Source organism: Clostridium sp. HBUAS56017, from assembly GCF_007115085.1.
GTDB lineage: Bacteria > Bacillota > Clostridia > Clostridiales > Clostridiaceae > Clostridium > Clostridium cibarium.
In genome coordinates, this window is the sequence record NZ_SULK01000002.1 from 57,672 (window position 1) to 105,109 (window position 47,438).

At 30.9% G+C, this 47,438-nt stretch carries 49 protein-coding genes (1 of these 49 only partly in view); 45 read left to right on the top strand and 4 right to left on the bottom strand.

Annotated features, from left to right (window positions below; genetic code table 11):
- The 7 genes from pstC to spoIVA form a co-directional block, all read left to right on the top strand.
- Window positions 1-409, top strand: partial view of a phosphate ABC transporter permease subunit PstC gene (gene pstC, locus FAY47_RS02485; protein WP_143314837.1) — the final stretch only. The gene continues 482 nt to the left of window position 1, outside the view; 409 of the gene's 891 nt are visible here — the last part of the coding sequence; the start codon falls outside the window, past its left edge; the stop codon is at window positions 407-409.
- Window positions 409-1,293 carry a phosphate ABC transporter permease PstA gene (pstA, locus tag FAY47_RS02490; protein ID WP_143314838.1) on the top strand — a complete coding sequence of 295 codons (885 nt, stop codon included), beginning with the start codon at window positions 409-411 and terminating at the stop codon, window positions 1,291-1,293. Before pstC ends, pstA begins: the two co-directional genes overlap by 1 nt.
- 9 nt (window positions 1,294-1,302) lie before the next feature.
- Window positions 1,303-2,052: a phosphate ABC transporter ATP-binding protein PstB gene (gene pstB / locus FAY47_RS02495; RefSeq protein ID WP_143314839.1), complete on the top strand. Its 750-nt coding sequence runs from the start codon at window positions 1,303-1,305 to the stop codon at window positions 2,050-2,052.
- 17 nt (window positions 2,053-2,069) lie between these two features.
- The gene (gene phoU, locus FAY47_RS02500) at window positions 2,070-2,732 is read left to right on the top strand and encodes a phosphate signaling complex protein PhoU (RefSeq protein ID WP_143314840.1); all 663 of its coding nucleotides are present in this window, start codon (window positions 2,070-2,072) and stop codon (window positions 2,730-2,732) included.
- Between the two features lie 285 nt (window positions 2,733-3,017).
- Entirely contained in the window at window positions 3,018-4,337 is a 1,320-nt protein-coding gene (gene der / locus FAY47_RS02505) for a ribosome biogenesis GTPase Der (RefSeq protein WP_143314841.1), read from the top strand.
- Entirely contained in the window at window positions 4,337-5,329 is a 993-nt protein-coding gene (locus tag FAY47_RS02510) for an NAD(P)H-dependent glycerol-3-phosphate dehydrogenase (RefSeq protein ID WP_143314842.1), read from the top strand. Before der ends, FAY47_RS02510 begins: the two co-directional genes overlap by 1 nt.
- 193 nt (window positions 5,330-5,522) lie before the next feature.
- On the top strand, window positions 5,523-7,001 hold the full coding sequence (gene spoIVA, locus FAY47_RS02515; RefSeq protein ID WP_143314843.1) for a stage IV sporulation protein A: 1,479 nt from the start codon (window positions 5,523-5,525) through the stop codon (window positions 6,999-7,001).
- Window positions 7,002-7,062: 61 nt separating this feature from the next.
- On the opposite strand, the gene FAY47_RS02520 is transcribed toward spoIVA, so the two are convergent.
- The gene (locus FAY47_RS02520) at window positions 7,063-8,088 is read right to left on the bottom strand and encodes a branched-chain amino acid aminotransferase (protein WP_143314844.1); all 1,026 of its coding nucleotides are present in this window, start codon (window positions 8,086-8,088) and stop codon (window positions 7,063-7,065) included.
- Between the two features lie 234 nt (window positions 8,089-8,322).
- Between FAY47_RS02520 and FAY47_RS02525 the strand changes: the two genes are divergently transcribed.
- The 18 genes from FAY47_RS02525 to FAY47_RS02610 all read left to right on the top strand — a co-directional run bounded on the left by FAY47_RS02525 (window position 8,323) and on the right by FAY47_RS02610 (window position 25,036).
- On the top strand, window positions 8,323-8,727 hold the full coding sequence (locus FAY47_RS02525) for a PBECR2 nuclease fold domain-containing protein (RefSeq protein WP_143314845.1): 405 nt from the start codon (window positions 8,323-8,325) through the stop codon (window positions 8,725-8,727).
- A gap of 246 nt (window positions 8,728-8,973) precedes the next feature.
- Window positions 8,974-9,957: an asparaginase gene (locus FAY47_RS02530; protein ID WP_143314846.1), complete on the top strand. Its 984-nt coding sequence runs from the start codon at window positions 8,974-8,976 to the stop codon at window positions 9,955-9,957.
- A gap of 130 nt (window positions 9,958-10,087) precedes the next feature.
- Window positions 10,088-10,969 (top strand): YicC/YloC family endoribonuclease, encoded by an 882-nt coding sequence (locus tag FAY47_RS02535; protein WP_143314847.1) that lies wholly within the window; start codon window positions 10,088-10,090, stop codon window positions 10,967-10,969.
- Window positions 10,970-10,984: 15 nt separating this feature from the next.
- Complete coding sequence (locus tag FAY47_RS02540) at window positions 10,985-11,254, top strand: DUF370 domain-containing protein (protein ID WP_143314848.1); 270 nt, start codon at window positions 10,985-10,987, stop codon at window positions 11,252-11,254.
- Window positions 11,254-11,865, top strand: a complete 612-nt coding sequence (gmk, locus tag FAY47_RS02545; RefSeq protein ID WP_143314849.1) for a guanylate kinase — start codon at window positions 11,254-11,256, stop codon at window positions 11,863-11,865. Before FAY47_RS02540 ends, gmk begins: the two co-directional genes overlap by 1 nt.
- A 3-nt stretch (window positions 11,866-11,868) precedes the next feature.
- Window positions 11,869-12,087, top strand: coding sequence for a DNA-directed RNA polymerase subunit omega (gene rpoZ, locus FAY47_RS02550; RefSeq protein WP_143314850.1), 219 nt, complete (start codon window positions 11,869-11,871; stop codon window positions 12,085-12,087).
- Between the two features lie 2 nt (window positions 12,088-12,089).
- A complete protein-coding gene (coaBC, locus tag FAY47_RS02555) occupies window positions 12,090-13,280 on the top strand; it encodes a bifunctional phosphopantothenoylcysteine decarboxylase/phosphopantothenate--cysteine ligase CoaBC (protein WP_143314851.1) in 1,191 nt (396 codons plus the stop codon).
- Window positions 13,281-13,333: 53 nt separating this feature from the next.
- The gene (gene priA, locus FAY47_RS02560; RefSeq protein WP_143315100.1) at window positions 13,334-15,538 is read left to right on the top strand and encodes a primosomal protein N'; all 2,205 of its coding nucleotides are present in this window, start codon (window positions 13,334-13,336) and stop codon (window positions 15,536-15,538) included.
- A gap of 12 nt (window positions 15,539-15,550) precedes the next feature.
- Window positions 15,551-16,000 carry a peptide deformylase gene (def, locus tag FAY47_RS02565; protein ID WP_143314852.1) on the top strand — a complete coding sequence of 150 codons (450 nt, stop codon included), beginning with the start codon at window positions 15,551-15,553 and terminating at the stop codon, window positions 15,998-16,000.
- Window positions 16,001-16,015: 15 nt separating this feature from the next.
- The gene (gene fmt, locus FAY47_RS02570; protein WP_143314853.1) at window positions 16,016-16,942 is read left to right on the top strand and encodes a methionyl-tRNA formyltransferase; all 927 of its coding nucleotides are present in this window, start codon (window positions 16,016-16,018) and stop codon (window positions 16,940-16,942) included.
- 11 nt (window positions 16,943-16,953) lie between these two features.
- Entirely contained in the window at window positions 16,954-17,649 is a 696-nt protein-coding gene (locus tag FAY47_RS02575) for a zinc metallopeptidase (RefSeq protein ID WP_143314854.1), read from the top strand.
- Between the two features lie 13 nt (window positions 17,650-17,662).
- Window positions 17,663-18,982 (top strand): 16S rRNA (cytosine(967)-C(5))-methyltransferase RsmB, encoded by a 1,320-nt coding sequence (gene rsmB / locus FAY47_RS02580; RefSeq protein ID WP_143314855.1) that lies wholly within the window; start codon window positions 17,663-17,665, stop codon window positions 18,980-18,982.
- 8 nt (window positions 18,983-18,990) lie between these two features.
- Window positions 18,991-20,028, top strand: a complete 1,038-nt coding sequence (gene rlmN, locus FAY47_RS02585; protein ID WP_143314856.1) for a 23S rRNA (adenine(2503)-C(2))-methyltransferase RlmN — start codon at window positions 18,991-18,993, stop codon at window positions 20,026-20,028.
- A gap of 21 nt (window positions 20,029-20,049) precedes the next feature.
- Entirely contained in the window at window positions 20,050-20,769 is a 720-nt protein-coding gene (locus FAY47_RS02590) for a Stp1/IreP family PP2C-type Ser/Thr phosphatase (protein ID WP_143314857.1), read from the top strand.
- A 1-nt stretch (window position 20,770) separates the two neighbouring features.
- The gene (pknB, locus tag FAY47_RS02595; protein WP_143314858.1) at window positions 20,771-22,753 is read left to right on the top strand and encodes a Stk1 family PASTA domain-containing Ser/Thr kinase; all 1,983 of its coding nucleotides are present in this window, start codon (window positions 20,771-20,773) and stop codon (window positions 22,751-22,753) included.
- Window positions 22,754-22,887: 134 nt separating this feature from the next.
- Window positions 22,888-23,757: a ribosome small subunit-dependent GTPase A gene (gene rsgA / locus FAY47_RS02600; RefSeq protein WP_143314859.1), complete on the top strand. Its 870-nt coding sequence runs from the start codon at window positions 22,888-22,890 to the stop codon at window positions 23,755-23,757.
- Window positions 23,751-24,401 carry a ribulose-phosphate 3-epimerase gene (gene rpe / locus FAY47_RS02605; RefSeq protein WP_143314860.1) on the top strand — a complete coding sequence of 217 codons (651 nt, stop codon included), beginning with the start codon at window positions 23,751-23,753 and terminating at the stop codon, window positions 24,399-24,401. The genes rsgA and rpe overlap by 7 nt, the downstream gene beginning before the upstream one ends.
- Window positions 24,401-25,036: a thiamine diphosphokinase gene (locus FAY47_RS02610; protein ID WP_143314861.1), complete on the top strand. Its 636-nt coding sequence runs from the start codon at window positions 24,401-24,403 to the stop codon at window positions 25,034-25,036. The genes rpe and FAY47_RS02610 overlap by 1 nt, the downstream gene beginning before the upstream one ends.
- 246 nt (window positions 25,037-25,282) lie before the next feature.
- Here the strand turns inward: FAY47_RS02610 and rpmB are convergent, their stop codons facing one another.
- The gene (gene rpmB, locus FAY47_RS02615) at window positions 25,283-25,474 is read right to left on the bottom strand and encodes a 50S ribosomal protein L28 (RefSeq protein ID WP_143314862.1); all 192 of its coding nucleotides are present in this window, start codon (window positions 25,472-25,474) and stop codon (window positions 25,283-25,285) included.
- Between the two features lie 195 nt (window positions 25,475-25,669).
- On the opposite strand from rpmB, the gene FAY47_RS02620 reads away from it, so the two are divergent.
- The 6 genes from FAY47_RS02620 (at window position 25,670) to FAY47_RS02645 (ending at window position 31,464) form a co-directional block, all read left to right on the top strand.
- Window positions 25,670-26,020, top strand: coding sequence for an Asp23/Gls24 family envelope stress response protein (locus FAY47_RS02620; RefSeq protein WP_143314863.1), 351 nt, complete (start codon window positions 25,670-25,672; stop codon window positions 26,018-26,020).
- A gap of 9 nt (window positions 26,021-26,029) precedes the next feature.
- Window positions 26,030-27,670: a DAK2 domain-containing protein gene (locus FAY47_RS02625; protein ID WP_143314864.1), complete on the top strand. Its 1,641-nt coding sequence runs from the start codon at window positions 26,030-26,032 to the stop codon at window positions 27,668-27,670.
- Window positions 27,671-27,732: 62 nt separating this feature from the next.
- On the top strand, window positions 27,733-29,766 hold the full coding sequence (gene recG / locus FAY47_RS02630) for an ATP-dependent DNA helicase RecG (RefSeq protein WP_143314865.1): 2,034 nt from the start codon (window positions 27,733-27,735) through the stop codon (window positions 29,764-29,766).
- 90 nt (window positions 29,767-29,856) lie between these two features.
- Complete coding sequence (gene rsmD / locus FAY47_RS02635) at window positions 29,857-30,405, top strand: 16S rRNA (guanine(966)-N(2))-methyltransferase RsmD (RefSeq protein WP_243129521.1); 549 nt, start codon at window positions 29,857-29,859, stop codon at window positions 30,403-30,405.
- A gap of 11 nt (window positions 30,406-30,416) precedes the next feature.
- A complete protein-coding gene (coaD, locus tag FAY47_RS02640; RefSeq protein WP_143314867.1) occupies window positions 30,417-30,899 on the top strand; it encodes a pantetheine-phosphate adenylyltransferase in 483 nt (160 codons plus the stop codon).
- A 19-nt stretch (window positions 30,900-30,918) separates the two neighbouring features.
- Complete coding sequence (locus tag FAY47_RS02645) at window positions 30,919-31,464, top strand: ATPase (protein WP_143315101.1); 546 nt, start codon at window positions 30,919-30,921, stop codon at window positions 31,462-31,464.
- Here FAY47_RS02645 and ylbJ read toward each other — a convergent pair.
- On the bottom strand, window positions 31,444-32,622 hold the full coding sequence (gene ylbJ, locus FAY47_RS02650) for a sporulation integral membrane protein YlbJ (protein ID WP_143314868.1): 1,179 nt from the start codon (window positions 32,620-32,622) through the stop codon (window positions 31,444-31,446). The genes FAY47_RS02645 and ylbJ overlap by 21 nt on opposite strands.
- A gap of 53 nt (window positions 32,623-32,675) precedes the next feature.
- A complete protein-coding gene (locus tag FAY47_RS02655; protein ID WP_143314869.1) occupies window positions 32,676-33,881 on the bottom strand; it encodes a nucleotidyltransferase in 1,206 nt (401 codons plus the stop codon).
- 218 nt (window positions 33,882-34,099) lie between these two features.
- Here FAY47_RS02655 and pta point away from each other — a divergent pair, with 218 nt between their 5' ends.
- The 14 genes from pta (at window position 34,100) to FAY47_RS02725 (ending at window position 47,386) form a co-directional block, all read left to right on the top strand.
- Window positions 34,100-35,101 carry a phosphate acetyltransferase gene (gene pta, locus FAY47_RS02660; protein ID WP_143314870.1) on the top strand — a complete coding sequence of 334 codons (1,002 nt, stop codon included), beginning with the start codon at window positions 34,100-34,102 and terminating at the stop codon, window positions 35,099-35,101.
- Window positions 35,102-35,166: 65 nt separating this feature from the next.
- Complete coding sequence (locus FAY47_RS02665; RefSeq protein ID WP_143314871.1) at window positions 35,167-36,363, top strand: acetate kinase; 1,197 nt, start codon at window positions 35,167-35,169, stop codon at window positions 36,361-36,363.
- Window positions 36,364-36,461: 98 nt separating this feature from the next.
- Window positions 36,462-36,971: a DUF177 domain-containing protein gene (locus FAY47_RS02670; RefSeq protein ID WP_143314872.1), complete on the top strand. Its 510-nt coding sequence runs from the start codon at window positions 36,462-36,464 to the stop codon at window positions 36,969-36,971.
- Between the two features lie 2 nt (window positions 36,972-36,973).
- The gene (gene rpmF, locus FAY47_RS02675) at window positions 36,974-37,156 is read left to right on the top strand and encodes a 50S ribosomal protein L32 (RefSeq protein ID WP_143314873.1); all 183 of its coding nucleotides are present in this window, start codon (window positions 36,974-36,976) and stop codon (window positions 37,154-37,156) included.
- A gap of 53 nt (window positions 37,157-37,209) precedes the next feature.
- On the top strand, window positions 37,210-38,208 hold the full coding sequence (plsX, locus tag FAY47_RS02680) for a phosphate acyltransferase PlsX (RefSeq protein WP_143314874.1): 999 nt from the start codon (window positions 37,210-37,212) through the stop codon (window positions 38,206-38,208).
- 84 nt (window positions 38,209-38,292) lie between these two features.
- Window positions 38,293-38,523 (top strand): acyl carrier protein, encoded by a 231-nt coding sequence (gene acpP / locus FAY47_RS02685; protein ID WP_143314875.1) that lies wholly within the window; start codon window positions 38,293-38,295, stop codon window positions 38,521-38,523.
- 105 nt (window positions 38,524-38,628) lie between these two features.
- Window positions 38,629-39,327 (top strand): ribonuclease III, encoded by a 699-nt coding sequence (rnc, locus tag FAY47_RS02690; RefSeq protein ID WP_143314876.1) that lies wholly within the window; start codon window positions 38,629-38,631, stop codon window positions 39,325-39,327.
- Window positions 39,320-40,327, top strand: coding sequence for a radical SAM protein (locus FAY47_RS02695; RefSeq protein WP_143314877.1), 1,008 nt, complete (start codon window positions 39,320-39,322; stop codon window positions 40,325-40,327). Before rnc ends, FAY47_RS02695 begins: the two co-directional genes overlap by 8 nt.
- 238 nt (window positions 40,328-40,565) lie before the next feature.
- A complete protein-coding gene (gene smc, locus FAY47_RS02700) occupies window positions 40,566-44,123 on the top strand; it encodes a chromosome segregation protein SMC (protein ID WP_143314878.1) in 3,558 nt (1,185 codons plus the stop codon).
- A gap of 10 nt (window positions 44,124-44,133) precedes the next feature.
- Complete coding sequence (gene ftsY, locus FAY47_RS02705; protein WP_143314879.1) at window positions 44,134-45,045, top strand: signal recognition particle-docking protein FtsY; 912 nt, start codon at window positions 44,134-44,136, stop codon at window positions 45,043-45,045.
- Window positions 45,046-45,127: 82 nt separating this feature from the next.
- On the top strand, window positions 45,128-45,457 hold the full coding sequence (locus FAY47_RS02710) for a putative DNA-binding protein (RefSeq protein WP_143314880.1): 330 nt from the start codon (window positions 45,128-45,130) through the stop codon (window positions 45,455-45,457).
- 18 nt (window positions 45,458-45,475) lie between these two features.
- Window positions 45,476-46,831 (top strand): signal recognition particle protein, encoded by a 1,356-nt coding sequence (gene ffh / locus FAY47_RS02715; RefSeq protein ID WP_143314881.1) that lies wholly within the window; start codon window positions 45,476-45,478, stop codon window positions 46,829-46,831.
- Between the two features lie 35 nt (window positions 46,832-46,866).
- Window positions 46,867-47,112, top strand: a complete 246-nt coding sequence (gene rpsP / locus FAY47_RS02720; RefSeq protein ID WP_143314882.1) for a 30S ribosomal protein S16 — start codon at window positions 46,867-46,869, stop codon at window positions 47,110-47,112.
- A gap of 46 nt (window positions 47,113-47,158) precedes the next feature.
- Entirely contained in the window at window positions 47,159-47,386 is a 228-nt protein-coding gene (locus FAY47_RS02725) for a KH domain-containing protein (RefSeq protein WP_143314883.1), read from the top strand.
- Window positions 47,387-47,438: the final 52 nt, after the last annotated feature.

Here is a 47,438-nt window from a genome sequence, read left to right on the forward strand (position 1 = left end):
AATGATTCTACCAACTATAGCTACATTATCTATAGATGCTATAAAGAGTGTGCCACACGAACATATTGAAGCATCATATGGTTTAGGAGCTACAAGATGGCAAACTATAAAAAATGTTATTGTTCCTGGTTCTAAAAGTGGGATTTTAACTGGAGTAGTTTTAGGTGTAGCAAGAGCTTTTGGAGAAGCCTTGGCAGTTCAAATGGTAATAGGTAATACAGTTAAATTAACAGGAAATCTTATATCTCCATCAGCAACTCTAACAAGTATTATTACCATGGATATGGCAAATACTGCGTCTGGAACTGCTTGGAATGATGCTCTATGGACTTTGGCTTTAATATTACTTATTATTTCTTTCTTATTTATATTAATTATTAGAAGGATAGAGAAAAGGAGTGAAATTTAATGAATCCTAAGAAAGCTGATAAGCTAGCAACTATAATAATTTACATAATGAGCTTTTTTGTAGTTATTATCTTAGGTGCATTTATACTATATATTTTGGGGAAGGGAATATCAATGTTGAAGCCTAGTTTTCTCTTTGGAGCCCCAAAGACAACCTCAGCTGGTGGTGGTATAGGACCTCAATTGTTTAACTCCTTTTACATGCTTTTGGTATCATTAATAATTACTGTTCCAGTAGGAGTAGGTGCAGGAATATATCTTGCAGAATATGCTAAGGAAGGGCCAATAGTTAGGTTTATTAGATTGTCTTTAGAAACAATGTCTTCCCTTCCATCTATAGTAATTGGTATGTTTGGAATGTTAGTATTTGTTAATATGGCAGGATGGGGATATTCAGTTTTAGCTGGAGCGTTGTCTGTTAGTATTTTAAATATACCATCAATGACTAGAATTTCAGAAAATGCAATAAAAGTAGCGAGTTTGAGGGTGAAAGAAGCTTCTTTAGGGTTAGGAGCAAGTAAATGGCAAACAATTGCCAAACTTACACTACCTACTGCTATGGGAGAAATATTAACAGGAATTATTCTTGCTTCAGGTAGAATATTTGGAGAAGCAGCAGCATTTCTATACACAGCAGGATTAAGTTCAGGTAATTTGAATTTTAATGAAATAAGTTTAGCAGGAAAAACATCAGCTTTTTCTTTGTTTAAGCCAGCTGAGACTTTAGCGGTTCATATTTGGAAACTTAATTCTGAGGGAGTAGTACCAGATGCAGCAGCTATTGCCAATGGTACTGCAGCAGTATTGATGTTAGCCGTATTGCTATTTAATTTATTAGCAAGATTACTTGGAAATAGGTTGTTAAGATCATATAGTGGAAAGTAGGAGGAGAAAATGGCGATTATTGAAACGAAAGATTTAGATCTTTATTATGGAACAAATCAAGCATTAAAAAAGATAAATTTGGATATAAACAAAAATGAGGTTACAGCACTTATTGGACCATCAGGGTGTGGAAAATCAACATTTTTACGAACATTAAACAGAATGAATGACTTAATAGAGATAGTTAAGGTAGAAGGAAAAGTATTATTCGAAGGTAAAAATATTTATGATGATTACGATGAAATTGCATTGAGAAAGAGAATAGGAATGGTATTCCAAAAGCCGAATCCTTTTCCTATGTCGATTTATGATAATATAACTTATGGGCCTAAGATTCATGGAATAAAAGATAAAAAAGTATTAGATGAGATAGTTGAAAAAAGTCTTAAAGGAGCAGCGCTATGGGATGAAACTAAAGATAGATTGAAGAAAAGTGCACTAGGACTTTCGGGAGGACAACAACAGAGACTTTGTATAGCAAGAACTTTAGCAACTTCTCCAGAAATAATATTAATGGATGAACCAACTTCAGCATTAGATCCAATATCAACAAGTAAAGTTGAAGAATTAATGGATGAATTGAAAAAAAAGTACACAGTTATAATAGTAACGCATAATATGCAACAGGCAGGTAGAATAGCCGATAAAACTGCTTTCTTTTTAAATGGTGAAGTAATTGAATTTGATGCTACAGAAAATATTTTTTATAAACCAAGAGATAAGAGAACAGAAGATTATATTACAGGTAGGTTTGGATAAACTAGGAGGTGAATTAAATGACAAGAATTTCTCAAAAGGCTAGAATTAATGAAATAAATCGTAAATTGCTGCTTATGGCGAGTTTGGTTGAAAAGCAGATATATGGAAGTATGGTTGCTCTTAAAAATCACGATATAAAGGCAGCTGAGGAGATAGTAGGCTCTGACGATAAGGTTGATGATTTACAACAAAAAATTGAAGAAGAATGTATAAAGTTTATTGCTACGGAACAACCTCTAGCAAAGGATTTAAGAAATGTTTTTACAGCAACAAAAATCGTAACAGATTTGGAGAGAATGGCAGATCATGCTGTAGATATTTGCAAAATCACAAAAAAAATTAATTTATCTGGTGGAAGCTTTCCGGAAGAAACTTTAGCTCTATGGGACATGGAAGAGCAGGTAAGAAAGATGATTGATTTATCTATTAATGCATATATAGAGAGAGATGTGGAGAAAGCATATGAAATATGTAAGATGGATGATGATGTAGATGTAATTTATAAAAGAATATTTACTGACATTTTAAGCATAATAAAGGTTGATGACAGTAAAACAGAAAAAACTGCTCAGTTATTATTTGTAGCCAAATATTTAGAAAGAATTGGGGATAGAGTTACAAATATATGTGAAGGTACTATTTTTTCTAGTAAAGGAACTTATGTAGATTTGAATGAATAATATTATTTATTAGCAAGTTAAATAATTAATTATATGAGAGGCTGTCTTATAGATGATAATGTTACAATCATTTGTAGACAGCCTTTTATTTTATATTAAGATAGGTAATGTGTATTAATAAGAATTGACTAAAATATATTATTAATGTAATATAGCATAAGATAGAAAACTTTACATAAAGAAAAGATTATTTGAAAATTTATTCTTTTTTAGGTAAGAATATAAATAGAAAACCAAAGATGATTGACATATGGAATTATCTATAGCAAGAGGAGGAAAATACTAATGGGAAAACCAATAGTAGCGATGGTTGGAAGACCTAATGTAGGGAAGTCAACATTGTTTAATAGATTAGCTGGAAAGAGAATATCAATAGTAGAGGATACACCAGGAGTTACAAGAGATAGAGTTTATGCTGAGGCAGAATGGTTAAGCTATAATTTTACTATGATAGATACTGGCGGTATAGAACCAGAAAGTGATGATGTAATAGTAAAACAAATGAGAAGACAGGCAACAATTGCAATAGAAACTGCTGATGTTATAGTTTTTATAGTTGATGGAAAAGAGGGAATAACGCCTGCAGATGAAGAAGTTGCAAATATGCTTAGAAAAAGTAAGAAACCTATTGTGTTAGTTGTTAACAAGGTAGATTCTCTTAAGGAAGAAGATAATGCATGGGAATTCTATAACTTAGGCATAGGAGATCCGATTACGATATCAGCATCACAAGGATTAGGGCTAGGAGATATGCTTGATAGAGTTGTAGAAAATTTTGATAATGCTGAGCTAGAAGATGAAGAAGATGAGTATATAAGAATAGCAATGATTGGTAAACCTAATGTAGGGAAATCTTCTCTTATAAATAGATTGTTAGGAGAAGAAAGAGTAATTGTATCAAATGTACCTGGAACAACAAGGGATGCTATTGATAGCTATCTTGAAAACGAACTTGGAAAGTTTATACTTGTAGATACAGCAGGAGTAAGAAGAAAGAGTAAGGTAAAAGCTGAAATTGAAAGATATAGCGTTATTAGAACACTTGCAGCAATTGAAAGAGCAGATGTTTGTATTTTGATGATAGATGCTACAGAAGGAATAACTGAGCAAGATGAAAAGATAATAGGTTATGCTCATGAAATGAAGAAAGCTATTATGGTAATAGTTAATAAGTGGGATCTTATAGAAAAAGATGATAAAACTATGGAAAAGTTTAAGAAAGAACTTCAACAAAATCTTAAATTTTTAGCATATGCAGAATATCTTTTTATATCAGCATTAACAGGACAAAGAACTCATAAGGTTTTAGAAATAGCTAAAAAGTGTTATGATAATTATAATAAGAGAGTTTCAACTGGTATTCTTAATGATGTAATAAGTAAAGCTATTTTAATGAAAGAACCTCCAATAGTTGCTCTTAAAAGGCTTAAGATATTCTACGCAACTCAAGTTGCAACAAAACCACCTAAATTTGTATTCTTTGTTAACGATACGAATGCTAGACATTTTTCTTATGAGAGATATTTAGAAAATCAATTGAGAGAAAGTTTTGATTTTAAGGGGACTGGTATACAGATAGAATATAGGGAGAGGAAGGAAAAGTAATGAGCAAAATAGCCTTTATTGGTGGTGGAAGCTTTGGTACTGCATTAGCTATTCTTTTGGCTAAGAAGGGACATGAAATATCAATATACGATAGAGATGAGACTGTTGTTAACGATATAAATAATAACAGAAGAAATGATAAGTATATTAAAAATTTGGTTATCCCAGAAAGTGTTACTGCTTTCATCAATATAAAAGAGGCTGTAAAGTCTATAGATTATTTAGTGTTAGCTATTCCATCTCATGTAATAAGGAACATGGCTAAAGAATTAAGGGAAATTATTGATGAATCAGTACCGATCATATCAATAGCTAAAGGGATAGATCCGGAAACGGATGAAAGATTATCAGTTGTTATTGAAAAGGAATTGAAAAATCCAGTAATAGTTTTATCGGGACCAAGTCATGCCGAGGAGGTAGCCGCAGAAATTCCAACTACGATTGTAGTTACATCAAGAAATATGGAATATGCTGAAGAAGTTCAAGATTTATTTATGACTAACGACTTTAGAGTATATACAAATGAAGATATAATAGGTGTGGAAATTGGAGGAGCAGTAAAAAATGTAATTGCTTTGGCATCAGGAGTTATTGATGGCATGGGGTATGGTGATAATACAAAAGCTGCTTTAATGACAAGAGGAATGACTGAGATTGCAAGAATTGGAATAGCGCTTGGGGGTAAGGCCGAGACTTTTTATGGCTTGACTGGCATGGGAGATCTAATTGTTACTTGCACATCTATGCATTCTAGAAATAGAAGAGCTGGGATTCTGATTGGACAAGGCAAAACTATGAAAGAAGCACTTGATGAAGTAGGAATGATTGTAGAAGGAGTTAAAGCATGTAAAGCCTTTTATGAATTAAAAGAAAGAATTGGCATATCAATGCCTATAACAGATGCTTTATATAGGGCATTGTTTATGGGGAAACCTCCAAAGGTGTGTGTTAGTGAACTTATGAAAAGAGAAAAGAAGAGTGAAACCTGGTAAGTATAGAAGTTTTAAATAGAATGTAGGAAATTTGTTTCCTACATTCTATTTTTTATCATTTTGTCATGTAACAAGCATATTATATCTTGAAGGGACGGTATATTAAACTTATTCTTTTGGATTAAAAATAAGAATATATTTTTATCAGGAAGAATATATATATATTGTTAAAAATATTTTAGGAGGTAATAACTTGGACAGCTTCAATATATATAAAGATATAGCTGAAAGAACCCAGGGGGACATATATGTTGGTGTAGTTGGTCCTGTAAGAACAGGGAAATCTACGTTTATAAAAAAGTTTATGGACCTAATGGTTATACCAAAGATTGAAAATAGTTATAAAAAAGAAAGAGCTAAAGACGAGCTGCCTCAAAGTGGATCAGGGAAAAGTATTCATACTACTGAACCAAAATTTGTACCTAATGAAGCTGTTGAGATAAGTCTTGATGAAGAAATTAGGTTTAAAATCCGTATGGTAGACTGTGTTGGATATATCGTAAAAGGCGCATTAGGATATCTTGATGGTGAAGAAGCAAAAATGGTTCATACTCCTTGGTATGACTATGAGATACCTTTTGAAGATGCAGCAGAACTTGGAACTAGAAAAGTTATAGAAGACCATTCAACTATTGGATTGGTAATAACAACGGATGGAAGTATTACAGGAATCGAAAGAAATGAATATCTAGATGCAGAAGAAAGAGTAATCGGAGAATTAAAATCTATAAAGAAACCATTTATTGTAATCTTAAATAGTGCAAAACCTAATGCACCAGAAACAAAAGCATTAAAAATGGAGATGGAAGAAAAATATAATGTAACAGTACAAATTCTAGATGTTTACAATATGAATGAGGATGATATTGAAGAAATATTTAAACATGTACTTAAAGAATTCCCAGTTAAAGAAATCAACATAGATATGCCAGAATGGCTTGAAAAACTTGAACCAACTCATTGGCTTAAAAAAGATTTCTTTAATATAATTAAGGATATGAGTAAGGACATATCGAAGGTTAAAGATATAAAGGCATCCCTAAAAAACATGAAGAGCGATGAGTACTTAGGAACTTCTCTATTAATTGAAATGGATCTTGGGACAGGAACTGGTAGAATATTATTAAAACCAGAAGACGGTGTATTCTATAAAGTTTTAAGCGAGATTTGTGATTTAGATGTAGTATCAGAGAGTGACTTGTTATCCTTAATAAAGGAATTGAATTATGCCAAAAAAGAGTATGATAAAGTTAAAGATGCATTGGAAGAAGTTAAAAATACTGGATATGGGTTAGTTGCACCACAATTAACAGAGATGAAATTTGAAGAACCTGAAATTGTAAAGCAAGGAAATAAATTTGGGGTTAAACTTAAAGCAAGCGCTCCATCATTACATTTTATTAAAGCAGATATAAAAACTGAAATTAGTCCGATAATGGGATCGGAGAAAGAATCAGAAGAACTTGTTAAAGCTTTGTTAGATCAATTTGAGACTGATCCAACTAGTCTTTGGCAAAGTAACATGTTTGGAAAATCTTTAGAAGTGCTAGTAAAAGAAGGGCTTCAAAATAAATTGTATAAAATGCCAGAAGATGTTCAGGTGAAAATTCAAAAAACCTTACAAAAGATAATTAATGAGGGTAGTGGTGGTTTAATTTGTATAATACTATAACAATTTAAAAAAGAACTCCTTAGATTTTACTAAGGGGTTCTTTTTTAGATTAAGAGTTTAGTTATTTAACTTTATAAATCCATCCCTCTGGACCTTCAATATCTCCAAATTGAATACCAACAAGGGTATCATATAGTTTTCTAGTGATAGGACCAACTTCAGTTTCACTGTGGAATACATGTAGCTTGTTTTCATATTCGATTCCTCCGATTGGAGTTATAACAGCAGCAGTTCCACAGGCACCAGCTTCTTTAAATTCATCTATTTTATCAATAAATACATCACCTTCAACTACTTCTAAATGCAAAACTTCTTCAGCTAATTGGAGAAGTGAATATTTTGTTATACTTGGCAGTATAGATGGTGATTTAGGAGTTACAAATTTATTATCATGGGTAATTCCAAAAAAGTTTGCTGCTCCAACTTCTTCAATTTTAGTATGAGTTGCAGGATCTAAATATATACAGTCTGCAAACCCTCTTTCGACTGCAATTTTATGAGGTTCCATTGATGCAGCGTAGTTACCGCCAACTTTTTGCTGACCTGTTCCAAATGGAGCGGCTCTATCATAATCAGATATCATAAAGTTAACAGGTGCTAATCCTCCTTTAAAATAAGCTCCTACAGGCACGCAGAAAACACAAAAAATATATTCTGGGGCTGCCTTAACACCAATGTTATTACCAACGCCTATGATAAAAGGCCTTATATATAGTGTTCCGCCAGTACCATAAGGAGGAACGAATCTCTCATTTGCTTTAACTACTTGCATACATGCATCAATAAATTTCTCTTCAGGTAATTGTGGCATTAATAATTTTTTACACGAATCATTAAGTCGGGATGCATTTCTATTTGGCCTAAATAGCTGAATACTTCCATCTTTTGTTCTATATGCTTTTAGCCCTTCAAAACATTGTTGACCATAATGTAAAGATGTAGATGCTTCGCTAATTGTAAGCATATTATCTTCAGTTAATTTTCCGTCATCCCATTCTCCATCTTTCCAAGTGGATATGTAACGATAATCAGTTTTGATGTATTCAAAACCAAGTTCATCCCAGTTGATTTTTTCATTCTTGTCCATGGATATCTCCCCAATCTTTATTAAATATTATTAATATATATTCTATCACTTTATTAAGAATGGTAAAGAGTAAAAGTGGAAAAATGACTAATTTTTTAAAATTAGATGTTAATATTTGATTATAATTGAATATAATAATAGTAGTTAATATATTGGTATATTATAATATAATTAGAGTATATCATGAAGAATTGGTGACATTTCTAAAAAATATAAGGCATGGTGATGGTGATTATGAGAAGTTATTATAAAGCTTATAAAAAAGTCGGACGAATAAATACTTCTTTGGCAGAAAGGCTAGGCTTCGCATTTGATGGAAGTGTTTATGCCTCACCGGGGGTGATAAATCACATTAAGAAGCGCCATGGCAAACAATTAACTAAAAGAGTTAAAGAAAATTTACTACAGATAATGGAGGGGATTATTGAAAATCCTGATTATATTGGTGTTGATGAAAGAAGGGGGAGTGTTGGAGCGCTAGAATTAATAAAGAAAATAGATAATACGATTCTTTTAGGGTTAGAGGTAGACTTAGAAGAGAAATATATTTACGTATCTACCATGTATCCTATAACCAAAGGTAAAGTCAACAACAGAATTTATAGTGGTAGAATAGTTAAATTTAGCGATATTACATGAATTATTTTAAATAAAAAACTTGAAACATTTTTGCGGTAGAATTATAATATATATTAAGTGTTTTTGAGGTGAGAAATGGCTCCTCATACGCTACTTTAAGTAGTAACCAGAGATGCAGGGTACGCCGACCTGCCAAAAACTTTGCTTTATGTGTAACTTTTGGGAGACCAAAAGTTATTTTACTTTATTGAAATAATTATCAAATGAAATAAATAAAATATGCTAAAGATATGATGGAGGGAAAATATGAAAAAAGTTGCAGTTATATTTAATGGTGGGACTATATCGATGAAAGTAGATGAAAGGATACAAGCAGCAGTACCTTCTTTGAGTGGAGAAGAAATAATGGCGATGGTTACAGGAATTGAATCATATGCAAAAATAGAAAGTCATACATTTTCTGATTTGCCATCACCTCATGTAACACCAGAGTTAATGCTTGAATTGTCAAAAAAAGTTAGAGCTTTAGTTGAACGTGAAGACATAGATGGAGTTGTAATAACGCATGGTACGGATACTCTTGAGGAAACAGCTTATTTGTTAGATTTAACTTTAATAACAAATAAACCAGTAGTTATCACTGGAGCAATGAGAAGTAGTTCGGAATTAGGTTATGATGGACCAGCTAATCTAGCAGCATCAATCTGTACAGCTATATCAGAAGAAGCTAAAGGCAGAGGTGTTTTAGTTTGTTTTAATGGAGAATTAAATAGTGCAAGAGAAGTAACAAAAGCAAACTCAATGGCATTGAATGCGTTTAGAACTCCTAATTTTGGACCAATAGGAATAGTTGATAATAATAATGTAATATTCTACAGAAAATGTCCAAAAGGAAAACATATAGTAATTGATAAATTAAATTCTCATATAGCACTTATTAAATGTGTAGCTGGGATGGATGAAGAATTTATAAATTTTGCTATTGATAAAGGATATAAAGGGATAGTTATAGAAGCCATGGGAAGAGGAAATATACCTCCTAAAATGGTAGAGGGAGTTAAAAGAGCAATAAATAATAACATACCAGTAGTTGTGGTATCGAGATGCTTTGAAGGAAGAGTTTTTGAATCTTATGGATATGAAGGTGGAGGAAAAAATCTTAGAGATATAGGTGTTATATTTGGAGATAATATGCAAGGACAAAAGGTTAGGATAAAGTTAATGGTTGCTTTAAGTCATTCATCCAATATGAAATTTATTAAAGAGTTTGTAGAAGATGGGTTATATTAGATCAGTGGAAAATTGAAAGTGATTTCCTCAAAAATATAAACAAATGTTAATATTCTGTGAATAAACTATTGACTGAAAAAAGTTAGTAGATTATTATAAACTATAGTTTATGGAAAATTGGAGGCAGGACATGGTAAAAAGTATGACTAGCTTCGGAAGAGCACAAGGTGAAGAAGGTAAAGGATATTTATTTTCTATTGAAATGAAAAGTGTTAATAATAGATATCTCGATATAAACATAAGATTGCCTAAATTTATGATTGCTTTAGAAGAAGAGATAAGAAAAATAGTAAATAAAAGACTCAGCAGAGGAAAAGTTGATATATTTATTAATTATAAAAGTTATGGCAAGGGAAATGCTATTCCTAAATTAAATGTTGATTTAGCAAAAGAATATTATAATTGTCTTAAAAAATTATCAGATACATTGGAAATAGAAGATGATATAACACTTTCAAAGATTGCAAAACTTCCAGAGGTTATAACTCTAGAAGTTCAAGAAGAAAATATTGAAGAAATTCTTGGAGAAATTACACCTTTACTTAATATAGCTCTTAATAATATGAATGATATGAGAATAAATGAGGGTGAAAAATTAAAGGAAGATATTATTTTAAAGTTATCCAGTATTGAGGATAGTGTTAAAAAAATTGAAACTTTAGCAGAAGAAGTTCCAAAGCAATATAAAAGAAAAATTGAAGAAAGAATAAAGGAACTTACTAGTGGGATGACAATAGATGAAGAAAGAGTAGCTATGGAAGTGGCAATTTTTGCTGATAAAGCTGCTGTAGATGAAGAGATTACAAGATTATATAGTCATCTAAATCAAATGAGAAAAACACTGAACTTGGATGAACCAATTGGTAGAAAGCTAGACTTTATTGTTCAAGAAATGAATAGAGAAACAAATACAATTGGATCAAAATGTAATGATATGGATATGACAAACTTAGTCATTAACATAAAAAATCTAATAGAAAAAATAAGAGAACAAGTGCAAAATATTGAATAATTAGGAGGAAATAAAATGGGTATTAAGCTAATAAATATTGGTTTTGGAAATATAATTTCAGCTAATAGATTAATTGCGATTGTAAGTCCAGAATCAGCACCAATTAAAAGAATCATTCAAGAGGCAAGGGATAGAGGGATGCTTATCGATGCAACTTACGGAAGAAGAACAAGAGCTGTTATAGTTACTGATTCAGATCATGTTATTCTTTCAGCAGTACAACCAGAAACTGTTGCGCATAGATTATCAACAAAGGATGATGTAGTAGATGAGGTTGAAGATTAATGAATAAAAGAGGAGTACTAATAGTTATTTCTGGGCCATCAGGAGCAGGAAAAGGAACTATATGTAAAGCACTACTTGAAAAGCATGATGATCTTTACCTTTCGGTATCTGCTACTACTAGAGAACCTAGAAAGGGAGAAGTTCATGGAGTAAATTATTATTTCTTAACAAAAGATGAATTCAGAAAAAGAATTGATAGAAATGATTTCTTAGAGTGGGCTGAAGTATATGAAAATTTTTATGGAACACCAAGATCTAGTGTTGATAAAATGTTAGATGAAGGAAAAAATGTAATTTTAGAAATTGATATTCAAGGAGCTCTTAAAGTTAAAGAAAATTGTGAAGATGGTGTATTTATATTTATTCTTCCACCTTCTATGGAAGAGCTTAAACAAAGAATAATAAATAGAGGAAGTGAAACACCAGAATCCTTAATGAGGAGATTTACATCAGCTTATCAAGAAATAAATTATATTTCGAAATATAATTATGGTGTGATAAATGATAAAGTAGAGGATGCAGTAGTTAAAATAGAAAATATTTTGGTTGCAGAGCAGTGTAGGGTCGATAGAATAAAAGATGACATATTAACAGATCGCAAGGAGGTATAAATAATGAATAATACAATGATTAATCCATCAGTTATAGATTTATTAAAAAAAGTTGAGGACAGATATTCACTAGTTATCGTTACTTCAAAAAGAGCTAGACAATTAATTGATGGGTCTAAACAACTTACAGAAGTTGATTCTAAGAAACCTTTAACAATAGCTATAAACGAAGTAAATGAAGGGCTTGTTACTTATGAAGCAGTAGAGGATTTAAGTAAGTAATTATGAAAGAGAATAAATGTGTTGTTTTAGGTGTTACTGGTGGAATCGCGGTTTATAAAGCTCTTGATATTGCAAGTTCATTAAGAAAAAAAGATATCGATGTTAGAGTGATAATGACAAAGTCTGCTACAGAATTTGTGGCTCCATTAACTTTTCAAGCAATAAGTCAAAATCTTGTAACTACAGACATGTTTCAAGAACCAAAAGCTTGGGAAATACAACATATTAGCTTAGCTCAAAGAGCAGATGTTTTTTTAGTTGCACCTGCTACAGCTAACATAATAGGGAAGGTAGCTAACGGCATAGCAGATGACATGTTATCAACAACTATTATGGCAACTAATGCTAAAGTTATTTTTGCCCCAGCTATGAATACTGGCATGTATAACAATAGAATAGTACAAGGTAATATAGAAAAGCTTAAAAAGCTAGGTTATGAGTTTATAGAACCTGATAGTGGAAGATTAGCTTGTGGTGATGTTGGTAAAGGAAAATTACCAGCACCAGAAATTATTGTAGAGAAGGTAATGAGTGAGCTTTACGATAAAAAGGATTTAATAAATAAAAAAGTAATAGTAAGTGCAGGACCAACAAGAACAGATATTGATCCAGTTAGATTTCTTACAAATAGATCAACTGGTAAAATGGGGTATGAAATAGCAAAAGAAGCAAGAGATAGAGGGGCTGAAGTTATATTGGTTTCAGGACCTACTAATGAGAAAAAACCCTATGGGATAGATGTTATAGATGTTAAAACTAACGAAGAAATGCTAAATGCTATTATTAATCATTACGATGATGCAGATATTGTAGTTAAAGCTGCAGCGGTTGCAGATTATAAAGCAAAGGAAGTAAGTAGCCAAAAAATAAAAAAAGGTGATGGAGATCTTAGTTTAGATTTTGTCAGAGATAATGATATATTAATGCTACTTGGTAAGAAGAAAAAAAATCAAATTTTAGTTGGATTTGCAGCGGAAAGTCAAAATGTTATAGAGAATGCAAAGGGTAAATTAGATAGAAAAAATCTTGATTACATAGTTGCTAATGATATAACTTCGAAAGATACAGGATTTGGTTCCCAGGATAATAGAGTAAGCATAATTTCTAAAAATGGAGATATAGCTACTTTAGAAAAGATGAACAAAAAGGAAGTTGCAAGAAATTTATTTGACATAATTATGGAAAAGCGCTAATTTGCGCTTTTTCTTAATTATAAATATATTTAAAGGAGGGTGAAGGGGTAGTGATAGATTTATATGCTGAAGTAATAGTAAATAGTGAAGCAATAGAACTTGATAGAACCTTCACTTATAAAGTAAAAGAAGAACATAATGAAATTATACAAGTAGGACATCGGGTTAAAGTGCCTTTTGGAAAAGGGAATAGACCTGTTGAGGCTTTTGTTATGGTTCTTAAATGTGAGGGCGTAGAGAAAATAAAAGGTATAAAGAATATATCTAGAATATTGGATGAAGAACCAATACTTTCGAGAGATGATTTAAAGGTTATAGATTTCTTGAGAGAAAGATATCTATGTAAGTATATTGATGCTATAAGAACTATTATTCCTGTAGGATTAATGAGTGGTCTTAAAAATAAAAAGAAACAGGTTATTTGTTTTGCAAAAGAATTAGAAGGAAAATTATTAGAAAAAGAAAATTATAAAAACTTAATATCATATATTAAAGTTCATGATGGAGAATTTTCTAAAAGTGAGATTACGAAAAAAGGAGATTTCTCAATTTATATATTAAATAAACTTATAGAAAATGGTTTTTTAGAAGTAAAAGAAGAAGTAGTTTATAGATATAATAATAGAGTGTATGAGGAAGATTCTAAAAATAGGTTAAACGAAGAACAGTTAAATGTATTTGAAAGAATTATAAATTCAAATAAGAAAGGGTTTTTGTTAAAAGGTGTAACAGGATCAGGTAAGACTGAAGTGTATATGAACCTTGTATCAGAAACATTAAAGCAAGGGAAATCAGCTATAATGTTGGTTCCTGAAATAGCTTTAACTCCTCAAATGATAGAAAGGTTTAAAGGTCGATTTGGAAGAGATGTTGCCTTGTTTCATAGTAAATTAACACCAGGAGAACGTTTTGATGAATGGTTTAGAATAAAAAGAGGCGAAGCTTCACTAGTTGTGGGAGCAAGAAGTGCAATATTTTTGCCTCTAAATGATTTAGGTCTTATTATAATAGATGAAGAACATGAAAATACATATAAATCTGAGAATAATCCTAAATATAGTACAAAAGAAGTTGCGAAGTACCTAAGTGAAATAAAAGGATGCAAATATGTCTTAGGATCTGCAACACCATCTGTTGAAAGTTTTTACGAAGCATTGGAAGAAAAGATTGAGCTCGTGGAAATCAAGAATAGAGTAAGCAACAAACCTTTACCTTCAATGGAAGTAGTGGATATGAGGGAGGAACTTAAAAGTAAAAATTTATCCATATTAAGTAGAAAGCTTGTCTTAGAAATTGAAGAGACATTAAAAAGAGGAGAACAAATTATTTTATTTTTAAATAGAAGAGGCTTTTCAACCTTTGTATCCTGTAGAAGTTGCGGTTATGTATTTAAATGCCCTGAATGTGATGTTTCAATGACTTATCATAAAAATGGTTATTTAGTTTGTCATATGTGTGGTAGAGCCCAAAGAGAGGTTAAGGTTTGTCCTAAGTGTAGCAGCAAATATGTAAAGTTTTTTGGGGCTGGAACTGAAAGAGTTCAAGATGAAGTTAAAAAAACATTTCCTAAAGCTAGGGTTTTAAGAATGGATGTAGATACCACAAGAACAAAAGATTCTCACGAAAGAATATATAATTCATTCAAAAATGGTGAAGCAAATATATTAATAGGGACTCAAATGGTATCTAAAGGATTAGATTTTAAGAATGTTACTTTAGTTGGAATATTAGCTGCTGATATTTCTTTAAATATTCCTGATTACAGGTCAGGAGAACGAACTTATCAAATAATTACACAGGTAGCTGGTAGAGCTGGTAGGGGAGATAAGAAAGGAAAAGTAATAGTTCAAACATATACTCCAGAGAATGCTAGTTTAAATTATGCGATAAATAATTCTTATGATGAATTGTTTAAGGAGGAGATAAGGGTAAGAAAAATTATGAAGTATCCTCCTTTTAGTACCATCTTACTTATTAACGGGCAAAGCAAATTTGAAGATAAATTAATAAAATTTATGAATAGACTTAAAATTGAATTGAATAAAATATTAGAAGATGAAAATGATTTAGAATTATTAGGACCAACCCCTTGTATAATAACAAAGATAAAAGAAAATTTTAGATGGCAGATTATAATTAAAGGTGATATTTCATTAAATTTAAGAAAAAAAGTTAAAGATACCCTTTATGAATTAACCAAGAGTGTTTATAATGATATAAGAGTTAGTATGGATTTTAATCCAAATAATATGGCCTAGGAGGATTAATTTATGGCAATAAGAAATATAAGAATTAATGGTGACGAGATATTAAGAAAAAAATCAAAAAAAGTAGATAAAATAGATAAGAGACTTTTAGAATTAATAAATGATATGATTGAAACTATGTATAAAGCTGATGGTGTGGGGCTTGCAGCACCACAAGTAGGAATATTAAAAAGACTTTTTGTTATAGATGTTTATGATGGAGAAGGTCCAATGGTTTTTATTAATCCTGAAATATTAGAAACTAAGGGAACTCAAGATGGAGAAGAAGGATGCTTAAGTGTTCCAGGAGTAAATGAAAATGTTGTAAGACCTAATTATGTTAAAGTTAAAGCTATAAATGAAAAAGGTGAAGAATTTATCCTTGAGGGAGAAGAACTTTTAGCTAGAGCTATATGCCATGAAAATGAGCATTTAGATGGAGTATTATTTATTGATCATTTGAAAAGTAATTAGGAGGAAAACAGATATATGAAGATAGTTTTTATGGGAACTCCAGATTTTGCAGTTCCATCATTAGAAATGTTGATAGACAACTACGATGTTAAGGCTGTTTTTACTCAACCAGATAAGCCAAAGGGAAGAGGAAAGAAGCTTGCTTTTTCTGATATAAAAGAAGTGGCTGTTAAAAAGGGCATACCTGTATATCAACCAATAAAATTAAAAGATGATAAGGAAATGATAGAAGAACTTAAAAAAATTGCTCCAGATTTTATTATAGTAGTTGCTTTTGGACAATTGTTAACAAAGGAAGTGCTTGACATTCCAAAGTATGGATGCATTAATCTACATGGATCTCTATTACCTATGTATAGAGGTGCTGCACCGATAAATTGGGCAATTATAAAAGGAGAAAAAATATCAGGAAATACCACTATGTTGATGGATAAAGGTCTAGATACAGGAGATATGCTTTTGAAGGACAAAGTTGAAATAACAGAAGAAATGACAGCAGGTGAACTTTATGATATTTTAAAAGAAAGAGGTTCAGCACTATTAAAAGAAACTATTGATAAAATAATAAACGGACAAATAAAACCTGAAAAACAATCTGATGAAACTTTTTATGCAAAAATGTTGGATAAAAAGATAGCAGTAATAAACTGGCATGAAACAGCAGAAAATATTCATAATCTTATCAGAGGATTAAACCCTTGGCCAATAGCTTATACATCCTATGATGGTAAGCAAATGAAAATTTATGAATCAAAAGTCCTTGAAGAGAAGCATAATAAAGAAGAAGGAACAATTCTTGATGTAAGCAAAGAAGGGATTAGAGTTGCATGTAAGGAAGGAATATTACTGGTTAAAAAAGTCCAATTTCCAAATGGAAAACCTCTTACAATTGAGCAATATATTAATGGGCATAAGATAGAGGTAAATACAATTTTAGGATAGGAGGGATATTTATGCATGGTTTTTTTCCATATTATTTTGATCCAACATATCTTATATTGGTTCCAGCATTAATAATAAGCTTTTGGGCCCAAACTAAAGTTAGTTCTGCTTATGATAAATATAGCAGAGTTAGAACTATGAATGGGTATACTGGAGAGCAGATAGCTAGGATGATATTAAATGATGCAGGTCTTTACGATATACCTATCGAAGTGGTAAATTCTAGGCTTGGAGATCATTATGATCCTAAAAATAGAGTCTTAAGATTATCACCAGATGTATATAGTGGAACGACTATAGCAGCGGCTGGAATAGCAGCTCATGAAGTAGGTCATGCAATTCAACACAAAGAAAGTTATGGACCGCTTGCTTTTAGAAACTCTATATATCCAGTAGTAAATATAAGTTCAACATTTTCATGGGTATTATTTATTGCAGGGCTAATACTTGCTATAAAACCGTTGGTTTATTTTGGAATAATATTATTTTCAGCAGTAGTTTTATTTCAACTTGTAACTTTACCAGTTGAGTTTAATGCATCAAATAGAGCGTTAAAAATATTAAATACCAGAGGAATTTTATATGGAGATGAAGTGAAAGGTGCTGAAAAAGTATTAGATGCAGCGGCTATGACATATGTGGCAGCAACTTTGATGGCTGTTTCCCAACTTATTAGGTTAATAGCTTTAAGCAGAAGAAATGATTAGATGAGGTATAATTATGAGTAGTAGAAAAATTGCAGTAAAAGTTTTAAGTAGAGTTGTAGGAGAAGGAGCATATTCGAATATAATTCTATCAAAAGAGTTAAATAGTTCTGATTTATCGGATCAAGATAAATCACTGGCGACTGAGATAGTATATGGTACTTTAAGGAGACTTAAGTCTATAGATATGATAATTGGTTCATTTGTAAGAGATATGTCTATTATGGACAAAAAGATATTGAATATATTAAGGGTTGCAATTTATCAAATGCATTACCTTGATAAAGTACCTTCATATGCAGCTTGCAATGAAGCTGTGGAGCTTGCAAAAGAAGTTTCTGAAAAAGATTCTAAATTAGTTAATGGAATCTTAAGAAATTATGTTAAAAAAGATGGTAAACTAGAAATAGAGTTCAGAAATAAGATAGATGAAATTGCATATGAGTTATCTTTTGAACCATGGATGATAAAAATGTTTATTAATCAATATGGTGAAAAAGAAGCTATAAGGATTATGCATGGGTTAAATAACACTCCTATGGTTACTGTAAGAGTTAATAATTTGAAAGCTGAGTATGAAGATGTTTTAGAAAGTTTTGAGGAAAATGGATACAATGTTTTTGAAGGAGTAGTTTGTCCAGAAGCTATATTTATTAAAGGCGGAAGAGCTATAGAAAAGAATAATGCTTTTCTAGAAGGTAAGATAACAGTACAAGATGAAAGTGCTATGTTAGTTGCTCCACTGCTTGATATCATGCAGGGACAAAAGGTACTAGATCTTTGTTCAGCTCCAGGTGGAAAAACAACACATATTGCAGAACTTCTTGAGAATACAGGAGAAGTTTTAGCTTTTGATATTCATCCTCAAAAACTGGATTTAATTAAAGAAAATTATGAGAGATTAGGTCTTACAAACATAAAGCTAGGTGAAATGGATGCTTCTAAGCTAGATGTGAATTTAGTTAATGCAGCTGATAGAGTCCTTATTGATGTGCCATGTTCAGGTCTTGGAATTATAAGGAAAAAACCTGAGATAAAATGGAGTAAAAAGAGAAGTGAGCTTAAGGAAATAGTAAATATTCAAAGATCTATTATGAGTAATGCATGGGAATATTTAAAGAAAGATGGAATTATGATATATTCTACTTGTACTTTAAATAAAGAAGAAAATGAAGATAATGTAAAATGGTTTTTGAATAAATATAAGGACGCAAAAGTAGAAAAAGTGTTTGTAGGTAAGGGAAATAATTTGAATTATGACGCCCTAGGAACACTTACAGTGTTGCCAAATGAATATATGGATGGATTCTTTATAGCTAAGTTTAGAAAGAATTAGGAGAATATATGGATAACATTTTAAATTTTACATTAGAAGAATTACAAAATTGGATGAAAGATAATAATGAGAGTGCCTTTAGAGCTAAGCAGGTGGTTTCTTGGATATATAAAGAAATATGGGATTTCAATTTAATGAAAAACATCCCTGGTGAATTAAAGGAAAAGCTTAGTAAAAGTTTCTATATAGGAATTCCTAAGGTAATAGAAAAGTTTGAATCAAAGATAGATGGTACGAAGAAGTTATTGCTTGGATTTAAGGATGGAAACTTAATAGAAACTGTAATTATGAAATATAAGCATGGAAATTCTATATGCATTTCTACGCAAGTAGGATGTAGGATGGGATGTAAGTTTTGTGCATCGACTATTGAAGGAAGGGTTAGAAATCTTACAGCAGGGGAAATACTTTCACAGATTTTAGTAGCACAAAAACTAATTGGTGAAAGGATTTCCAATGTTGTATTAATGGGAAGTGGAGAACCTTTAGATAATTATGATGATGTTTTGAAGTTCTTAGAACTTGTAAATGCTGAATATGGTCTGAATATAGGGCAAAGACATATTACGCTATCTACATGTGGAATAGTTCCTAAAATATATGATCTGGCGGATAAAGGCTTGAGTATTACTTTAGCTATTTCATTACATGCATTTAGCGATGAAAAAAGAAAAGAGATAATGCCTATTGCAAATAAATATTCTATAAAAGAAATTTTAGATGCATGCAAATATTACATAGAAAAAACTAAAAGAAGAATAACATTTGAATATTCTTTAGTTAAAGATGTAAATGACAGCATAGAAGATGCTAAATCCTTAGGGAAATTATTAAGTGGATTATTATGTCATGTTAATTTAATACCAGTAAATGAGATCGAGGAAAATTCATTTAAAAGATCTTCGGAAAAAACTATAAATAACTTTGAAAATACATTAAAAAATTTAGGGGTTGAAGTTACAGTAAGAAGGGAAATGGGGAGCGATATTAATGCAGCTTGTGGACAACTAAGGAGAAGTTACATTGAATTGAGTTCTAATAATTAATACCCAAAGAGGGGGGAGTTTATGATAAGTTTTCTAAGTGATATAGGGATGGTCAGAAGTCTTAATGAAGATTTTGTTCACTACCATGAAGAAAATGAATATAAGATTTATGTAGTTGCAGATGGAATGGGGGGCCATAATGCGGGGGAAGTTGCTAGTAAGATGGCAGCAGAAGGCGTAGTTGATTATATAATAGCTAATTATAACAGATGTAAAGCAGAGCTTCTTTTAAAGGAAGCTATTGAAAAAGTAAATCAGGAAATATATGTTCATTCTACAGAAAGAGATAATCTAAATGGCATGGGAACAACTATTACTGCATGTCTTGTTAAAGATGATAAAGTAGTAGTTGCTAATGTAGGAGACAGTTCTTGTTTTGGAATCAAGGGAGCTAACATTGAAAAGATAACTAAAGATCATTCTTTAGTTCAAGAATTAGTTGACCTTGGAACTATTACTGAAGTTGAGGCGGCAAATCATCCCAAAAAGAATATTATTACTAGGGCTGTTGGAACTAGCAGTCTTGTAGAGGTAGATATTTTTGTCATAGATAAGTATACATATGACATATATTTATTATGTTCAGATGGTTTAACAAATGAGGTGACAAAAGAAGAAATAATATCTATTGTTAATGAGGAAAAAGAGCTCATTAATATCTGTAACAAACTTGTTAATCTTGCTAAGTACAAGGGCGGCAGAGATAATATTACAGTTTTGTTGTTTGAAGGAGAGAGGTAGTATGATAGGAGAAATATTAGGAAACAGGTATGAGATATTAGAGCAAATTGGTGAAGGCGGAATGTCAATAGTATATAAAGCTAGATGCAATAAGCTTAATAGAAATGTAGCTGTAAAAATACTTAAAAAAGAATTATCTGGTAATGAAGATATTGTTAATAAATTTAAAAGAGAAGCTACTGCAATAGCTACTTTATCTGATAATAATATCGTTAATGTTCTTGATGTAGGAACTCAAGAGGAACTTAACTATATAGTAATGGAGTATGTTCAAGGTAAGACTTTAAAGGAAGTCATAAAGGAATTTGGTAAGCTAAATTATGAAACTACCATAAAGATAGGAACGCAAATTGCAAAAGCTTTAGAATGTGCTCACAAGAACAACATTATTCATAGAGATGTTAAACCACAGAATGTACTAGTAACAGAAGATGGAGTGATAAAAGTTACTGACTTTGGTATAGCTAAATCTGCTGATTCAGCAACATTAACTAATACAACTACAATTATGGGTTCTGCGCAATATTTTTCCCCAGAGCAAGCAAAGGGAAGTTTTGTAGATACAAGAACTGACATATATTCATTAGGAATAGTTTTATACGAAATGGTTACAGGAAAATTACCATTTGAAGCAGATTCTCCTGTAACAATAGCTTTAAAACATATTCAAGAGGAAGTAGTTCCTCCAAAACAAATAAATTCAAGAATTCCTGATAGCTTAAATAAGTTAATACTTAAAGCAATGGAAAAAGATCCAAATAAAAGATATCAAACAGCAAAAGAGCTTATTAACGATCTTCAAAAAATTAAGGAAGATCCAAACGCCGTTATAGATAAGGTTGAAGATGATAATGATGGTCGTACAATTGTTATGCCAGCAGTAAATCCAGCGGTAAATGATCTTCCAGAAAACAAAGAAGTTGATGAAGATGATTATGACGAAGATGAGGATTACTACGATGAGGATGAAGATGACTATTATGACGACGAGGATGAATCACCAAAGAAGGATAAGAGTAAAAAGAATAAGAACAAGAAGAAGCTTATAATTGGTATTGTAGCTGCAGCGGCATTATTGCTTTTAGTTGGATTATCTTCATTTTTATTATTTGGAGGAGGAAGTTCTGCTTCAGCAGAAGAAGTAAAAGTTCCAGATATTAAAGGTATGACTTTAGATGATGCGAAGGAAGCTTTAACTAAGGCTGGACTAGTTTTAGAGGAAGCAGGAACAGAAAAGAGTAGTGAAAAAGAGAATACTGTACTAGAAGTGAATCCTGACGTTGGAAGTTCTGTTAAGAAGGGGGATAAGATCAGGGTTATAGTAAGTGCTGGTGAAACAAAGATTAAAGTTCCTGATTTAACTGAGAATTCTCTCGATGAAGCTATTGTAATATTAAAGAAAAGCAAGTTAACTTATGAAGTAACTAAAGAATCTAGTGATTCTGTTCCAAGTGGAGAAGTTATAACTACTAATCCAGCGCCAGGTACAGAAGTTGCAGAAAACGCTAAGATAACTATTGTTGTAAGTACTGGACCTGATATAAAGTATGCTAAGGTACCAAGTTTAAAGGGACTTTCAAGAGATGCAGCAGTAGCAGCTTTAGCAAAAGCAGGTTTAGAAGCAGATGTAAATACTGTCGATACAACTGATAAAAATAGTGATGGTAAGGTAATCAGTATTTCTAATCAAGCGGGAGAATCCCTAAAGCAAGGTTCAACAGTGACTATTAATATAGGTCAATATAAAGAACCAGAGAAAAAGAAAATAGATACTAGTAAAATTTTAAGTGCAGGTATGTCTAGGGAAGCAGCTCTAGCAGCTGTAAAGGCAGCTGGATTAACTCCAAATGCTAATGATGGAACTGGCGCATTAGAAAGTTGGGATAAAGGATTATACGAAGAAGGTTCTTCAATTACTTTAAAATTTAAGCAGGAAACAAAACCTACAGACCCAAATCAAACTAATCCACCTAAACAACAATAATTTAGTTAAGTATGAAGAGTAAAGCTGTGTTGCTTTACTCTTTTTAATAATCAATTTAGAATTATTATTTAATTTGCAATTATACTTGAAATTTGGTTATTATATATAGAAGGAAATATTTTTTTGGAGGTACTATGGAAGGTAAAATAATTAAAGGTATAGGTGGCTTCTACTATATAAAAACAGCTGAAGGAATAATAGAATGCAAAGCGAGAGGAAAGTTTCGTCATAAGGATATGAAGCCTATGGTAGGAGATAATGTTACAATAAAAGTAGAAAATGGAAAAGGTGTCATTGAAGAAATTCATGAAAGATGCTCAGAACTTATAAGACCAACTGTAGCTAATGTAACATTAGCCTTTGTTGTTTTTGCAATAAAAAATCCGGATTTAAATTATGATTTATTAAATAGATTTTTGGTGTTATGTGAAAGTAATAATATTGAAACTATAGTTTGTTTAAATAAAGTTGATTTGGTTTCAGAAGAAGAAAGAGAAGAAGTAAAGAGTAAGATAAATGATATAGGGTACGAAGTGTTATTCATTAATGCCAAAAAAGGTATAGGAGTAGATACTCTCAGAGAAAGAATGAGAGATAATGTTACTGTTCTTTGTGGACCTTCTGGTGCAGGAAAATCTACTTTAATAAATACATTAACTGAAAGAGATCACATGGAGACAGGAGTTGTTAGTGAGAAGATAGGGAGAGGAAAACATACTACAAGGCATAGTGAACTTATAGAAGTAGATAATGGTTTTATTGTAGACACACCAGGATTTTCTACTTTAGATGTTTCATTTATGGAAAAAGACCAATTAAAGTATTGTTTTCCAGAGTTTGAAGACTTAAATGATTCATGTAAGTTTAGAGGATGCCTTCATTATAAAGAACCAAACTGTTCTATAAAAAAAGCCGTTGAAGAAGGTAAAATTAATAAACATAGATATGAATTTTATATAAAAACATTAGAAGAAATTATTGAAGGGGGAAAATATAAATGGTAATGATAGCGCCATCTATACTATCAGCTGATTTTTCAAAGCTTGGTGAGGATGTAGAAAGAATAGCAAAAGGAGGAGCTGATTGGATTCATATAGATGTTATGGATGGGCAATTTGTTCCAAATATAACTTTGGGGGCACCTATAGTGAGAGCTCTAAGAAATAGAACAGATAAAGTATTTGATGTTCATTTAATGGTAGAAGAACCAAGTAGGTTTATTGAAGATTTTGTAGCTGCAGGAGCAGATATAATAACAATACATTATGAAGCAGAAGTACATATAGACAGAGTAATTCAATTAATTAAATCAAAAGGAGTTAAAGTAGGAATTGCTTTAAATCCAGGAACACCTACATCTTTAATAAAAGATTTAATTAAAGAAATTGATATGGTTCTAATAATGTCAGTTAATCCTGGATTTGGCGGACAGAAGTTTATTTCATATTCACTAGATAAAATAAAAGAGATAAACGAATTGAAGAATAAATATAATAAAGAGCTATTAATTCAAGTTGATGGTGGAGTAGGCAATGAAAATATTGGTGATGTTGTAAATGCTGGTGCAACAGTTGTAGTTGCAGGGTCTGCTGTATTTAAAGATAATAAAGTTGAGGAAAATATAAAAAAATTAAAGGATAATGCATAATGAGAGCTATAGTAGTAAGTGGAGGCTATAAACCTTCAAAAGAACTTTTATTTAGTTACCTTAAAGAAGAAGATATAATTATTGGAGTAGATAAAGGGTGCAATTGTTTATATGATTATGGAATAAAACCTGATATAATTCTAGGAGATTTTGATTCTGCGAAGAAGGAAGTAATAGAAAGTTTTAAGATTGGTGGAAGTAAAGTTCTAACCTTTAATCCTGAAAAAGATTATACAGATACTGATTTAGGCTATGAGAAAGCAAAAGAAGAAGGAGCTGACGAAATACTATTATTTGGAGCTACAGGCAGTCGTGTTGATCATATGCTTGGTAATGTTGGAATTTTATTAAAAGCACTAAGAGAGAAGATTAAAGTAGAAATTATAGATGATTATAATAGAATTTTTTTAATAGATAAAGAAACTAGTATAAAAGGAAGTTATGGTGATACTATAAGTTTTCATGCACTTTCGGATACTGTGAAAAACGTTAATATAAGAGATGCTAAATATAAGTTGACTAATTATGATATAACTTTATTGGAGCCAAGAGCTATATGCAATGAATTTTTAAATAGTGATATTAAAATATCATTTGATTCAGGAATTATTATGGTAATTTTCCCTTTAGATTAGAAATTATTAACATAAAATGTATCTTAGTTATATATATTATAATAAAGATATTTTTTATTAATTGATTTATGGGGGTATTATGAAAATATTTGCTATTAAGTTACCTAAATTCTTATCAAAATTTATTAGGTTTTTTATAAGAAAAAAGTAAACTACATAAAATAAATAAAATCTTGAGATATATTTAGTCTCAAGATTTTTTTGTAAATAAAAAAATGCATTATAAATGCATTTTTCTATTTGAACTTATATTGCTCTTTGAACCTTACCAGATCTTAAGCATCTTGTACAAACGTGAACTGTTTTTGGTGTTCCGTTAACTAAAGCTTTTACTCTCTTTATGTTAGGAGCCCAAGTTCTCTTTGATTGACGATGTGAATGGCTGAATTGTACTCCAGATACAACGCCTTTATTACATATCTCGCATCTTCTTGACACTTGAAAACACCTCCTTATTTAATGAAGATAATTCTCTTCAATAGGACAATAAAAATTTTAACACAATAAGTATAAAAAAATCAAGTGAAATATAAAATAATTTGAGGTATTATTTTAATATTAATAGATAAATCTTGAATATTATAAATTTCTAAGCTAAAATAGAAGATATGGAAAGAAAGAGGAGGAGTTGTAATGGTTGGATTTTCAAAAGAAAATGGAGATATACATTACTCTGATGAGGTCTTAGCTAAGATAGTTGGATTATCGACTATGGAATGCTATGGTGTAGTAGGGATGGTATCCAAAAATGCTGGAGAAGGTTTTTGGGAACTTATGAGAGTTGAGAATTTAAGTAAGGGAGTAAAAATATCACTTACTGAGGGAGATAGATTATGTATTGAATTATTTGTAATGGTGGAATACGGAACTAAAATTTCTGTGATAGCTAACAATATAATTCAAAAAGTTCGTTATAGCGTTGAAAACTTTACGGGGCTAAAAGTTTCATCAATAACAGTAAATGTGCAAGCGGTAAGAGTCTAGGAGGTAATGATGGAATATAAATCAATTAATGGCCGTGATTTTTATAACATGGTTGTAAATGCTAGTAATAGATTGTCAGAGGAAAGTGATTTTGTTAATGCGCTAAATGTCTTTCCAGTGCCTGATGGGGATACAGGAACAAATATGTCAATGACATTTAAAGCTGCAGTGAAAGAGATAGAAAACTTGAACTCAACATCTATTGGGGAAGTTTCAAAGGTACTTGCAAAAGGTGCTCTAATGGGAGCAAGAGGTAATTCTGGTGTAATTTTATCTCAAATACTTAGAGGAATTTCAAAGGGATTAGAAGGCCTTAATGAAGCAGATGCAGGTCAAATGATAGCAGCCCTAAAGCAAGGATCAAACGCTGCATATAAGGCAGTAATGAGACCTACAGAAGGTACAATTCTTTCAGTAATTAGAGCAACAGCTGAAGCTGGACTTGAAAGTAATAAAGTAGATGTGGCAGAACTTATGGAAGAAGTGACAAAAGCTGCAAAGGTAATGCTTGATAAGACACCAGATTTGTTGCCAGCTTTAAAGAAGGCTAAGGTTGTTGACTCTGGCGGAATGGGGCTATATATTATATTACAGGGGATGACAGCTGCTCTTAAAGAAGGGATACAAGCGGAAATAAAAGATATAAACATATCTTCTGGAGGAGTTGTTGGAGCACAAGTAACTTCTGATGCAGATATTAAATTTGGATATTGTACTGAATTTATTATATTAGGCGATGCTAATAAGGCAAAAAAATTCCAAGATGAAATAGAACATTTAGGTGATTCTATGATAGTTGTTGGTTATGAAGATGTAATTAAGGTTCATATTCATACAAATGATCCAGGAAATGTGTTATCAAAAGCCGTAAAGCTTGGGGAACTTTCAAAAATAAAAATAGATAATATGAGAGAGGAACATAGAGAACTTTTACTTAGTGAGCAAGAGATAAAAGAAAATACTGAAGTAAAAGAAGAGATAGCAGCTGAGGCTAAAAAATATGCTTTTGTTACTGTTGCTATGGGAAGCGGAATTACAAACATATTTAAAGATCTTGGAGTAGATTATGTCATTGAAGGTGGTCAAACAATGAACCCTTCAACACAAGATATGCTTGAATGTATAAATAAGCTTAATGCTGAACATATATTTATATTGCCAAATAATAAAAATATTATTATGGCAGCATCTCAAGCAGCTGAAATAACTGATAAAGATGTTAGAGTTATTCCAACTACATCAATACAGCAAGGAATAACATGTGTTACTATGTTTAATGGTGATGCTGATGTTGATGATAATGAAGCAGAACTTAAAGAAATTATGAAATCTGTTAAAACTGGATCTATTACATATGCTGTAAGAGATACAGAAATAGATGGACTTGAGATTAAAGAGAATAATATTCTTGGATTAGTTGAAGGCAAGATTAAGGAAGTTGGAGAAGATAAGTTTGAAGTTTCTGAAAAAGTACTTGCAGATATAATAGATGAAGATAGTGAACTTATAACTTTATTCTATGGTAAGGATGTTAGTGAAGATGAAGTAAATAGTTTTGTTTCAAGACTAGAAGAAAAGTATGAGAATTTGGATATTCAATGCTACAAGGGTGATCAGCCTTTATATTACTTCTTAATGGCTGTAGAATAAAATCAGTATAAATATATGAAAAAGCACCTTTGGTGCTTTTTGTGTTTTGGAGGAGAAAAAGTATGGATATATATAGTCCTGTTTCAAGTATTAAGGGGGTAGGACCTAGAGTATTAGAAAAATTGAATAAAGCTGCAATATTTAATATTCTTGATTTGCTTTTGTATTTTCCAAGAGATTATGAGTTTTTAAGTGGAAATCCAGAATTTGAAGAAATAGATTCTGAGACAAGGCAGATATTGACATGCAAAGTTGTAGCAATAAAGAAAGATGTAAGAACTAGAACAGGTAAATTTTTATCAACCATTGAATTTGAATATAAAGGTCATAAAGTTGATTGCAAGTGGTTTAATCAACCATATATTAAAAATAGTTATAGAGTAGGGAATTCTTATAATCTTATGGGAAAGTTCAAAAGAGTAGGAAATATTCTTGAAATTATAAATCCTACATTGGGTAATAGAGATGCGTTAACTAGTGAAATAAAACCAATATATACTTTAAGAGGAGAATTAACAGATAAGTTAATTACAAAATTAGTAATGAGTGTTCTTGATATTGTAGATATTGGTGAGAATCTACCTAAACGCCTTTTAGATAAATATAATTTAATATCACTTGATGAAGCTATTAGAGAAATTCATTTTCCAAAGAATAGAGAGATTTTAGGTATGTCCATTACAAGACTTAAGTTTCAAGAGTTATTTGCATATTCAATGAAGTTACTTTTACTAAAAAATAAAATAAAGAAGAGTAATAATGGTATGAGTTTTCCTTGGAATAATAAATTGAATGAATTAAAGGCGGCTCTTCCTTTTAATTTAACAGAAGCACAGGCTAAAGTAGTTCGAGAGATATTAAGAGATCAAAAAAGTCCATATCCAATGAATAGATTAGTTCAAGGAGATGTAGGAAGTGGAAAAACAATAGTTGCATTAATTGCAATTTATAATACCTACACAAATGGATATAAGTCTGCCTTCATGGTACCAACAGAGATACTTGCCAACCAGCATTATGAAGAAACTAAAAAATTGCTATCTCAGTTTAATGTTGAAATAGAACTATTAACCGGAAGTACATCAAATAAGGAGAAAAAAAGAATTAAAGAAAGAATTAAAGAAGATAAACCATTAGTAGTAATAGGTACTCATGCTTTGATACAAGAGGATGTTGAATTTAATAAATTAGGACTTGTTGTTACAGATGAACAACATAGATTTGGGGTGGAGCAGAGGAGTAAATTAATTAATAAAGGAAAGAGGGCTGATGTAATTGTAATGACAGCTACTCCTATTCCTAGAACTTTAGCACTATATCTTTATTCAGATTTAGATGTATCGGTCATAGATGAACTTCCACCAGGCAGAAAAAAAATTGATACTAGATTTTTTCAAGATAATTCAAGAAATAAGGCATATAATTTAGCTAAAGATGAAATAAAAAAAGGAAGACAAGTTTATATAGTTTGTCCTTTGATTGAAGAAGACGAAAAAGAACAATTAAATTCTGTTGAAAGCATATATAAAAAATTAAAAGATGGTGTATTTAGTGATGTTGATGTAGAGATTCTTCATGGGAAGATGAAAGCTTCAGAAAAGGATGAGATTATAGGGCGATTTAAAGATAATAAAACAAAAGTTCTGATTTCAACTACAGTAATTGAAGTTGGAGTTAATGTGCCTAATGCTTCAGTTATGATAATTGAAAATGCTGAAAGATTTGGGTTAGCACAATTACATCAATTGAGAGGAAGAGTTGGAAGAGGGCAGTATGAATCATATTGTATTTTAATAGCAAATGCTAAAAGCAATACTACTAAAAAGAGAATGACAATTATGACAGAATCAACTGATGGTTTCTTTATTTCAGAACAAGACCTAAAATTAAGAGGTTCTGGTGAAATGTTTGGTATGAAACAGAGTGGGCAAGAAGGGTTACTGTTAGCAGATATTTATGAAGATATAGATATTCTGAGATGTGCAAGAGGAGAAGCAAAACTGATTTTGGAGAATGAAGAACCTGGAAATAAAAGGATGGTTAAGGAAATATCATTAGGATTAGAGAAAAGTAGTAAGTACATTTGTTTCAACTAAAAAAACGTATTGTTGTATATTTTTTATAAATTGTATATACTTAGGTAATGTGATAAAATGTTTATGATATTACATCAAGGAGGACTAAAAGTGAGAATTATAGCAGGTAAGGCAAAAGGTCATAAGTTAATTTCACCAGAAACAATGGAAACTAGACCTACTTTAGATAGAGTTAAAGAAGCTATGTTCAGTTCAATACAAGGTTTTTTAAGAGATGCTGTAGTTGTTGATGTTTTTGCAGGAACAGGAAGTTTGGGATTAGAAGCAGCCAGTAGAGGTGCAAATGAAGTATATTTGGTTGATAAAAGTCCGGTTACTTTTCCTTTATTAAAACAGAATGTAGATAATTTAAATTTTAGCGATTTTTGTACTCCGCTTAATATGGATTCATACGAAGCTTTAAAGATGCTCAGTAAAAAGGGGAAAAAGTTTGACATAATATTTATTGATCCACCTTATTGCAAAGAGATGATTCCAGAAGCTATGAAGATAGTTAAGGAAGACGACATGCTTGTTGAAAATGGTATAGTGGTTACTAAAATAGACACTATTGAAGAAATATATGAAGGATATGAAGACTTAAAGCTTACAAAAAGTAAAAAGTATGGAAATACTACTGTATGTTTTTATCAATATTAAGGAGGATTATAATGAAAATTGCAGTATATCCAGGTAGTTTTGATCCAGTAACTTTAGGACATTTAGATGTAATAGCAAGAGGATCTAAGGTCTTTGATAAAGTTATTGTGGGAGTTTTAGTTAATGTTGATAAAAAAGGATTATTCAATATAGAAGAAAGAGTTGAATTGATAAAAAGAGTTACGAAAAATTTACCCAATGTAGAAGTCGTAAGTTTTGAAGGATTACTAGTGGATTTAATGAGAGAATATAGTGCACATGTAATATTAAAGGGATTAAGAGCTTTTTCAGATTTTGAATATGAATTTCAAATGGCTCTTATGAATAATAAATTAGATCCTGAGGTTGAGACTTTATTTATGATGACATCAGCTGATTATTCATATCTAAGTTCTTCGGCAGTTAAACAGGTTGCAAAGTTTGGAGGAATACTCAAAGGATTGGTTCCTGATGAGATTATTCCAGATATAACAAGAAAGATAAATGAAAAATAATTATGGATGGGGTGGAGTTATGAGTAAATCTATGGATGTAAATGTTGTTGAATTACTTGAATATCTTCAAGATTTAATTGAAAATTCTCCGAAAGTGCCAATAAGCGGAAAAACTATGGTGGATAGAAAAGAAATTTTAGATGTTATTGATCAAATAATAAATTATCTACCGGACCAATTTAAAAAGGCTCAATGGGTAATGAATGAGAAAGACAGAATCATAGGTGAAGCGAAAAAAGAATATGAAGCTGTAAAAAAAGAAACAATAGAGATGATGAGACAGAATGTTGAAAATCATGATGTTGTTAAGGAAGCTAAAGTAAGAGCCCAAGAAATAGTATCGGCAGCAAAGAGAGAAGCTAAGGCTATGAGGCTGGGAGCAAGAGATTATTGTGATGAGATATTAACTGAATTGGATAGAGAAATAGTAGAAAAGAAGGCAGAGCTAATTAAATCTCTTCAAACAAGTTTTGAAGGAGTTGCTGGGGAGATAGATAAAAATTTAAATGGTACTAGCTCTACCATTAAGGAAAATATTAAGGAATTAAGAGATATGAAAAAATAGTTTTTTTATTCCTTTTAAAGTAAGTGTGATAGCCAATAAAGTAATTAATGGAATAAAGTACATAAATGTAGGGATTGTTGCCTCATCACAAGTGAATATTGAAGAGGCGTTAACACTTCCTAAAAACAAATAGGAAACTATTAAAGTTATAAAAAAACTTATTATTCCTTGCAATAACTTTATTAGAGAATACTTAATTAGGGAAATTTTATCTTTGCTAATAAATGAACTAGCTTGTGCTATTATACATAATCCGGAAAAAGAGCATAAAAAGCTTATTGTGCTTAACTTAATAGGAAGAATAAGATTGGATGTAGCGATTAAGTTACATCCATTTGTTATTTCTATGCTGCCTAGTATAACAGAATACAATGAATTAACTGGAATATGCATTAGTAACTCTATTTTGTTGAAAAACATATCTAAATTAGCGCTATGTTTTATTATTCCTATAATTATTGAGAAAATTACTATAAATCCTCCAATTGATATTGTGGTATTAATTGCTTGATCTAAAGATTCTTTTAAAATCTCACCAAAGTTTTTACCAGCGTGAAATTTTGGTATGGGTATGTTTGTCTTTTTATAAATATTATGTTTTTTAGTAAGAATTCCTATAATAATAGGAGAAATATAATTAGCTATAAGTAGTAAATATGAAAGTTTTATATTACCAAGCATAGCTGTTCCTATTGGACCTATAATAAATAGCGGCCCACAATTTGTTGCGATATTTAGTAATCTAGTATATTCATCTCTGTCTATATATCCCAAGTTGTAAATGTCAGAAGAATATTTTGCGCCAAGAGGATACCCGCATAAAATGCTTGCGGTAATAGGAAAGGAGCAATTCTTAGATAAGCCTAAGGGTTTGCAAAATAGTGGGCCTAAAAATTTAGAGTATAAACCAATTCCATCATAGGAAATTAGCAAATTACATATTAAAGTGAAAGGAAGAACAGTTGGTAATATAGATTTAAACCACAACTTGCAGCCGTCTATTGCTGATTTCATAGATTGTTCTAGATTAATTAAGAAAACAACAATCATTATGCTTATAAAAAAGCATATAATATAGTTTTTTTTAAGATTTATCATTTTAAACAATATTGGTATTAATATAATTATTAAAAGCCATAAGAAAACAATGCTAATCATGAAATCACCCCATTCATAGTATTTATATTTCTTATGACTTAATTATATTATAGTTACTTTAAAAATATTGGACTTTTATAATAATCATCGTATGGTGAGATAGAATCGTTAAGTATAGAAAAAGCCTTTGTACCAAGCAAATCAATTTCTAATTTTGTATCATTAATGTTTTTTGGAACCTTAGTAATTATGCTAATCTGATTTTTTTTCTTGATTTCTTTCAAAATCTTACTTCCAGTAGTGTTAAAAGCTAATGGTCTTATGTAATTCGTATTTTCTTTTATTAAATCTTCATAATTATAATTATCTAACCCTATAAAAAATGAAATTAATATTCTATTAATTCTTGTATATGTATATCTTTTACTTTTTATTTTTAAAATTAGTTCATTTAGATTTTTTGCATTAGAAATTTCTTTTAAAATTTTATTTTCAAGTCCTTCTTTTACGCCGAAAACTTTGTTAATCTTTTCACCTTCGGTGAGGATTTTATACTTTAAAAAAGAGAAAATATCATTTCCTTCTACAAACTTGTAATTTTTTTTAACAAGTTTATCTAGTATAGAGTAACTTGCTTCTGGCAATAAAGTTTTAAGTTTTGATAAATCTTTTGATTCATGTAAACATGCTCGTATTGATGTTGCAGAAGGATAGTTGCTATTTATTTCAGTATCATTATAGTTAGAACCAATTCTCTTTAAAGTTTTAGGAACAATAGTGCTATCAATTTTTTTTAGGGCTTTAATATATTCTATAGCTAATATATTATTAGAGTTTGATAGAATTTCGGAACAAGGTACACTTGGCAAAAAAATATTTAAAGCTAGACTTCTTGCTGTGTGAAAAGGGAGTCCTTTTTTTAATTCTTCTTTTAATTTGAGTTTGAAAGCTTCTGGTTCTCTTAGTAAAGTATGGGCAATAAGTTCTAAGTCTTCAATTCTACCGTGCTCACTTCCGAAATATACATTTCTAATAACACCTGTTTTATTAAGAATTTTAATAGCACCTTCAGCAAAAGCTTCGGCTGAGGAAATTGAATAAACTAATGGTAGCTCAATAACAAGATCGACGCCATTTTTTACAGCCATTTCAGCTCTGCTCCATTTATCGGTTATGGCTGGAATACCTCTTTGCATAAAGTTTCCGCTCATTATGCATATAACTCCATCACAGCCAGTATCATTTTTGGCACTTTTTAGATGATGTAAGTGCCCTAAATGAAAAGGATTATATTCAGTAATTATTCCTGTGATATTCATAAAAAATCCTCCTTTTTTAGGATAAACTTATAGTAATTATAACATATTAAATATTAAAGAAATTGATTGTGAATAAATAAACGTTATCTGATAATTAAGACAATTAAAAATCTAAAGACTTTAGCAAAATAGGGGATTTTCGAGAATTTTATGTTGAAATTATTATTGTCTTAGGAGTATAGTATATATTAATAAGGAGTTTTGAAAGGAGAAAAACTATGGAACTTATGAACAAAATTTTGGAAGTAGCAAAATCAGATAAAAAGAGAATCGTACTTCCAGAAGGAAATGAAGAAAGAACAATAACAGCTGCACAACATATACAAGCACAAGGCTTTGCATATCCAGTGTTAGTAGGTGATGATAAAGAAATATTAGATAAAGCAAATGAGTTAGGGGTAGACTTAACTGGAGTAGAAATAGTGAATCCAGAAAAGTCTGATAGACTTCAAGCGTATATTGAAAGCTTTTATGAATTAAGAAAAAATAAGGGGATGACTATAGAAAAGGCAGAAAAAATAGTTAGAGACCCATTATACTTTGGAACAATGATGGTAAAACTTGATGATGCTGATGGAATGGTATCAGGTGCTATACACACAACTGGAGATCTTTTAAGACCAGGTTTGCAAATAATTAAAACTGCACCAGGTGTATCAGTAGTATCAAGCTTTTTTATAATGATGGTACCAGGATCAAACTATGGAGAAGAAGGAATGCTATTATTCTCTGATTGCGCGGTTAATCCAAATCCAAATGAAGATCAATTAGCTGCAATTGCTATTGCAACAGCAGAAACTGCTAAAAATTTATGTAAAATAGATCCAAAGGTTGCAATGTTATCATTCTCAACAATGGGAAGTGCTGATGGTGATTTAGTAACTAAAGTTAGAAATGCCACAGAAAAAGCTAAAGAATTAAGACCAGACTTATTGATAGATGGTGAATTGCAATTAGATGCTGCTATAGTTAAAAAAGTTGCAGATCAAAAAGCTCCTAATAGTAAAGTGGCTGGAAAAGCAAATGTTTTAGTTTTCCCAGATTTACAAGCTGGAAATATTGGGTATAAGTTAGTTCAAAGATTTGCGAATGCAGAAGCAATTGGACCAATATGTCAAGGGTTTGCTAAACCTATCAACGATTTATCAAGAGGCTGTAGCTATGAAGATATAGTTAAAGTAGTAGCTATTACAGCAGTTCAAGCACAAAGCGTAAAATAATATTAGATATAGATATAGATATAGATATAGATATAGATATAGATGTATATAAGGGGGATTTACTAATGAAAGTTTTAGTTATTAACTGTGGAAGCTCTTCACTTAAGTATCAACTTATTGATATGACAAATGAAGAATTACTGGCTCAAGGGTTAGTTGAAAGAATAGGAATTGCTGGATCGATTTTAACTCAAAAAGTAAGTGGTAAGGGCAAGTATATAATAGAAGAGCCAATGAATGATCATAAGGATGCAATCAAACATGTGGTAAATGCTTTAATTCATGATGAGCATGGTGTTATTAAGAATATGGATGAAATATCAGCAGTTGGACACAGAGTTGTTCATGGAGGAGAAAAATATTCAGAATCTGTACTAGTAAATGATGAGGTTATGAGTTATCTAGAGGAGTGTGTTAAGCTAGCTCCTCTACATAATAGACCAAATATAATAGGGATAGAAGCATGTAAATCTTTAATGCCCAATGTACCTATGGCTGTAGTGTTTGATACTGCTTTCCATGGAACAATGCCAGAAAAAGCATTTTTATATGCTCTTCCATATGAATTATATGAAAAACATTCAATAAGAAAATATGGATTCCATGGTACAAGCCATAAATATGTTTCTAGAAAAGTTGCAGAAGTTATGGGTAGAGATGTTGAAGATCTAAAGATAATTACTTGCCATATAGGGGCTGGAGCTAGTATTGCTGCAGTTAAAGGTGGAAAGTCTATTGATACAACAATGGGATTCACTCCACTTGACGGTGTAATTATGGGAACTAGAACAGGAAGCATAGACCCTGCGATAGTAATATATTTAGTTAAGGAACTTGGCTATTCTATAGATGAAGTTAATGAAATTTTAAATAAGAAATCTGGACTTCTTGGTATTACAGAAATGAGTTCAGATATGAGAGATATAAAAGAAGCTGCATATAAAAAAGGAGATAAGAGAGCTCAACTTGCAATAGATATGTACACATATAGCATAAAAACTAAGATAGGTGCATATTCAGCTGCAATGGGTGGAGTAGATGTTATAGTATTTACTGCAGGCGTTGGAGAAAATTCTTTTGAAACAAGAAGAGACATTTTAGAAGATCTTGAATATTTGGGTATTAAGTTAGATAGTGAAAGAAACAACGTAATGGGTGAAACAGCTCTTATTACAACAGATGATTCAAAGGTAAAAGTTTATGTAATTCCAACTAATGAGGAGTTAATGATAGCTAAAGAAACAGTAGATTTGTTAAAATAAGTCCTTGACTTTTTTCCTGTGGCTTTATATAATGAATTGTGTTTATTCAGTAAATATTTTAGCTAAGGAGTGAAAATGCTCTTTAATGAGCAGTTTTTATGAAGATACAATTTTCAGATTTAATATCTAAAAGAGAAAGAAGAAAGAGTATTTCCTATAAGTTTAGCCTTGAACCTTTTTATTTTGAAGGAGACAAGATTAGACCTATTTCAGAGATAGAAGTAGATGGAGTTGCTATCTCAGATAATGAAATAGTAGTTATAAAAGCTCATATTAATGTTCAGTTAGAACTAATTTGTTCTAGATGCTTAGAGGCCTTTATCTATCCAGTAGATATTGATATAGAAGAAAGGTTTACAACTGATATAAATCTTCGTGAAGAAGAAGAAATAACTTTTGTAGATGATGATGTTTTAGACATCACTGAAATTGTTGAAAGTTCAATTATTTCAACCTTGCCTATAAAAAGACTTTGCAGGAAAGATTGCAAAGGACTTTGTCAAAGTTGCGGTATTAATTTAAATAAGGAAACTTGCAACTGCAGTAGCGATGATTATGATCCTAGGCTAGAAGGCTTAAGAGCATTGCTAAATAATAAGGAGGTGTAAGCATGGGAAATCCAGCAAGAAAGACATATAAAGCTAAAAGAGATTCAAGAAGAGCTCAAACATTCAAAGCGAGCATTCCTGGTATAATTGAGTGTCCTCAATGCCATGAAATGAAACTTGCTCATAGAGTATGTAAAAATTGTGGTTACTATAAGGGTAAAGAAGTAGTAGTTACTGAAGAATAAAGAAAGTCTTATGACTTTCTTTTCTTTTATATATAGAAAAAGGAGAGAAAATTATGAAGATAGCTATTGACGGAATGGGCGGAGATAATGCACCACAAGCCGTAGTAGATGGAGTGGTTCAAGCTATAGAGGAAAATAGTGATATAGAAATTTACATTACTGGTCCAAAAGATAAAATTGAAGCAGAGCTTTCAAAATTTAATTATCCTAAAGAAAAGATAACAGTAATTGATGCTACAGAAGTTATTTCACCTAATGAACATCCTGTAATGGCACTTAGAAAGAAGAAGGACTCTAGTATTGTAAAGGCTTTGGATTTGGTCAAATCTGGGGAATGCGAGGCTATTATTTCGGCAGGGAGTACAGGAGCTTTCTTAGCAGGGTGTACCCTTATTGTTGGAAGGATTAAAGGGGTTGAAAGAGCAGCTTTAGCACCAATAATGCCTGGTAGAAAAGGAAACTTTATGGTAGTAGATGCAGGAGCTAATGTAGATTGTAAACCATCTTATCTTGTCCAATTTGCACATATGGGGAAAATATACTATGAAGCTATGTTTAATAATAAAAGCGCTACAGTTGGATTGATAAATATAGGTGCTGAAGAAGAAAAGGGAAATGACTTAACAAAGAATACATATAAACTTCTAAAGGAAGAAAATTTGAATTTTATTGGTAATGTTGAACCAAGAGATATTCCTAAAGGAGAGGTTAATATTTTGGTAGCGGATGGTTTTGTTGGTAACACTGTTTTAAAGATGTATGAAGGTTCTGCTTTAAGTTTATTAGGAATAATAAAAGATGAAATTTATTCTGCGCCGCTAATTTCCAAGATAGGAGCAGCCCTTTTAAAACCTGTGTTTAAGAAGTTGATGGTTAAATTTGATTACGAAGAGGTTGGAGGAGCTCCTTTTTTAGGTGTTAATGGTATATGTATAAAAGCACATGGAAGCTCTGATGGAAAAGCTTTTAAGAATGCTATTAAACAAACAAAGATATTTAGCGAAAAAAAGATCTTGAAAAAAATTCAAGCTGAGATTGGTGAAAAAAATTAAAAATCTCTTTTTTTTAAAAGTCGTATTGACGAATATATTTATATATACTATTATCTAAATGAAAGGACTTTGGAGGTGAATACGATGTTTGAAAAAATACAAGAAATTATAGCTGATAAATTAAGCGTTGATGCTCAAGATATTACTTTAGATTCATCATTTATAGATGATTTAAATGCAGATTCATTAGATATTGTAGAACTTATAATGGCGTTAGAAGATGAATTAGATTTAGAGATTCCGGATGAAGATGTTGAAGGCTTTAAAACAGTTGGAGACGTTGTTAATTATGTAAAAGCACATCACGAGGAATAATGTAATCCCGCAACTTTCGCGGGATTTTAATTTTATTTAGTTTATTCTTGAATTTATTAGAAAACTCTAAAAATTGAAGAATAAACTTTTAGAGGAGAGTATTAAATGAATAATTTTAATTTAACTGTGGTAGAGGAAACTATAGGGGTTAAGTTTAATAATGATAAGTTAATTAAGATTGCGTTAACACATAGTTCATATGCAAAACAATTTAAAGATGGTTCATATAATGAAAGACTTGAATTTTTAGGCGATTCCGTTTTGCAATTATGTATAACTGAATATTTATTTACTAACTATAAAAGTAAGGCAGAAGGTGAGTTAACGAAACTTAGAAGTTTAATTGTATGTGAAAACTCACTTTACATAGTAGCTCAAAAACTGAAGTTAGGCAATTTTATTAGGATGAGCAGAGGGGAAGAATTAACAGGAGGTAGAGAGAGAACATCAATTCAAGCAGATGCTGTTGAAGCTGTTATAGCTGCTATTTATCTAGATAGAGGGATTGAAGAAGCTAGCAAATTTATTTTAAGAGAATTTAAGGATTTAATAAATAAAGCTATTAAGAATAAGATAATCTTAGATTTTAAAACAAAACTTCAAGAGCATCTCCAAGTGAATGGAGAAGTTGATATAAACTATGAATTGGAGAAATATGAAGGACCACCACATAACAGAAGATTTTTTGTTAATGTATTAGTAGGTAATAAAGAGATGGGAAGAGGTTCTGGACTAAGTAAAAAGGAAGCAGAACAAAATGCAGCCAAAAAGGCACTTATAAGTTTGGAGGTAATTGATGAGTAAGAATTATTATATTATTCCTATCTTTGTTCCTCATGAAGGTTGTCCTCATGATTGCGTTTTTTGTAATCAAGATAGAATAACAGGAGTAAAAGATAAAGTAACAGCTGATACAGTGTATAATATAGTAAATGAGTATCTAAAGACAATTAATAGAGAAAATTCAACAGTTGAAATATCATTTTTTGGAGGTACTTTTACAGGTATTAAAGAAGAAAAACAAAGAGAATTGCTAAAGGTTGCTAAAGAATATAAAGATAAGGGATTAATAGATAAAATAAGAATGTCAACTAGACCAGATTATATAGATGACTATATATTATCATATCTAAAAGAATATGATGTTGATATTATAGAGTTAGGAGTTCAATCTTTAGATGATTCTGTATTAATTGCAGCAGGAAGAGGTCATACTGCAGCTGAAGTAGAAAAGGCATCTAAACTAATAAAAAAGTATGGAATAGTACTTGGACATCAAATTATGCCTGGACTTCCTAATGATAGTTTTGAGAAGGATATAATATCAGTTAAAAAATCTATTGAAATGAAACCAGATATATGCAGAATATACCCTTCTTTAGTTATAAAAGATACTCCGATGGAAATTATGTACAATAGAGGCGAATATATCCCTTACTCATTGGAAGAAGCTGTGGAGATATGTAAGGTTTTGTATAAGCTTTATAATGATTCGCATATAAATGTTATAAGAATAGGGCTTCAACCAACCGATGATATATCAGAAGGAAAAGATGTAGTTGCGGGTCCTTTCCACCCAGCTTTTAGAGAGTTAGTTGAAGGTAGCATATTAGCAGATAAAGTTAGAGATGAATTAAAAGAAAGTTATAAAGGTATAATTAAAATAAACAAAAGAGATTTAAGTAAACTTTATACAAATAGAAAGTTTTATTTTAATAAACTAGTTGATGAAGGTTACAAGCTAAAGGTAGTGACGAGTGATGATATCCTTAGAGGAGATATAATAATAGAAAAAGATTGCTAACTTTAAATTTGGCTGCTTCAAATAAATCTTTTATTTGAAGCAGTCCTTTTTTATTGAGAGAATAGATAATATTGAAATTATTATGTTTTTACTATAAACTTAGACTAGAAGAATAGGAGTGGTTAGTGTGAAGAGACAAACAAGACAAAAAATTATGTATGTTCTTACAATATTATTAGTTATTATTTTTATTGCTGGATTGCTTCCAACTATATTTAGATAATAAGGAGTGAATAGATTGTTTTTGAAATCTCTTGAGATAAGAGGGTTTAAATCCTTTGCAGATAAAACAGAGTTAAAATTTAAAAAGGGTGTAACAGCGGTTGTAGGGCCTAATGGCAGTGGTAAAAGCAATATATCTGACTCCGTAAGATGGGTTTTAGGAGAACAAAGTGTAAAAACTCTTAGAGGAGGTAAGATGGAAGATGTTATTTTTGCAGGGACTCAGTTTAGAAAGCCTGTAGGATTAGCACAAGTTTCACTGACTTTAGATAATGAAGATGGTACCCTTTCAACCGATTATAATGAAGTAACAGTTTCTAGAAGAATATTTAGATCAGGGGAGACTGAATACTTAATAAATGGAACAAAGTGTAGATTGAAAGATATAACTCAGTTGTTTATGGATACTGGTATAGGAAAAGAAGGTTATTCTTTAATTGGACAAGGTAAAATTGAAGCTATTTTAAGTGGAAAGCCGGAAGAAAGAAGGGCCTTACTTGAAGAAGCTGCGGGTATAGTTAAATATAAATCTAGAAAAGAAGAAGCTGAAAAGAAGTTATCAAATACAGATGACAATTTAGTTAGAATAAGGGATATTATTTCTACCTATGAAGAGAGAATAGAGCCGTTAAGAGTTGAAAGAGAAAAAGCTTTGAAATATAAAGAAATATCAGATGAGCTTAAAGAGAAGGAAGTTTCTATATTAGTTCATAACATAAAACAAATTGAAGAAATTTTGAATGGTTGTATAGAAGATGTTACTAAAGGCCAAAATAGCCTAAGTAGAAAGAAAGAAGCATTAGTTGAAGAAAAAGAAAAGCTAAGGATTTTAGAAGAATCTATAGAGAATTTAGAAAAGAAAACATCTGAAGAAAAGGCTGAGTATTATGGAAAGAAAGAAGAAATATCACAGATTTCTAATGATATAGAAATATATAAAGAGAGAATTAAGAACCTAGAAAGTATAATTGAAAAAAATTGTATAACAATAGAAGAGGTTAAGAACAAGATTCTTAAACTTTTTGAAGACAAGCATAATGCAGAAATGGAATTATACCAAAAGTTAGAAGAGCAAAAAGTTAAAGAAGAAGAAATTATTAAAGTTGAAAATAATAATGTCGAGTCAATAGATAAAATTTCAGAAATAGAGAATCAAATAAAAAGGTTAAAGGATGATGAACTTGAACTGTTAAAGGGATATTCTGAAATTAGTAATTCTATAGTTCTAATTAAAAATGATTTAACTTTAAAGAAAGAAAAAATTGAAATTGCTGAGGCGGCTCTTGTATCTACGGAAGGAAATATTAAAATTAATGTAGCTACATTAGAAAGTCTTAAAGAAAAGCTTGAAAAAAGCAAGTCTGAAGTAAGAACTATAGAAACTTCTATTATAGACAAAAAGAAAGAAATAGCTAGTTTAAGTGGGAAGATTACAAAAAAAGAGAGTGAGATCAGGAATTTAAATAAAGCAATAAATGAGATAGAAGCAAATAAAAATATTTTGACTAACTTAGAAAAGCATTACGAAGGTTATAACAGATCTGTAAAAATATTAATGGAGAGAATTGATAAAGGTTATATTCCAGAGGCAAATGGCACAAAGGTAGTTGGAGAAGTGTTTAATGTTAAAAAAGAGTATGAAACAGCTATTGAAATAGCGTTAGGTGCTGGGATTTCAAATGTTATAACAGATAATGATAAAGTAGCTAAAGATCTTATTAACTATTTAAAGAAAAATAATTTAGGTAGAGCTACATTTTTACCTTTAAATAATATTAGGGGAAACATACTACAGTTAGACAATTCAATAAAGAGCATGAATGGTTTTGTTGGAATTGCTTCTGAGATTGTTGAATATGATAAAAAGTATGAAAAAGCTATTAACAATCTTTTGGGAAGAACCATAGTATGCACTGATATGGATGCTGCTTTAGCTATATCAAAACGTGGGAATAACAGCTATAGAATAGTGACTTTAAGTGGAGAAATAATAGCACCAGGAGGAGCTTTAACTGGAGGTAGTATTCATACAAAAAATGCTAATATATTAGGAAGAAAGAGAGAAATTGAAACTTTAGGTGAAGAATTAGAAATAAAGAAAGCTGAATTATCTAAGGAATTAGATGTGTTTGAAACTTTAAAACTAAATCTTAAAGAGTTAGATGAAGAAATTTTAAATTGTAGAGATGAAGTTCATTTTAAAAATGTTGAAGTTGCTAAAAATGAAAGTGAAATAGGTGTTTTAAAAAATGAAATAGAGAAACTAACTCATAGTATCCAGGTTTCTAATGGAGAGATAAAAAGAAATGAAGACGATATTGAAAAATTAAAAATCTCATTGAGTGAAAAGGAAAATGAGTTAAATAATTTAGAAGGGCAAAAATCTTCAAATAAAGATAAAATTTTAGAATTAGATACAACTTTGTTAAATTCAAGAGACAAGGTGAATGAAGCTCGCGAGAAGTTGACTGAATTAAAGGTAAACAAAGCTTCATTAGATGAAGTTATATTAAATAAAACAAATGAAATTTCAAGAGTTGATTTTGAAGTAAATGAGAATAATTTGAGAATTAAAAAGATGGAAGAGGAAAATACAAATAATGAACAACGCATTAGTGAATTGGGCGGAAGAGTTTCTTCAAAGGCAGAAGATATTAGACTTATTGAAGAGCGAATTAAGCATTTAGAAGAGTTGTTTAAAGAGGAAGAGTTCCGAAAAGAAAAGCTTAAGGAAGACTTTAGAAAAAAGGATAGTTTAATTAATGAATCCTTAGATATAATAAATAAGGAAGAAGGAGAACTTAATAAGAAAGAAGTTCAAAAAGCAAAAAGTGAGATGGAAAAGGATAATCTTTATACAAAATTAAACGAGGAACTTAATCTTACTTTTGCAGAAGCTTTAGAAATAGCTAAAGAGGTTTTTGATGTTAATAGTTTAAAAGACCATATTTCAAGCTTAAAGCGAAAAGTAACAGCACTTGGAATAGTAAATTTAGCAGCTATTGAAGAGTATGAAGAAATAAAAGAAAAATACGAATTTATGTCTTCTCAAGAAAAGGACTTAGAAATGGCTAAGAAAGAACTTTTAGAAGTTATTGATGAAATGACATCTAGTATGAAGGTAATGTTTAAAGAAAACTTTAAGATTCTTAATAGAAACTTTGATATTACTTTTAAGGAGTTATTTAAAGGTGGAAGTGCTGAACTTATATTATCAGAAGGTGATGAACTTACTGCTAATATAGATATTAATGTTGAACCACCAGGAAAAAAACTTCAAAATATAAATCTTATGTCAGGAGGAGAAAAGGTATTATCGGCTATTGCATTATTATTTGCTATTTTGAAGATGAAGCCAACACCTTTCTGTATATTAGATGAGATAGAAGCCGCACTAGATGATGCAAATGTTTATAGATATGCAGAATTTCTAAAGGAATTTTCACATGGAACTCAGTTTATAGTTATTACCCATAGAAAAGGGACTATGGAAGCTAGTGATGTTATGTATGGTGTTACCATGGAAGAAAAAGGGGTTTCTAAAGTAGTTTCAGTTGATTTAAGTAAAAATTAGGAGGAAAGTTATGTTTGGAAATTTGTTTGATAAATTAAAATCTGGGTTAGCAAAAACAAGAGATGGACTAACAGATAAAATTAATGAGGCTCTTAAACTTGCAGTTACGATAGATGATGATTTGTATGAAGAATTAGAAGAGATACTTATAACATCTGATATAGGTATGGATACTACCTTAGAAATTATAGATAGACTAAAAACTAAGATAAGAAAAGAAAAAATTAATGATACAGAAGAAGTTTTGCCTGCTTTAAAGACAGTTATCAAAGAGATGCTTCTTGAGGGAAATGATGTCAAAGATAGTGGTGCTCAAAAGAAAGTTCTTTTGGTGATTGGAGTTAATGGTGTGGGTAAAACTACTTCAATAGGAAAATTGGCTTCAAAAAATAAAAAGGAAGGGAAGAAGGTTTTGTTGGCGGCAGCAGACACTTTTAGAGCAGCAGCTATTGATCAATTAGATATATGGAGTCAAAGGGCTGGGGTGGATATAGTTAAACATGGTGAAGGTTCAGATCCAGCTGCAGTTGTATTTGATGGTATTCAAGCAGCAAAAGCTAGAAATGTAGATTTACTTATTTGCGATACAGCAGGTAGACTTCATAATAAGAAAAATCTTATGAATGAGTTATCGAAGATAAACAGAATAATTGATAGGGAATATGGAGAAGAAAATAAAGAAACTTTGTTAGTTTTAGACGGAACAACAGGTCAAAATGCAGTAATACAGGCAAAACAGTTTATGGAGGCTTGTCCTATAGACGGTATTATTTTGACAAAGTTAGATGGTACTGCTAAGGGTGGGGTAGTTATATCTATAAAACAAACTTTGAATATCCCTGTAAGATATATAGGTGTAGGTGAAGGTGTAGATGATTTGCAAGAATTTGATGCAGAAAGTTTTGCAGAAGCGCTATTTTAAATAATTAAAGGTGTTAAGTAAAAATACTTGACACCAGTTTGAAAATTTGTTATTATCTCTTTTGTGGGTAAGGTGATTAAGAATGGAAGATAGGGTCGAAATTTCATTACTTATGGACTTTTATAGTCCACTATTAACTGAAAAACAACGTAACATTATGGAGTTATATTATAATGAGGATTTATCCTTAGCTGAAATAGCTGAACTGAATAACACAAGTCGTCAAGCTATCCATGATTTAATAAAAAGATGTTACAAGTTACTTTTATCTTATGAGAATAAACTTAACTTACTTCAAAAGAGTATGAATCGAGAAAATAGAATTATAGATTTCTTAGATAATTTAAAAGTTAAATATTCTATAAATGATAAAGAATATGAGACGTTAAAAAGTGAACTAGAGGATTTATAGTAAATTAGGAGGTTTAGTATGGCTTTTGAAGGATTAGGAGAAAAGCTTCAAGGAACTCTTAAAAAATTAAGAGGTAAAGGGAAGCTTAACGAAAAAGATATTAAAGAAGCTATGAGGGAAGTAAAACTAGCATTATTAGAGGCTGATGTAAACTACAAAGTTGTTAAAAACTTTGTTTCAAATGTTAGTAGCAAATGTGTTGGAGAAGAAGTTTTACAAAGCTTAACACCAGGTCAACAGGTAGTTAAAATAGTTAATGATGAGCTTACAAACCTTATGGGTGGAAGTGAGAGTAAAATTAATTATTCTAGCATGGGGCCTACAGTAATTATGCTTGTTGGACTTCAAGGTGCAGGTAAAACTACTATGTGTGGTAAACTTGCATTGGAACTTAGAAAGAACAATAAAAAACCTTTGCTTGTAGCATGTGATATATATAGACCAGCAGCTATAAAGCAATTGCAGGTTGTTGGTAAACAGATCGATGTTCCTGTATTTACTATGGGCGATAAAATATCACCAGTGGACATAGCTAAAGCGGCTATTAAACAAGGTAGAGAAGATGGCAATAATGTTATTATAATAGATACAGCTGGTAGACTTCACATAGATGAAGAACTTATGCAAGAGCTCAAAGATGTGAAGGAAAACATTAATCCAAATGAAATTTTGTTAGTTGTAGATTCAATGACTGGTCAAGATGCTGTAAATGTTGCAGAAAGCTTCAATAAAGAACTTGATGTTTCAGGTGTTATCTTGACAAAGCTTGATGGAGACACAAGAGGTGGTGCTGCTTTATCTATAAGGAGTATTACTGAAAAACCAATAAAGTTTGTTGGTGTCGGCGAAAAAATGAATGATTTTGAAGTTTTCTACCCAGATAGAATGGCTTCAAGAATTTTGGGTATGGGAGACGTATTGTCTTTAATAGAAAAGGCTCAGGAAGCTATTGATGAAAAAGAAGCTGGAGACTTAGCTAAAAAGATGATGGGCGCTGAACTGAATTTTGAGGATTTCCTTTCAGCTATGACTCAAATGAAAAAGCTTGGCCCAATAAATAAACTTTTAGAGATGGTTCCAGGTGTTGATTCTAGTGCTCTTGGGCAAATTGATGCTGAAAAGAGCGAAAAACAAATGGCTAAGACGGAAGCTATAATTTATTCTATGACATTAAAAGAAAGAAGAAATCCATCACTTGTAATAGGATCTTCTTCAAGAAAGAAGAGAATTGCATTAGGTGCAGGTACAACAATACAAGAAGTTAATAAACTTATTAAAGGCTATGAAACTATGAAGAAAAGTATGAAACAAATGAAGTCGCTGACCAAGAAGTCGAAAAAAGGATTATTTGGCAAGATGCCTTTCATGAGTTAAATATATAGATAACCTTTGAAGGAGGTGAAATAAACATGGCAGTAAAGATAAGACTTAGAAGAATGGGTGCTAAGAAAGCTCCTTTCTATAGAATAGTAGTTGCTGATTCAAGAAGTCCAAGAGATGGAAGATTTATCGAAGAAATTGGATACTACAACCCAGTTGTTAAACCAATAGAAGTTAAAGTTAATGAAGAAAAAGCTACTGAATGGTTAAAAAAGGGTGCTCAACCTACAGATGTAGTTAAGAGACTTTTCGACCAAGCAGGCCTTAACAAGTAATTTTTGGAGGTGAACGCTGTAAGCAGAATTTGTTTACAGGCACTATATGAAAGAATTAGTTGAGATAATAGCTAAATCCCTTGTTGATAAACCAGAAGATGTTCAGGTTAATGAAGTGGTTCAAGAAGAATCTATCATACTTGAACTTAAGGTTAATAAAGAAGATGTGGGAAAAGTTATAGGAAAACAAGGTAGAATAGCTAAAGCTATTCGAACTGTAGTAAAGGCTGCAGCAATAAAGGAAGAAAAAAAAGTAGTAGTAGAAATAATCTAAAATTAAGAGTTAGGTGTAGCCTAACTCTTTTTAGGCATACGAAAGAAATAAT

Coding starts and splice junctions, on each gene's coding strand:
- gmk (WP_143314849.1), top strand. CDS start 11,254: ATGAATAAAAGAGGAGTACTAATAGTTATTTCTGGGCCATCAGGAGCA.
- coaBC (WP_143314851.1), top strand. CDS start 12,090: ATGAAAGAGAATAAATGTGTTGTTTTAGGTGTTACTGGTGGAATCGCG.
- FAY47_RS02620 (WP_143314863.1), top strand. CDS start 25,670: ATGGTTGGATTTTCAAAAGAAAATGGAGATATACATTACTCTGATGAG.
- FAY47_RS02695 (WP_143314877.1), top strand. CDS start 39,320: ATGAGTAAGAATTATTATATTATTCCTATCTTTGTTCCTCATGAAGGT.
- ftsY (WP_143314879.1), top strand. CDS start 44,134: ATGTTTGGAAATTTGTTTGATAAATTAAAATCTGGGTTAGCAAAAACA.
- ylbJ (WP_143314868.1), bottom strand. CDS start 32,622: ATGATTAGCATTGTTTTCTTATGGCTTTTAATAATTATATTAATACCA.
- rpe (WP_143314860.1), top strand. CDS start 23,751: ATGGTAATGATAGCGCCATCTATACTATCAGCTGATTTTTCAAAGCTT.
- FAY47_RS02610 (WP_143314861.1), top strand. CDS start 24,401: ATGAGAGCTATAGTAGTAAGTGGAGGCTATAAACCTTCAAAAGAACTT.
- FAY47_RS02710 (WP_143314880.1), top strand. CDS start 45,128: ATGGAAGATAGGGTCGAAATTTCATTACTTATGGACTTTTATAGTCCA.
- rsmB (WP_143314855.1), top strand. CDS start 17,663: ATGAGTAGTAGAAAAATTGCAGTAAAAGTTTTAAGTAGAGTTGTAGGA.
- FAY47_RS02540 (WP_143314848.1), top strand. CDS start 10,985: ATGGGTATTAAGCTAATAAATATTGGTTTTGGAAATATAATTTCAGCT.
- pstB (WP_143314839.1), top strand. CDS start 1,303: ATGGCGATTATTGAAACGAAAGATTTAGATCTTTATTATGGAACAAAT.
- fmt (WP_143314853.1), top strand. CDS start 16,016: ATGAAGATAGTTTTTATGGGAACTCCAGATTTTGCAGTTCCATCATTA.
- FAY47_RS02535 (WP_143314847.1), top strand. CDS start 10,088: ATGGTAAAAAGTATGACTAGCTTCGGAAGAGCACAAGGTGAAGAAGGT.
- rpsP (WP_143314882.1), top strand. CDS start 46,867: ATGGCAGTAAAGATAAGACTTAGAAGAATGGGTGCTAAGAAAGCTCCT.
- FAY47_RS02525 (WP_143314845.1), top strand. CDS start 8,323: ATGAGAAGTTATTATAAAGCTTATAAAAAAGTCGGACGAATAAATACT.
- plsX (WP_143314874.1), top strand. CDS start 37,210: ATGAAGATAGCTATTGACGGAATGGGCGGAGATAATGCACCACAAGCC.
- FAY47_RS02725 (WP_143314883.1), top strand. CDS start 47,159: ATGAAAGAATTAGTTGAGATAATAGCTAAATCCCTTGTTGATAAACCA.
- der (WP_143314841.1), top strand. CDS start 3,018: ATGGGAAAACCAATAGTAGCGATGGTTGGAAGACCTAATGTAGGGAAG.
- ffh (WP_143314881.1), top strand. CDS start 45,476: ATGGCTTTTGAAGGATTAGGAGAAAAGCTTCAAGGAACTCTTAAAAAA.
- FAY47_RS02590 (WP_143314857.1), top strand. CDS start 20,050: ATGATAAGTTTTCTAAGTGATATAGGGATGGTCAGAAGTCTTAATGAA.
- rnc (WP_143314876.1), top strand. CDS start 38,629: ATGAATAATTTTAATTTAACTGTGGTAGAGGAAACTATAGGGGTTAAG.
- recG (WP_143314865.1), top strand. CDS start 27,733: ATGGATATATATAGTCCTGTTTCAAGTATTAAGGGGGTAGGACCTAGA.
- rpmF (WP_143314873.1), top strand. CDS start 36,974: ATGGGAAATCCAGCAAGAAAGACATATAAAGCTAAAAGAGATTCAAGA.
- FAY47_RS02530 (WP_143314846.1), top strand. CDS start 8,974: ATGAAAAAAGTTGCAGTTATATTTAATGGTGGGACTATATCGATGAAA.
- rsgA (WP_143314859.1), top strand. CDS start 22,888: ATGGAAGGTAAAATAATTAAAGGTATAGGTGGCTTCTACTATATAAAA.
- FAY47_RS02645 (WP_143315101.1), top strand. CDS start 30,919: ATGAGTAAATCTATGGATGTAAATGTTGTTGAATTACTTGAATATCTT.
- phoU (WP_143314840.1), top strand. CDS start 2,070: ATGACAAGAATTTCTCAAAAGGCTAGAATTAATGAAATAAATCGTAAA.
- FAY47_RS02665 (WP_143314871.1), top strand. CDS start 35,167: ATGAAAGTTTTAGTTATTAACTGTGGAAGCTCTTCACTTAAGTATCAA.
- rpoZ (WP_143314850.1), top strand. CDS start 11,869: ATGAATAATACAATGATTAATCCATCAGTTATAGATTTATTAAAAAAA.
- pta (WP_143314870.1), top strand. CDS start 34,100: ATGGAACTTATGAACAAAATTTTGGAAGTAGCAAAATCAGATAAAAAG.
- pknB (WP_143314858.1), top strand. CDS start 20,771: ATGATAGGAGAAATATTAGGAAACAGGTATGAGATATTAGAGCAAATT.
- rlmN (WP_143314856.1), top strand. CDS start 18,991: ATGGATAACATTTTAAATTTTACATTAGAAGAATTACAAAATTGGATG.
- FAY47_RS02575 (WP_143314854.1), top strand. CDS start 16,954: ATGCATGGTTTTTTTCCATATTATTTTGATCCAACATATCTTATATTG.
- FAY47_RS02655 (WP_143314869.1), bottom strand. CDS start 33,881: ATGAATATCACAGGAATAATTACTGAATATAATCCTTTTCATTTAGGG.
- def (WP_143314852.1), top strand. CDS start 15,551: ATGGCAATAAGAAATATAAGAATTAATGGTGACGAGATATTAAGAAAA.
- FAY47_RS02520 (WP_143314844.1), bottom strand. CDS start 8,088: ATGGACAAGAATGAAAAAATCAACTGGGATGAACTTGGTTTTGAATAC.
- FAY47_RS02625 (WP_143314864.1), top strand. CDS start 26,030: ATGGAATATAAATCAATTAATGGCCGTGATTTTTATAACATGGTTGTA.
- coaD (WP_143314867.1), top strand. CDS start 30,417: ATGAAAATTGCAGTATATCCAGGTAGTTTTGATCCAGTAACTTTAGGA.
- acpP (WP_143314875.1), top strand. CDS start 38,293: ATGTTTGAAAAAATACAAGAAATTATAGCTGATAAATTAAGCGTTGAT.
- FAY47_RS02670 (WP_143314872.1), top strand. CDS start 36,462: ATGAAGATACAATTTTCAGATTTAATATCTAAAAGAGAAAGAAGAAAG.
- FAY47_RS02510 (WP_143314842.1), top strand. CDS start 4,337: ATGAGCAAAATAGCCTTTATTGGTGGTGGAAGCTTTGGTACTGCATTA.
- pstA (WP_143314838.1), top strand. CDS start 409: ATGAATCCTAAGAAAGCTGATAAGCTAGCAACTATAATAATTTACATA.